The sequence below is a fragment of the Frankia sp. EI5c genome (genome assembly GCF_001636565.1).
Lineage (GTDB): Bacteria > Actinomycetota > Actinomycetes > Frankiales > Frankiaceae > Parafrankia.
This window is the reverse complement of record NZ_LRTK01000035.1, coordinates 1-57671: the sequence shown is the minus strand read 5'-3', so window position 1 is coordinate 57671 and position 57671 is coordinate 1. Positions and strand designations below refer to the sequence as shown.

42 protein-coding genes, 1 tRNA gene, 1 other RNA gene and 17 pseudogenes (1 of these 61 running past the window's edge) are annotated in these 57671 nt (G+C 71.4%); 36 read left to right on the top strand and 25 right to left on the bottom strand.

The window, feature by feature from the left end; translation table 11 throughout:
* From UG55_RS17445 to UG55_RS17435, 5 genes and pseudogenes are all read left to right on the top strand, one after another.
* A protein-coding gene (locus UG55_RS17445; protein WP_066070227.1) for a CYTH and CHAD domain-containing protein crosses the window boundary here: on the top strand, positions 1-1247 show its 3' portion. The gene continues 286 nt to the left of window position 1, outside the view; 1247 of the gene's 1533 nt are visible here — the last part of the coding sequence; its start codon lies beyond the left edge, outside the window; the stop codon is at positions 1245-1247.
* Positions 1248-1483: 236 nt separating this feature from the next.
* Positions 1484-2276, top strand: a pseudogene (locus UG55_RS17440) (aldo/keto reductase); the annotation flags it as partial.
* Position 2277: 1 nt separating this feature from the next.
* A pseudogene (locus UG55_RS38340) lies at positions 2278-2409 on the top strand (aldo/keto reductase); the annotation flags it as partial.
* Position 2410: 1 nt separating this feature from the next.
* Positions 2411-2533: pseudogene (locus UG55_RS38335) on the top strand (aldo/keto reductase); the annotation flags it as partial.
* A gap of 336 nt (positions 2534-2869) precedes the next feature.
* Positions 2870-3073 carry a cold-shock protein gene (locus UG55_RS17435; RefSeq protein WP_006540798.1) on the top strand — a complete coding sequence of 68 codons (204 nt, stop codon included), beginning with the start codon at positions 2870-2872 and terminating at the stop codon, positions 3071-3073.
* A gap of 596 nt (positions 3074-3669) precedes the next feature.
* On the opposite strand, the pseudogene UG55_RS38330 reads toward UG55_RS17435, so the two are convergent.
* The 3 genes and pseudogenes from UG55_RS38330 to UG55_RS17425 form a co-directional block, all read right to left on the bottom strand.
* A pseudogene (locus UG55_RS38330) lies at positions 3670-3999 on the bottom strand (Asd/ArgC dimerization domain-containing protein); the annotation flags it as partial.
* 1 nt (position 4000) lies between these two features.
* The coding region (locus UG55_RS17430; RefSeq protein ID WP_242424669.1) for an aspartate-semialdehyde dehydrogenase at positions 4001-4731 on the bottom strand (731 nt) is incomplete at its 3' end.
* An 87-nt stretch (positions 4732-4818) separates the two neighbouring features.
* The gene (locus UG55_RS17425; protein ID WP_066070129.1) at positions 4819-6087 is read right to left on the bottom strand and encodes an aspartate kinase; all 1269 of its coding nucleotides are present in this window, start codon (positions 6085-6087) and stop codon (positions 4819-4821) included.
* Positions 6088-6370: 283 nt separating this feature from the next.
* On the opposite strand from UG55_RS17425, the pseudogene UG55_RS45480 reads away from it, so the two are divergent.
* From UG55_RS45480 to UG55_RS17410, 4 genes and pseudogenes are all read left to right on the top strand, one after another.
* Positions 6371-6421: pseudogene (locus tag UG55_RS45480) on the top strand (hypothetical protein); the annotation flags it as partial.
* Between the two features lies 1 nt (position 6422).
* A partial coding sequence (locus tag UG55_RS17420) for a TerD family protein (protein ID WP_242424668.1) occupies positions 6423-6940 on the top strand: 518 nt, incomplete at its 5' end.
* Positions 6941-7045: 105 nt separating this feature from the next.
* On the top strand, positions 7046-8077 hold the full coding sequence (locus tag UG55_RS17415) for a zinc-dependent alcohol dehydrogenase family protein (protein WP_066070122.1): 1032 nt from the start codon (positions 7046-7048) through the stop codon (positions 8075-8077).
* A 96-nt stretch (positions 8078-8173) separates the two neighbouring features.
* The gene (locus UG55_RS17410) at positions 8174-10753 is read left to right on the top strand and encodes a BTAD domain-containing putative transcriptional regulator (RefSeq protein ID WP_242424667.1); all 2580 of its coding nucleotides are present in this window, start codon (positions 8174-8176) and stop codon (positions 10751-10753) included.
* A gap of 66 nt (positions 10754-10819) precedes the next feature.
* Here the strand turns inward: UG55_RS17410 and UG55_RS17405 are convergent, their stop codons facing one another.
* Positions 10820-11272, bottom strand: a complete 453-nt coding sequence (locus tag UG55_RS17405) for a hypothetical protein (RefSeq protein ID WP_066070116.1) — start codon at positions 11270-11272, stop codon at positions 10820-10822.
* A gap of 573 nt (positions 11273-11845) precedes the next feature.
* Here UG55_RS17405 and UG55_RS17400 point away from each other — a divergent pair.
* Positions 11846-12406, top strand: coding sequence for a hypothetical protein (locus UG55_RS17400; protein WP_066070224.1), 561 nt, complete (start codon positions 11846-11848; stop codon positions 12404-12406).
* Positions 12407-12440: 34 nt separating this feature from the next.
* Here UG55_RS17400 and recR read toward each other — a convergent pair whose 3' ends face one another.
* From recR to ffs, 6 genes and pseudogenes are all read right to left on the bottom strand, one after another.
* Positions 12441-13040 (bottom strand): recombination mediator RecR, encoded by a 600-nt coding sequence (recR, locus tag UG55_RS17395; RefSeq protein WP_066070113.1) that lies wholly within the window; start codon positions 13038-13040, stop codon positions 12441-12443.
* 11 nt (positions 13041-13051) lie between these two features.
* Positions 13052-13504 (bottom strand): YbaB/EbfC family nucleoid-associated protein, encoded by a 453-nt coding sequence (locus UG55_RS17390; protein WP_066070110.1) that lies wholly within the window; start codon positions 13502-13504, stop codon positions 13052-13054.
* A 75-nt stretch (positions 13505-13579) separates the two neighbouring features.
* Positions 13580-16001, bottom strand: a pseudogene (locus UG55_RS17385) (DNA polymerase III subunit gamma and tau); the annotation flags it as partial.
* Position 16002: 1 nt separating this feature from the next.
* Positions 16003-16217: pseudogene (locus tag UG55_RS38325) on the bottom strand (AAA family ATPase); the annotation flags it as partial.
* A 1-nt stretch (position 16218) separates the two neighbouring features.
* Positions 16219-16297, bottom strand: a 79-nt coding sequence (locus UG55_RS38320) for a hypothetical protein (protein ID WP_242424683.1), incomplete at its 3' end; no start/stop codon positions are given.
* Between the two features lie 37 nt (positions 16298-16334).
* Positions 16335-16430: signal recognition particle sRNA small type (ffs, locus tag UG55_RS17380), an RNA gene on the bottom strand.
* A gap of 116 nt (positions 16431-16546) precedes the next feature.
* Between ffs and UG55_RS17375 the strand changes: the two genes are divergently transcribed.
* From UG55_RS17375 to UG55_RS47450, 3 genes and pseudogenes are all read left to right on the top strand, one after another.
* Positions 16547-16634: transfer RNA gene (locus UG55_RS17375), tRNA-Ser, on the top strand.
* Positions 16635-16753: 119 nt separating this feature from the next.
* Positions 16754-16955, top strand: a pseudogene (locus UG55_RS47455) (NAD-dependent epimerase/dehydratase family protein); the annotation flags it as partial.
* 1 nt (position 16956) lies between these two features.
* Positions 16957-17445, top strand: a pseudogene (locus UG55_RS47450) (NAD-dependent epimerase/dehydratase family protein); the annotation flags it as partial.
* Between the two features lie 571 nt (positions 17446-18016).
* On the opposite strand, the gene UG55_RS17360 reads toward UG55_RS47450, so the two are convergent.
* On the bottom strand, positions 18017-18430 hold the full coding sequence (locus UG55_RS17360; RefSeq protein WP_066070097.1) for a type II toxin-antitoxin system VapC family toxin: 414 nt from the start codon (positions 18428-18430) through the stop codon (positions 18017-18019).
* A gap of 93 nt (positions 18431-18523) precedes the next feature.
* Positions 18524-19291 carry a tyrosine-type recombinase/integrase gene (locus tag UG55_RS38315; protein ID WP_242424682.1) on the bottom strand — a complete coding sequence of 256 codons (768 nt, stop codon included), beginning with the start codon at positions 19289-19291 and terminating at the stop codon, positions 18524-18526.
* A gap of 2543 nt (positions 19292-21834) precedes the next feature.
* Between UG55_RS38315 and UG55_RS17335 the strand changes: the two genes are divergently transcribed.
* The 10 genes from UG55_RS17335 (at position 21835) to UG55_RS17270 (ending at position 28112) form a co-directional block, all read left to right on the top strand.
* Positions 21835-22095, top strand: coding sequence for a hypothetical protein (locus UG55_RS17335; RefSeq protein WP_066070087.1), 261 nt, complete (start codon positions 21835-21837; stop codon positions 22093-22095).
* 1 nt (position 22096) lies between these two features.
* Positions 22097-22876: a hypothetical protein gene (locus tag UG55_RS17330; protein WP_066070084.1), complete on the top strand. Its 780-nt coding sequence runs from the start codon at positions 22097-22099 to the stop codon at positions 22874-22876.
* Positions 22873-24183 carry a replicative DNA helicase gene (gene dnaB / locus UG55_RS17325; RefSeq protein ID WP_242424666.1) on the top strand — a complete coding sequence of 437 codons (1311 nt, stop codon included), beginning with the start codon at positions 22873-22875 and terminating at the stop codon, positions 24181-24183. Before UG55_RS17330 ends, dnaB begins: the two co-directional genes overlap by 4 nt.
* A gap of 348 nt (positions 24184-24531) precedes the next feature.
* Positions 24532-24798, top strand: a complete 267-nt coding sequence (locus UG55_RS17315) for a hypothetical protein (RefSeq protein ID WP_066070075.1) — start codon at positions 24532-24534, stop codon at positions 24796-24798.
* On the top strand, positions 24795-25217 hold the full coding sequence (locus UG55_RS17310; protein WP_066070071.1) for a hypothetical protein: 423 nt from the start codon (positions 24795-24797) through the stop codon (positions 25215-25217). Before UG55_RS17315 ends, UG55_RS17310 begins: the two co-directional genes overlap by 4 nt.
* Positions 25218-25824: 607 nt before the next feature.
* Complete coding sequence (locus tag UG55_RS17300; RefSeq protein WP_066070065.1) at positions 25825-26202, top strand: hypothetical protein; 378 nt, start codon at positions 25825-25827, stop codon at positions 26200-26202.
* Entirely contained in the window at positions 26199-26477 is a 279-nt protein-coding gene (locus UG55_RS17295) for a hypothetical protein (protein WP_066070062.1), read from the top strand. Before UG55_RS17300 ends, UG55_RS17295 begins: the two co-directional genes overlap by 4 nt.
* A complete protein-coding gene (locus UG55_RS17290) occupies positions 26474-26761 on the top strand; it encodes a hypothetical protein (protein WP_066070059.1) in 288 nt (95 codons plus the stop codon). Before UG55_RS17295 ends, UG55_RS17290 begins: the two co-directional genes overlap by 4 nt.
* A 5-nt stretch (positions 26762-26766) precedes the next feature.
* Positions 26767-27180 carry a hypothetical protein gene (locus tag UG55_RS17285; protein WP_128423042.1) on the top strand — a complete coding sequence of 138 codons (414 nt, stop codon included), beginning with the start codon at positions 26767-26769 and terminating at the stop codon, positions 27178-27180.
* Between the two features lie 701 nt (positions 27181-27881).
* On the top strand, positions 27882-28112 hold the full coding sequence (locus tag UG55_RS17270) for a hypothetical protein (RefSeq protein WP_128423040.1): 231 nt from the start codon (positions 27882-27884) through the stop codon (positions 28110-28112).
* 512 nt (positions 28113-28624) lie between these two features.
* Here the strand turns inward: UG55_RS17270 and UG55_RS17265 are convergent.
* The 4 genes from UG55_RS17265 to UG55_RS17250 are packed head-to-tail and all read right to left on the bottom strand — an operon-like array spanning position 28625 to position 29956.
* Positions 28625-28891 (bottom strand): HNH endonuclease, encoded by a 267-nt coding sequence (locus UG55_RS17265; protein WP_066070047.1) that lies wholly within the window; start codon positions 28889-28891, stop codon positions 28625-28627.
* Positions 28888-29241, bottom strand: a complete 354-nt coding sequence (locus UG55_RS17260) for a hypothetical protein (protein WP_066070045.1) — start codon at positions 29239-29241, stop codon at positions 28888-28890. Before UG55_RS17260 ends, UG55_RS17265 begins: the two co-directional genes overlap by 4 nt.
* Positions 29238-29690, bottom strand: coding sequence for a hypothetical protein (locus UG55_RS17255; RefSeq protein WP_066070043.1), 453 nt, complete (start codon positions 29688-29690; stop codon positions 29238-29240). Before UG55_RS17255 ends, UG55_RS17260 begins: the two co-directional genes overlap by 4 nt.
* Entirely contained in the window at positions 29687-29956 is a 270-nt protein-coding gene (locus UG55_RS17250) for a hypothetical protein (protein ID WP_066070040.1), read from the bottom strand. Before UG55_RS17250 ends, UG55_RS17255 begins: the two co-directional genes overlap by 4 nt.
* A 542-nt stretch (positions 29957-30498) precedes the next feature.
* Here UG55_RS17250 and UG55_RS17240 point away from each other — a divergent pair.
* Positions 30499-30693 (top strand): AlpA family transcriptional regulator, encoded by a 195-nt coding sequence (locus UG55_RS17240; protein ID WP_066070035.1) that lies wholly within the window; start codon positions 30499-30501, stop codon positions 30691-30693.
* A gap of 779 nt (positions 30694-31472) precedes the next feature.
* Here the strand turns inward: UG55_RS17240 and UG55_RS27485 are convergent.
* Positions 31473-32693: Fic family protein (locus UG55_RS27485; protein ID WP_206779384.1), on the bottom strand; the 1221-nt coding region annotated here is incomplete at its 3' end.
* 739 nt (positions 32694-33432) lie between these two features.
* Here UG55_RS27485 and UG55_RS17230 point away from each other — a divergent pair.
* Positions 33433-33858 (top strand): type II toxin-antitoxin system VapC family toxin, encoded by a 426-nt coding sequence (locus UG55_RS17230; RefSeq protein WP_066070029.1) that lies wholly within the window; start codon positions 33433-33435, stop codon positions 33856-33858.
* A gap of 125 nt (positions 33859-33983) precedes the next feature.
* On the opposite strand, the gene UG55_RS17225 is transcribed toward UG55_RS17230, so the two are convergent.
* Both UG55_RS17225 and UG55_RS17220 read right to left on the bottom strand, forming a co-directional pair.
* A complete protein-coding gene (locus UG55_RS17225; protein WP_066070027.1) occupies positions 33984-34643 on the bottom strand; it encodes a hypothetical protein in 660 nt (219 codons plus the stop codon).
* A gap of 166 nt (positions 34644-34809) precedes the next feature.
* Positions 34810-36252, bottom strand: a complete 1443-nt coding sequence (locus tag UG55_RS17220; RefSeq protein WP_066070024.1) for a Fis family transcriptional regulator — start codon at positions 36250-36252, stop codon at positions 34810-34812.
* A gap of 217 nt (positions 36253-36469) precedes the next feature.
* Between UG55_RS17220 and UG55_RS17215 the strand changes: the two genes are divergently transcribed.
* From UG55_RS17215 to UG55_RS38290, 10 genes and pseudogenes are all read left to right on the top strand, one after another.
* The gene (locus tag UG55_RS17215; protein WP_083986918.1) at positions 36470-38683 is read left to right on the top strand and encodes a hypothetical protein; all 2214 of its coding nucleotides are present in this window, start codon (positions 36470-36472) and stop codon (positions 38681-38683) included.
* A gap of 117 nt (positions 38684-38800) precedes the next feature.
* Positions 38801-38945, top strand: a pseudogene (locus UG55_RS45475) (type I restriction-modification system subunit M N-terminal domain-containing protein); the annotation flags it as partial.
* A 1-nt stretch (position 38946) separates the two neighbouring features.
* A partial coding sequence (locus tag UG55_RS17210) for an N-6 DNA methylase (RefSeq protein WP_242424665.1) occupies positions 38947-40495 on the top strand: 1549 nt, incomplete at its 5' end.
* Positions 40488-41238, top strand: a pseudogene (locus tag UG55_RS47445) (restriction endonuclease subunit S); the annotation flags it as partial. The gene UG55_RS17210 and the pseudogene UG55_RS47445, both read left to right, overlap by 8 nt.
* A gap of 1 nt (position 41239) precedes the next feature.
* Positions 41240-41290 (top strand): annotated as a pseudogene (locus UG55_RS47440) (hypothetical protein); the annotation flags it as partial.
* Positions 41291-41315: 25 nt separating this feature from the next.
* Positions 41316-41705 carry a hypothetical protein gene (locus tag UG55_RS47435; protein WP_396230939.1) on the top strand — a complete coding sequence of 130 codons (390 nt, stop codon included), beginning with the start codon at positions 41316-41318 and terminating at the stop codon, positions 41703-41705.
* Between the two features lie 17 nt (positions 41706-41722).
* Positions 41723-42049: pseudogene (locus UG55_RS38305) on the top strand (type I restriction endonuclease); the annotation flags it as partial.
* A gap of 1 nt (position 42050) precedes the next feature.
* Positions 42051-43318: pseudogene (locus tag UG55_RS38300) on the top strand (type I restriction endonuclease subunit R); the annotation flags it as partial.
* A gap of 1 nt (position 43319) precedes the next feature.
* Positions 43320-44795 (top strand): annotated as a pseudogene (locus tag UG55_RS38295) (type I restriction enzyme endonuclease domain-containing protein); the annotation flags it as partial.
* Between the two features lies 1 nt (position 44796).
* A partial coding sequence (locus tag UG55_RS38290) for a type I restriction enzyme endonuclease domain-containing protein (protein ID WP_242424681.1) occupies positions 44797-44953 on the top strand: 157 nt, incomplete at its 5' end.
* A 133-nt stretch (positions 44954-45086) separates the two neighbouring features.
* On the opposite strand, the gene UG55_RS17200 is transcribed toward UG55_RS38290, so the two are convergent.
* The 6 genes and pseudogenes from UG55_RS17200 to UG55_RS28630 all read right to left on the bottom strand — a co-directional run bounded on the left by UG55_RS17200 (position 45087) and on the right by UG55_RS28630 (position 54214).
* Positions 45087-46355, bottom strand: coding sequence for a DUF2399 domain-containing protein (locus tag UG55_RS17200; RefSeq protein ID WP_242424680.1), 1269 nt, complete (start codon positions 46353-46355; stop codon positions 45087-45089).
* A gap of 59 nt (positions 46356-46414) precedes the next feature.
* Positions 46415-47560 carry a TIGR02678 family protein gene (locus tag UG55_RS17195; RefSeq protein WP_066070010.1) on the bottom strand — a complete coding sequence of 382 codons (1146 nt, stop codon included), beginning with the start codon at positions 47558-47560 and terminating at the stop codon, positions 46415-46417.
* A complete protein-coding gene (locus UG55_RS17190) occupies positions 47557-49197 on the bottom strand; it encodes a DUF2397 domain-containing protein (protein ID WP_083986916.1) in 1641 nt (546 codons plus the stop codon). The genes UG55_RS17195 and UG55_RS17190 overlap by 4 nt, the downstream gene beginning before the upstream one ends.
* Before the next feature lie 65 nt (positions 49198-49262).
* Positions 49263-49537 (bottom strand): annotated as a pseudogene (locus tag UG55_RS47430) (hypothetical protein); the annotation flags it as partial.
* 1 nt (position 49538) lies between these two features.
* Positions 49539-53444: TIGR02680 family protein (locus tag UG55_RS17185; protein WP_242424664.1), on the bottom strand; the 3906-nt coding region annotated here is incomplete at its 3' end.
* Positions 53445-53725: 281 nt separating this feature from the next.
* A complete protein-coding gene (locus UG55_RS28630; protein ID WP_128423038.1) occupies positions 53726-54214 on the bottom strand; it encodes a hypothetical protein in 489 nt (162 codons plus the stop codon).
* A 1283-nt stretch (positions 54215-55497) separates the two neighbouring features.
* Here UG55_RS28630 and UG55_RS17180 point away from each other — a divergent pair.
* Positions 55498-56521 (top strand): annotated as a pseudogene (locus UG55_RS17180) (ImmA/IrrE family metallo-endopeptidase); the annotation flags it as partial.
* Positions 56522-57671 lie beyond the last annotated feature (1150 nt).

The window sequence follows — 57671 nt, the reverse complement described above, 5'->3', positions numbered from 1 at the left end:
AGCTCGCCGAACTCGTCACCGTCTACCTGCGCGGCGCGCAGCTGCGCCCCGTCGCCCGCCTGGTCACCCTGCGGACGGCCCGCCGCCTGCGCGACGAGGCCGGCACCGACCTGGCCGAGGTCGTCGACGACCAGGTGTCGGCCACGACGCTGGGCCCGGCCGCGACCGTCCAGAAGTGGCGGGAGATCGAGGTCGAGCTCGGCGCGGGCGATCCCGGCGTGCTCGACGAGGTCGAGCGGCTGCTGACCTCCGCGGGCGCCGACCGCTCGGCGTCGGCGTCGAAGCTGGCCCAGGTGCTCGGCCCGGCGCTGACCGAGGGCGCCGGCCCGGATGTCCCGCCCCCCGCCGCGAAGCTGCGGCGGCGCACCCCGGCCGGCACGGTCATCCGCGCGTACCTCATCGCGCAGGTCGCGACGCTGATCGCCACCGACCCGAGAGTCCGCCTGGACGCACCGGACGCGGTGCACCGGATGCGGGTCGCCTGCCGGCGGACCCGCAGCACCCTGCGCACCTTCGCCCCGTTCTTCCCCGCCGACCTCGTCGCCCATCTCGACGGCGAGCTGCGGGACCTGGCGGGGTCGCTGTCGGCCGCCCGGGACGCGGAGGTGCAGATCGCCTACTTCACCGAGCGGCTCGACGACCTGCCGGCCGAACTGGTCCGCGGGGACGCCGCGGCGGCCCTCGCGGGCCACCTCGCCGCCGACCAGAGCGCCGCGCGGGAGCAGGCCCTGGCGATGCTGCGCAGCGAGCGGTACCTCCGGCTCGTCGACGACCTGCTTGAGCTCGTGCGGGCGCCGCTGACCGGCCTGGCCCGCAAGCCGGCGGAGAAGGTGCTGCCCGGCCTGCTGCGCGAGGCCGACCGGCGGATGAACAAGAAGGTCGCCCGGGCCGCCGCGCTGCCCATCGGGTACGAGCGGGACCAGCTGCTGCACTCGGCCCGCAAGCAGGCGAAGCGGCTGCGTTACGCGGCCGAGGCGGTGGGCCCGGTCTACGGCGCGCCGGCCGCCGCGTTCGCCCGCCTGGCCGAGTCGATGCAGGAACTGCTCGGAACCCATCAGGACGCGACGATCGCCCGCGGCCTGCTGCGGGACTGGGGAGTGCGTGCCCAGGAGGCGGGCGAGGCGTCCGCGTTCACGCTCGGCGTGCTGCTCGGGCTGGAGGAGCACCGGGCGCGCACCGCGGAACGGGACTTCTTCGACCTGTGGCCGGACGCCTCCGCGCGCCGGCATCGACGCTGGTTCTTCTGAAGCGGGGCCGCCGCGGGTGCCGAGCGTGGTGCCGGCGGCGGTGCCGGAGGTGGACGGCGCCGGTCCCGCGGCGACTCTCCGGGCGTGTGTCCCGACACCTTGACGAGCGGTTGCGGCGCGGGTCGGGCAGCATCGGGCCGGTGCCCTGCGCGCCGGTGGCCCCCGCGCGACGCCGCCCGGCCTGCGGCGGGCCAGCACCGCCCGCCGGAGAACGCCCGTCCCACGAGGAGATGCCGATGACCGCCCCTGAATCGCTGGCCACCACCCGGCTCGGTACGACTGACATGTCCGTCACCCGCGTCGGGTTCGGTGCCTGGGCCATCGGCGGCGCGGACTGGGCCTACGGCTGGGGGCACCAGGACGACGCCGAGGCCGTCGAGGCGATCCGCGCCGCGGTGCGGTCCGGGGTGAACTGGATCGACACCGCCGCGGTCTACGGCCTCGGGCACTCCGAGGAACTGGTCGCCCGGGCACTGGCGGACATCCCGGCCGGCGAGCGGCCCTACGTGTTCACCAAGTGCGGCCTGGTGTGGGACGAGAACGACCCGGCCCGCCCGCCCGCCCGGGTGGGCGCGCCCGCGTCGATCCGCGCGGAGGTCGACGCCTCGCTGCGCCGGCTGCGGGTCGAGCGAATCGACCTCTACCAGCTCCACTGGCCCCCGCAGGACGGCGCGTCGATCGCGGAGGCGGTCGGGACGCTGCACGAGCTGCGGGCCGCCGGCAAGATCCACGCGGTGGGGGTGTCGAACCTCTCGGTGGCCCAGCTGGAGGAGGCGGCGACGGTGGGCGGCGTCGACGTCCTGCAGCCGCCGTTCTCGCTCGTCAACCGGCTGGCCGCGTTCGACCTGCTGCCGTACTGCGCGATGCGCGACATCGGCGTGATCGTCTACAGCCCGATGCAGTCGGGTCTGCTCACCGGCGGCTGGACGGCGCAGCGCACCCGGTCGCTGGCCCAGGACGACTGGCGGCGCACGTCCGCCGCGTTCAACCCGCCCGCGCTGGAGCGGAACCTGGCCCTGGTGGACGCCCNGCGCCCGATCGCGGACCGGCACGGGACGACCGTGGCCGCCGTCGCCGTGGCCTGGACGTTGTCCTTCGACGGGGTGACCGCGGCGATCGTCGGAGCCCGCCGGCCGGACCAGATCGATGCCTGGCTCCCGGCNGGCGGGCGGGTACGGCTCACCGACAGCGACCTGGACGAGATCGCCGCCGCGATCGAGCGTCTCGGTGCCGGTGAAGGCCCTGCCCGGCAGAGCCCGGCGTTGCCCGGCAGTGCTCTCGTGTGAGTGCGCGGGACGCGTTACATGGGCGGCTCCGAAGTGGCGTTCATGCCACTGGCGGGCTTCCCCCTCGTGGACTGTGACACACCGCGCCGGCGAACGGACCGGGGAACGGACGGGGAAGTGGATGTTCGTAAAGCCGAGCCGTGAAGTGGACTTCTTCTGCCGGAGGACTCCCGCGCGGGGCTGCGTGCGTGTAGCGTCAGGCGTGGCCGGAGTTCGTCAGTTCGTGTCTCAACCGAGACACAGCGGAACAACGCGGCGGCGAATCGTATCGCCGCGGCGTTCGGCCCGGGGCCCGCGCGGTGCGGGTCCTGACTGCACCAGCAGGGAGAACGGCACGTGGCTCAGGGCACGGTGAAATGGTTCAACTCGGAGAAGGGCTTCGGCTTCATCTCCGTGGACGGTGGCGGGTCTGACGTCTTCGTCCACTACAGCGCAATCGTGATGGACGGCTACAAGGCACTCGAGGAGGGCCAGCGGGTCGAGTTCCAGGTGACCCAGGGCCAGAAGGGCCCGCAGGCCGACGCCGTCCGCGTCGTCTGAGCCACGAGTAGCAGTAGAACCAAGGTTGGTCAGCCCGTTCGTCGGATCACTCCGGTGGGCGGGCTGACCGCTTTTAGGCGGGAGTGCGGCTCCCGCGAGTGAGCTCCGGTCTGTCCGGTGCCGTCCCATCCGAGCCATCCCTCGGGGGCTNGGTCGGTTGTTCGCGCCCAAGGCCGCCTGCTCACGGTCCGCGCTGCCCATTCAGGTGTCGGATCTGAGCTGATCCCGTCATGGGATTCGGTATGTGACCGCGCGCCGAGCGAATAGCGGATGCGGCCTGTTCCCATCAGGTGGATGGTTTTACCGAGCGTCTCCGGGTAAGTATCTGGTTGATTGCTCGGAACCGAAAAAGCTGATGCCTGGAATGCTGCGTGGCGCAAATATCGCGTTCCCGGCGCGGCCCCGCGATGTTCCGTGCCGCGCCCGGGTCACGTTCCGCGACAGCGGCCCGGGTCACGGTCCGCGACATTGGGGCGCGGTATCCGTGCCGCGATGTCCGCGTGGGGTGACCGAGCGGCAGCCGAGGCAATCGGACCGGGCGGGCCGGCCCGTGGGGCCGGCCCGGCGCGCGTCACCGGGCGGCGAGAAGCCGCGCGTCACCGGGCGGCGAGAAGCTCCGCGATCTGCAGGGTGTTGAGCGCGGCTCCCTTACGGAGGTTGTCCCCGCAGACGAACAGCGCGACCTCCTGCGGATCATCAGGCGACTGACGGATCCGGCCGACCCAGGTCGGGTCCGTACCCACCACATCCGCCGGGGTCGGGAACTGGCCCGCGGCCGGATCGTCCAGAACCGCGACGCCCGGCGCCGCCGCCAGGATTTCCCGGGCCCGCGTCGCGGTGACCGGCTGGGTGAAACGAGCGTGCACCGCCACGGCGTGTGTGGTTATCACCGGAACCCGCACACAGGTCGCCGAGACCCGCAGCTGNGGTAGGTCGAGGATCTTCCTCGACTCGTTGCGGATCTTCAGCTCCTCGGAGGACCAGCCGCCGTCCTTGAGTGAGCCGGCCCAGGGCACCACGTTCATCGCGAGCGGGGCCGGGAACGGGCCGAGGCCCTCCTCGCCGACGGCCTTGCGCACGTCGCCGGCGGCCTGCCCCAGCTCCCGGGTACCGCCGACGAGCTCAAGCTGGGTGTAGAGGGTGTCGATGCCGGCCTGCCCCGCCCCGCTCGCGGCCTGGTAGGACGTGGCGACGATCGACTCCAGGCCGAAGGCCCGGTGCAGCGCGCCGACAGCGACGATCATCGACAGCGTGGTGCAGTTCGGGTTCGCGATGATGCCGCGCGGCCGGTCCGCCACCGCGGCGGCGTTGACCTCCGGCACGACCAGGGGGACGTCCGGATCCATCCGGAAGGCACCCGAGTTGTCCACGGCGACGGCGCCCCGCGCGGCGGCGACCGGAGCCCACTGGGCGGACACCTCGTCGGGTACGTCGAACACGGCGATGTCGACACCGTCGAACACTTCGGGGGCCAGCGCGAGGATCGGCACGTCCTCGCCGCGCACCCGCAGCGTGCGCCCGGCCGAGCGGGCCGAGGCCACCAGCCGGATCTCACCCCAGATGTCCGGGCGTTCGTCGAGCAGCGAGAGCATCACGGTGCCCACCGCCCCGGTCGCACCCACCACGGCCAGCGTAGGGCGCTGGGGGATGTCACTCATGTCCTGCCTCCGCCTGCTCGTCCACCGCTGGTCGTGTGCCACCTATCGCCTGCCGGGCCGCCGCCCGCCGGGATGCGCGGGCGGCGCTCACCGGCCCGTTCCCGCGTACACGACCGCGGCCTGGTCCGGGTCGCCCAGTTCGAAGGCGGTGTGCACGGCCCGGACGGCCACCGGCAGGTCCGTGTCCCGCACGACCACCGAGATCCTGATCTCGGACGTCGAGATGATCTCCACGTTGACGCCCGCGTCGGCGAGGGCGCCGAAGAACCGCGCGGACACCCCCGGATGCGACTTCATCCCGGCGCCGATCAGGGACACCTTGCCGATGTGGTCGTCGTAGAGGGTGCGATCGAAGCCGATCTTGTCGTGGACCTTCTCCAGGGCGGCGAGCGCGGTCTTCCCGTCCGATTTCGGCAGGGTGAAGGAGATGTCCGTCCGGCCGGAGCCGGCGACCGAGCCCACCTGGACGATCATGTCGAGGTTGACGTCCGCGTCGGCGACGGCCCGGAAGACCGCGGCGGCCACCCCCGGCTTGTCCGGGCAGCCCACGACGGTCACCTTCGCCTCGCTCAGGTCGTGCGCGACGCCGCGGATGATGGCCTGTTCCACGAGCTGTGCCTCCGGAATCTCGATCACCCATGTGCCCGGCTTCGACGAGAACGAGGAGCGGACGTGCACGGGCACGGTGTATCGGCGGGCGTACTCGACGCACCGCAACATGAGCACCTTCGCCCCGCACGCGGCCATCTCCATCATCTCCTCGTAGGAGATGCGGTCGATGCGGCGGGCGTCGGGGACGATGCGCGGATCGGCGGTGAACACACCGTCAACATCGGTGTAGATCTCGCACGCGTCGGCGTGCAGCGCGGCGGCCAGCGCCACGGCGGTCGTGTCCGAGCCGCCCCGGCCCAGCGTGGTGATGTCCTTGGTGTCCTGGCTGACACCCTGGAAGCCGGCGACGATCGCGATGGCGCCCTCGTCCAGCGCGGTGCGGATGCGCCCGGGAGTCACGTCGATGATACGGGCCTTGCCGTGCACCGAGTCGGTGATCACGCCTGCCTGGGAGCCGGTGAAGGAACGCGCCTCCGCGCCCAGCTGAGCGATGGCCATCGCGAGCAGCGCCATCGAGATCCGCTCACCGGCGGTGAGCAGCATGTCCAGCTCGCGGGCCGGGGGAATCGGGCTCACCTGCTCGGCGAGGTCGAGCAGATCATCGGTGGTGTCACCCATCGCGCTCACCACGACGACCACGTCGTTGCCGGCCCGCCGGGTCTCCACGATCCGCTCGGCCACCCGCTTGATGCGATCCGCGTCCGCGACCGAGGATCCGCCGAACTTCGCGACCAGGAGCGCCATGGGTGCCAGATTACCGAGGTCGGTGGCACTTCTGCCCGGTCGCGCTCAGCGCCGGCCGGTGGCCGGCTGCCTCTCGGCTGCCCGCCCGGTCGCCGGCCGGGTGCCCGCGGGCCGTCCCCGGTGGCACGAGTGTCATCCGACCGACGGCCTGCCCGATGAGTTCGCCTTCGTGTGCAAGGGTGGCTGCGGAAGCGACCATGTTGTTCCGATGCTCCTCGGTGTGGAGGGTCGTCGGCGTTAGAAGGCTCCTTCAGGAAGGACATTCGTCATGGCGATCAGCCTNGCCAAGGGCGGCAACGTCAGCCTCACGAAGCAGGCCGCCGAGGCGGGAACCNGGGCGCTGACCGCGCTCACCGTCGGGCTCGGGTGGGACGCCCGGACGACGACCGGCACCGACTTCGACCTCGACGCCTCGGCCATCGGGGTCCGGAGCGACGGCAAGGCGCTGTCCGACGGCCACTTCGTCTTCTTCAACAACATGAAGAGCCCGGAGGGCGCCATCTCCCTCTCCGGTGACAACCTCACCGGTGCCGGCGAGGGCGACGACGAATCCATCAACATCAACCTCGGCCTCGTTCCGGCCGAGATCGACAAGATCGTGGTCCCGGTGTCGATCTACGACGCGGTGAACCGCGCGCAGAACTTCGGCCAGGTGCGCAACGCCTACATCCGCGTGGTGGACCAGACGGGCACCGAGCTCGTCCGCTACGACCTCTCCGAGGACTACTCCACCGAGACGGTCGTCATCTTCGGTGAGGTGTACCGCAACGGGGCGGACTGGAAGTTCCGCGCGGTCGGCCAGGGGCACAACGACCTCAGCGGTCTCGCCCGCGACCACGGCGTGAACGTCTGACCGGACCGACCCGACGACACGCCCTCCCGCCCGCTCCCGGACGCACGCCTTCCGTCCGCCCGGTCGGCGGGCCGGCGGGCGGGGCTGCCGGTGGAGGTGATGAGGGTGCTGGCCTGGCAGGTGACCAGCCCTGGGCCGATCTCCGCGGGCCCGCTGCGGGCGGTGGAGGCGCCGGTACCCGAACCCGGCCCCGGCCAGGTCCGGCTGCGGGTAGCCGCCTGCGGCGTCTGCCGGACGGATCTCCACCTCGCCGAGGGTGACCTCACGCCGCGCCGGCGGCGCGCGGTGCCGGGCCACGAGGTCGTCGGCTATGTCGACGCCCTCGGGCCCGGGCTCACGGCCGCGGCCGGGGCGCCCCCGATCCGGTTGGGCGACCGGCTGGGCATCGCCTGGCTCGGCGGCACCGACCAGACCTGCGCCTACTGCCGGCGCGGTGCCGAGAACCTCTGCCCAGCCTCGGTCTACACCGGCTGGGACGTCGACGGCGGGTATGCGCAGTACGCGGTCGTGGCCGCTGACTACGCCTACCGGCTGCCCGCCGGCTACAGCGACGGCGAGCTGGCGCCGCTGCTGTGCGCGGGCATCGTGGGCTATCGGGCGCTGCTGCGCGCGGAGCTGCCCGCCGGGGGCCGGCTCGGCATCTACGGGTTCGGCGCCTCCGCCCATCTCGCCGCCCAGGTGGCGATCGCGCAGGGCGCGACCGTGCACGTCCTGACCAGGTCCGAGCGGGCCCGTCAGCTCGCCGTCGAACTCGGCGCCGCCTCGGTCGCCGGCGCCTACGACAGCCCGCCCGAGCCGTTGGACGCGGCGGTCCTGTTCGCGCCGGTCGGCGATCTCGTCCCGGTGGCCCTGGCCGCGCTGGACCGCGGTGGAACCCTGTCGATCGCCGGGATCCACCTGACCGACATCCCACCGCTGAACTATCAACGGCACCTGTTCCAGGAACGGTCCGTCCGCAGCACGACGGCGAACACCCGTGCCGACGGGGCGGAGTTCCTGGCGGTCGCCGCCCGCCACCGCCTGGCGGTGACCGTCACTCCCTACCCGCTGACCTCGGCTGACCGGGCGCTGGCGGACCTGGCACACGACCGGGTCCACGGCGCGGCCGTGCTCTTCCCGGACACGGACAGCGGCTGAGCGGTTCGCCTGGGCCGCCCGTGGCCCGGTAGCGCCAGGGTGGCGTGTCCGGCGAGTGACGAGTTGTGGCCGGGTGTGTCTCCTATGATCGGTTGCGTGCGCGTTCGCCTGCTGGGCCCGGTGGACGTCGTGGACGCGGCCGGGAGGACCGTCGCGATCGGCAGCCCGACGCAGCGGCTGCTGCTCGCGGTGCTGGGTTCCCGGGCGGGGGACGTGGTGCCCGTGGGCCGCCTGGCCGAGGCGGTGTGGGGTGACCTCCCGCCACCTTCCGCGGAGGCGACGCTGCGCTCGTACATCTCGCGGCTGCGGCGCGTTCTCGGTGACGCCCTGCCGACCCGTCCCGGCGGCTGGTCGCTGTGTCTTGCTCCGGAGCAGGTGGACATCACCGTCTTCGAGAGCCTGCTGGAACTCTCCCGCCGGGTGCCGGACGCCGCCGAACGGCTCGCGCTGCTGGACGACGCGCTCGCGCTGTGGCGCGGTCCCCCCTTCGGTGACCTGGCCGAGCACCCGGCGCTGCGACCCGTCGCGACGCGTCTCGCGCAGGCGCGGGGCACGGCGCGGGAGTCGCGGGCCGTGCTGGGGCGGGCCGGGCGGCCGCGCACCGGCCCGAGCGCCGACGCCGACCCTGCCGGGAGACCGGTTCGCGCCGCGCTTCAGCCCCGCGCCGAGACGCCGCCGGGCACGGGACGGCAGCCCCGGCGTCCACGCCGGCCCGGCACCGCACCGCTGGGACGGGCGGCCGACCTCGCCGCCGTGGAGGACCTGATCGGCGCGGCCCGCCTGGTGACGCTGTTCGGACCAGAAGGGGTCGGCAGGACGAGGCTCGCCCTGCGGCTGGCCGACCGTCTCGCGGAGCGCTTCGCCGCCGGCGTACGGCTGATCGAGCTGGCGGCGGTCAGCGATCCGGCCGACGTCGCGGCCCGCACCGCCGACGGGTGCGGGGCCGGCGGCACGGACGGGGACCTCACCGCCGCCCTGGCGGCCGCGGCGGAGCTGGACGCGCTGGTGATCCTCGACGGCTGCGACCAGGTCGCCGCCGGGGCCGCCGCCGTCGCGGCCGCCCTGGTCGGCGGCGGCCGCGGGGCACGCGTGCTCGTGACGGGCCGCGAGCCGCTCGGTGTGGCGGGTGAGCGCTGCTGGCCGGTGCGGCCACTACGGGTGGACGGCCCGGACGCGCCCGCCCTCGCACTGTTCTGGGACCGGGTGCGGGCCGCCCGGCCTGACCGCGGGTCGGACGGCGAGTCGGACGGGGGGCTCGGCGGGGGGTTCGGCGGGGGGTTCGTCCGTGGGCCTGGCGGCGGGCTGAGGGCTGTGGACGGGACCGTGGACCGGGCCGCGGACTGGGCGGCGGCCGAGCGGATCGTCCGCCGGCTCGACGGCCTGCCGCTCGGCATCGAGATCGCGGCGGCGCGGAGTGACGCGATTCCGCTCGCCGAACTCGCCGACCGGCTCGACGAGCTCCTCAGCCCGCACCGGGCCGGCCGACGCCGAGGCCCGGCCCCCCGCGCCCTCGAGGGGGTGGTCGGCTGGTCGGTCTCGATGCTGGACCCTCCGCACCGCGCGATGCTGCGGACCCTGGGCGTCTTCGCCGGGCCGGCCGCCGCCGCCGACGTCGCCGCGCTGGCGGAGACCACCGAGGCGAAGGCCCGGGACATCCTCGACGCCCTGGCGGCGCGGGCGTTGGCGGCACGGGCGTTGGTGGCGGTGGCGGCGGATCCCGCCCAGGCCCCGGTCCGGTACGCCCTGCCGTGGACCGCCCGGGACTATGCGAGGCGGCGCCTCGGGGCGTCCGAGCCGGGGCTGGCCCGGGCCCACGCCCGGCACGTCCTGGCCGAGCTGCGGGCCGCTGACGCGCTCCTGCGCACCCCCCGGGAGGCGGAGGGCCACCGCCGCCTGGAAGACCTGCTCGCGGAGGCGCTGGCGGCCCAGCGCTGGACACTGCTGAACGACCCGCCGCGGGCGGTCGAGATCACCGCCGCCCTGTACGTGTACGCGCGGTCGCGCCGGCAGATCGAACCGCTGTGCGCGGGGGTCGGTCTCGTCCGTGCCTTCGGGCTGCACCCGCCGGCCGGGACGGAGCCCCACCGGTTGGCGGACCTGGTGTCAGATCTGTCCGTGGAACCACCGCCGGGGGTCTCGGCGGGCGCGCTGGCGACCGCGTTGGCCACGGCCGCGGCCTGGTATGTCGGCAGGGGAGACCTGGAGATGGCCGGTGCGTGCGCCCAGCGCGGCCGGCTGGTCGCCGGGGACGCCCCCGAGCGCGGGTTCGTTCTCGAACTGCTCAGCGACATCGCGTCCCGCCGGGGCCGGACAGGTGAGGCGGTCGACCACGGCTGGGAGCTGGTCGCCGCCGCCCGGGCCTGCGGAGACCGGCACGCCGAGGTCGCCGGCATCGTCAGCATCGTGACGGCGCATGCCCACGCGGGGGACGCCGAGGCCGGCCGGGTCGCTCTCACCCAGGTTCCGGACGCTGCGCTGGCGCCGTCGGATCTCGGCTGGCTGGCCTACGGTGAGGCCGAGCTGGTCCTCGACCGCGACCCGGAGCGCGGCCTGCGCCTGCTGGAGCGCGCCGCGGCCCTGGCCGACTCCGTCGGCAACTCCCGGCTCGGCGCGGCCGCCCGAGCCGCGGAGGCGTCCGCACGGGCCCGCGGCGGGGAGGCGGCCCGACCAGCCTGACCGGTGCTGCCGGTGCTGCCGGTGCTGCCGGTGGGGCTGGTAGGGCTGGTGAGGGCTGAGGCCCGGTCAGTGCCGGCGGGCCGCCAGTCGCCGCAGCGTGAGGGTTCCCGCGGCGGTGAGGACCGCGGCGGTGGCGACCTCACGCGGCAACCGGTGCCGCGCCTCGTTCTGGATGGCCTCGTGGAACCGGTCGAACCGGGCCGGCCAGGGGCTGGAGCCGACGAAGTAGCGACCGACCTTGTCCGTGTCGGGCAGGCAGGCGCCTATCATCCCGGCGAGCACGCCGACACGCCGGTCGGCCGGTGCCGCCGCGGTGAGCAGCGCCATCGCGGCGAGGCCCGCGACACCGTCCTTGCGGGCGATGGGCAGCCATTCCGGTTCGGTGTTCGGCCCGGTGCCCCAGTGCGGCATCGCGTCCATCACCAGGTGGGAGAGAAAGCCCAGCGCCAGCGCCGGTACCGGTCTCGGCGCGGCCATCCCGACGAAGGCCCCGGCACCGACATGGGAACTGATGATCATTTGGGGCAGCTCCTGCTCAGATGATCGAGGCGGGCACCGGCCTGGATTCCAGGCATGGTTCCACCTTCGCCCCCGCCCCGGAGGTATGCCGCACCGGGTGGCACCGGCTCCCGGGACAGGAGCGCGCGGCGGGCCGCCGGCCTGCTCCGTTCGCGGTCGGGTGGGTGTGCGTTGAGCGGCACACGGAAGGCTTCCGGGGAAGCTGTACCGACAGGACTCCGGACAGTCCCCGCGACCCGTAGCATCTGCATGCATAGCGCAGTGGTTTGATGGCAGAGGTCGGAGATCCGGTCGATAGCGGGCCGGTACTGTCCACGGGGTGTGACACATCGGCCTGGGTGGGATGACCATCCGGGCCGAAGGTAGGCCGGGGGTTGAAAGGTGAAGAGTGGGCCGTCCGCAGCGGACGCGGGTTCACTGGCACCGGCACGTGCAGCGGCAGGCGTGCGTGCACTTGCTTCTGCGCCACATCCTACGGCCGGGCCACCTGGGCGCTGCGCGGCCGTCCGGCTACGTGCCGTCGGGGTGCCCAGGCAGAGATCACACCTGCGGGTGGGCCCCGCCGCCGCCACCATGACGGACCACGCGGACCCGCCGGCCGGCACGATCGTCTCCGTGGCCTGGTACCTGGAAGGCGCCGGCCGGGTCATCGGCGGGCTGCTGCCGCGTGGGCATCCCGAAGGCGGGGCGCTCGGCAAGCGGATCCTGTGTGGGGAAAGCGTGTGGGCTGCCGAGATGCACCCGTGGGAGCAGGAGATCTCCGCGGAGGCGGATCTCGTCGAACCCGGCCCACCCGGCCGCCCCGCGCGGATCGTCGTGCGCTGCCCGGACGGGGCCGTCACCGGTTTCGTCGACCAGCCCGGGCTGCCGGCCGGGCGCCTGGCGCGGTTGACCACCGGGCTCCGGCGTGACGCGCGGCAGGTGCGGGTGCGTGCCGGGGGTCGGGTTTGGTGGGTGCGGGCAAGCCACATGTTCGGTGTGCGGGTGACGCGGGACCCCGGCATCCTGGTCTATTCCACCCGTGGACTGCATGCCGAGTTCGGCTCGGCGGCGGACCCGCTGGATGTCAGCGTCGTCCTGCTCACACTCGCCTCCATCCCCAGCTCGGCCTACGCGCCGATCCTGGGGTTCTGACCCCCGCCCACACCGCGGGGGCGGAGGCCCGTGCTCAGGCGCTGACGATCCGCCGGCCCTCGAACGCGCGGCCGAGGGTTACCTCGTCAGCCCATTCGAGATCGCCGCCCATCGGCAGCCCACTCGCCAGCCGGGTGACGGTGAGACCCATCGGGGCGATCTGGCGGGCCAGGTAGGACGCCGTCACCTCGCCCTCGGTGTTCGGATCCGTGGCCAGGATGATCTCGGTGACCACCCCGTCCGCGAGCCGGGCGATCAGCTCGCGGATGTGGAGGTCATCCGGCCCCACCCCGCCGATCGGGTTGATCGCCCCGCCCAGCACGTGGTACCGGCCGCGGAACTCCCGGGTCCGCTCGATCGCGACGACGTCCTTCGACTCCTCGACGACACAGATGGACGACTGGTCCCGGCGCGGATCCGTACAGATCCGGCACAGCTCCGACTGGGCCACGTTGAAGCACGTCCGGCAGAACTGGACCTTCTCCTTGAGCTCCGTCAGCGCGTGCACGAGCCGACGGACGTCCGCCGGGTCGGCGGCAAGCAGATGGAACGCGATGCGCTGCGCGCTCTTCGGCCCGATGCCGGGCAGCTGACCCAGCTCGTCGATCACATCCTGGACGACGCCCTCGTACACGGCGGTGCGACTCAGCCGAGCCCGGGAATGCCCAGACCGCCCAGCGCGCCCCCGCCTGGCAGCGCACCGGGAGCCGGGGCCCCGCCGAGACCGGCGCCGCCACCGAGACCACCCAGCCCGCCGAGCCCACCGAGCGCGCCGCCGAGACCACCAGTGGCCTCGCTCATCTTCTCGGCGGCAAGCCGGTGCGCGTTGGTGGTGGCATCCCGCACCGCCGCGAGCACCAGATCGGCGAGGGTCTCCGGGTCGTCCGGGTCCATCGCCGCCGGCTTGATCACGAGGTCGACCAGCTCGCCGCCACCGTTCACGGTCGCGATGACGAGCTCGCCGCCGGCCGAGCCCTCGACGCGGGTCTCGGCCAGCTCCTGCTGGGCAGCGAACAGAGCGGCCTGCATGCGCTGGGCCTGCTCGAGGATCTGCCCCAGATTGGCGCCACCGCCGGCGGGGATCTGTGGGTTCGACATGACGGTGAGCCTACGTGCCACCGGAGGCCGATCCGACGCCAGCCGCCGCCCCGAGCCGCAGGGTTACCCGGACTGTTACCCGGACTGTTCGATCACCGTCGCGCCGAGGCTTGTGCGCAGCAGGGCGACGGCCGCTTCCTCGCTGCTGCGGGCACCGCCCAGCTGGTTGGGCGCGTCCTCGTCGTCGAGGGAGACCTCATCCACGGACGGGGGGGCACCGCCGATCGTGGCGGCCGCGACCGCCGCCCCCGAGCCGGGCGTACGACCGCCCGGGCCGTGCCCGGCACGGGCGGTCATCACCGCCGCCCGCGCCGCGGCGGCACCACTGCTCTCCCTCCGCGGACCGGTACCCGGCCCGCTGCCCGGCTGCGGGACCGACCGCGCCTGCGCCCCGGAACCTGGGGAGGCCGCGCCCTGCGCAGTCATCCCCTGCGCAGTCATCCCCTGTGAAGCCACACCCTGTGCAGCCGCGCCCTGCTGGGGGACCGCGGCGGCCGGGGCCGTGGCCGGGGCAGTCGCGAGGTCAGGCCGGGGCCGGCCGGGCGTGCCGCCGTAGGGCGCCGTCGCCGTGACACCGGCCGGCGCCATCGAGCTGGCCTGGGGTCCGGCACCCTGCTCGGGAGCAGGCCCGGGATGCGCCCCCGTGCCGCGAGGCCCGCCGTTCGTCGCGACGTGCAGCCCGTGCCCGGTTGTTGTCTGCGGGGTGCCGTAGCCGGCCCCGCCCTGCGGGAGCCCACCGCCCTGCGGAAGACCCGCGTTGGCGGCCCAGCCGCCGGTGCCATCGGGGCCGGTGGGCGCGCCCGGCCCCGGGGGCCCGCTGGGGCTCCCGTACCCACTCGGCCCGCCGTGGCCGGTCGGACCACCGGAGCTGATCGGCCCGCCGCTGTAAGCGCCTGGCCCGCCGTTGTAAGCGCTTGGCCCGCCGGCAATGCCCGGCCCGGCCGGGCCGATCGGCCCGGCCGCGGGACCGTTGTGGGAACCCGGTCCGCCGGGGCCGGGGCCTTGACCCGGCCGCCCGGGGCCGCCCGCGCCGCCGGGGGGTGACTGGGGACGCCCACCCGACGGGCCGGGACCACCACCGATGGTGATCCGCCACGTTCCGCCGAACCGGTCGGCGATCGCGGCGGCCAGAATCTCGATGTTGTTGCCCTGGCCGAACATCTTCGCCATCGCGGGCGCGGAGAAGGCGAGCACGACCTCGTCCCCGCGCACATCGGTGACTGAGGCGTAGTCCTTCAGGATCGCGTGGGTGCGCCGACTGCGCCGGCCGGCGAACGCGAGCACCTCGTCCCAGACGGCGGTGAGCACGGTGGCGTCGAGACCACCTCCGGGGGCGGCCGCGGATGCCGCACCCCGCGCCGGTGGCTGCGGGGCCGGGCGGACCGGCGCGGCGGGAAATGCCTGGGGGTGGGCCGGCGGTGGCGGGGGATAGGCCGCTGACGGCGCGGGCGCGGGCGGGGGCGGCGGCGGGTTGGACGGGCGGGCCGGCCCCGATGCCACGGGTACCTGGGTGCTGCCGGCTCCGTAACCAGCGGCAGCCCCCTGGCCCGCCGCGGTGACCGGCGCCGCGGGGCCGGGCCGGGTACCGGGCCCGGTTTCCACCACCTCGGGCCCGGGGTGCGCCGCGCCGAGGGGTGCCGCGGGCCGGCGTTCCAGGCGTTCGAGCCGGACGGCGAGCGCCGCCGGGTCCGCGGAGGCGCCCGGCAGCAGCGCCCGGGCGAGGATCAGCTCCAGCAGCAGCCGCGGGCTTGCCGTTCCCCGCATCTCGACCAGGCCGGCGTGCAGGACGTCCGCCGTGCGGGAGAGCTCCACCGGCCCGATGTTCTTGGCCTGGGCCCGCATCCGGTCGACCTGGTCGCTGGAGAACGCCTCCAGCAGGCCGCGCTCCACCGCGTCGGGCACGGCGGCGACCACGATGAGGTCACGGAGCCGATCGAGCAGGTCGGTCGCGAACCGGCGCGGATCGTGGCCCGAGGAGACCACGCGGTCGACCACGGTGAACAGCGCGGCACCATCGCGCTCGGCGAGGGCGTCCACGGTCTCGTCGAGCAGGACGCCGTCCGTCATGCCCAGCAGCGCCACCGCGCGCTCGTGGTCGAGCCCGCCCTCCCCGGCACCGGCGAGAAGCTGGTCCAGGACGGAGAGCGAGTCCCGGACGGAGCCCGCCCCGGCACGGACCACGAGCGGGAACACCGACGGCTCGACCGCCACGCCCTCCTGCTCGCAGATCGACTCCAGGTGACTGCGAAGGACACCGGGAGGAACCAGCCGGAAGGCGTAGTGGTGCGTCCGGGACCGGATGGTGGCGATCACCTTGTCCGGCTCGGTGGTGGCGAAGACGAACTTCAGGTACGGCGGCGGCTCCTCGACCACCTTCAGCAGCGCGTTGAACGCCGCCGCCGTGACCATGTGCGCCTCGTCGACGACGAAAACCTTGAAACGGGCCGAAGCGGGCGCGAAGAAGGCGCGTTCCCGCAGGTCACGGGCGTCATCGACGNGGCCGTGCGAGGCGGCGTCGATCTCGGTGACGTCCATGGACGAGCCGGTGCGGATGGAGACGCACTGGTCGCAGACCCCGCAGGGTTCCGGAGTCGGGCCCTTCTCGCAGTTCAGCGAGGCGGCCAGGATCCGGGCGGACGAGGTCTTCCCGCAGCCGCGGGGGCCGCTGAACAGGTACGCGTGGTGCAGGCGCCCGCTCCGCAGCGCGTGGGCCNGCGCGTCGGTGACGTGCTCCTGGCCGACCACCTGGGTGAAGGTCGCGGGGCGGTACCTGTTGTACAGCGCAGTGCTCACTCGTGTGCTCCGGATGCTCGCGNTGGCTCGCCCGAACGAGGAGGACCCCCCGCACACCCGCCAGAGCCCGCTTACCCTTGCTGCCTTCCGGCCCTGGGGGGGTTCACGAGGTAACGCCGCACGAGGGGTCTGCTGGGCAGTCTAGCGGTCCGCCGGCGATCATGGGGGCGCGGGTCCCGTGGCCACCTGTGACCCCGTTCGCGCCCCCCGTCACCCCACTCCGCCGCGTCGTCAGATAGGCTCCCCCACGGAGGATTCGCCTAGTGGCCTAGGGCGCACGCTTGGAAAGCGTGTTGGGGGCAACCCCTCGCGAGTTCGAATCTCGCATCCTCCGCCAGCCTGTCTGCCAGGCGTAACGTTGGCCCGGACCCGCGATGGGTGCCAGGTCTCCGTCGTCTCCACCGGGTCCGTGGTCTCATGCGTGGCTATGGGCCTGAGCGACTTTAGAGTCGATTCGTGTCGGAGAGCGATGAAGTGGTCTGGGTCAGCGGCTCTGTGGGCAAACTCGGACGGGAGGTCTGCCGTCAGCTCCGGCGAGCCGGGCGCCAGGTCATCGAGGCGGACCGCCGAGGGCCATCGCCTGTCGATCTGACTGACGCTGGTGCAGTGGCGCAGTCGATGGCCGGTGCGGACGCGATCGTGCACTGCGCGGCGATCCNAAGCCCCGAGGACGTCGAACCCGCAGAACTGGTCCGGAACAACACGATGGCCTGCTTCAACGCCCTTGAGCAGGCATGGTCGGCTGGAGTCAGGACGGCAGTGCTCGCGTCGAGCGGATCGATCTACGGCACGGCCTGGTCGCCCGAACCACGGTCGTTCGCCGAAGTGCCCGTTACCGAGGAAACGTCGCTCTCCTACGTAGATCCCTACGCACTGATCAAAGATCACACCGAACGCATGGGACAGATGTACGCACGCCGCGGAATGGTCGTGACCGCGCTCCGGCTGCACTGGATCCTCACCACGGAGGAAGCCAGGAATGTCGCTCGTAGCAGCGACGCAGCCGCCGGTGTCGCGAACCTCTGGGGGTACGTCGATGTGGAGGACGCAGCGAGGGCCTGCGTCCTCGCTTTGCAGCCCCGGACAGAGCATCGTGGCTATGAAGCGCTGGTGATTGCCAGCGACGAGACGTTGTCGGACGTTCCGACNGAGGACCTGCTTACTCGACACCTTCCTCCGGAGACCCGCCGGAGACGCCGTTTCAATGGACACGAGGGCGCTTTCGATGTCTCCCGTGCCGCGGCTGTTCTCGGCTGGTCACCAACGCGCAGCTGGCGGTGACGATCTCTCCTAAAGGGCTTTGTTGATAATCCCAGGGATTTATCGTGAGAGCCCCGTTCCGGGCGAGGTGCTTGATGTTGCGAGTCACCAGCGTCGCTCGCCGAACTCCAGGCCCNTGCACCCGGATCTCCCTGATCGCTTCTCAACGGGTGCGCGGGCTCGGCCCGTTCCGAAGGCAGCGGCCGGCCGGGTGCTGCGCTCACGGTCTCCCTCACCAGCCGCGTGACGGGCATCTGTCGGTGTTCGGAATCAGTGCCTGGCCGGTCTCACCCGCGAAGACCCACTCCTCGTCCTGCCAAAGCAAACCGACCACCTCGCGTTCCTCCTGCTTCTCCCGGTGACGGTGGAGGATTTCGACGAGCTCGCTCGGAAAATGTGAACCTTCCCCAGCGGAGACGGTCGTCCCGTGGATCGGTACCGTCGTCACGCTGAGCAGAATTATCCTGGTAGCAGGATGAAGCCGTCGACGTGCCTGGGCCGTACTACATGGAAATGGCGACGATCGAGCGTCGCGACAACCGTGCATTGGACGCGTTCGGCGACCGCCACGACCGACGCATCGACCGCGCCCAACGGAAGATCGGTGTAGCGACGGACTAGATCTGCCATCCGCTGGAAGTCCGGCGGCTCAAGGTCGACGACCGTCAGATCGTCCTCCACGAGCGACGCAAGGAAAGTCGCCTCTGCCGCCGAGCCCGCGCGTGACTCAAGCAGCCAACACACCTCAGTGATCACCGGCGCAGGTACAAGGAGAGGCCCGGGGTGACTTTCAAGAAGTTGGAGGCAACGATGATGATCGGCGTCCTTCGCGTTCAACGCAGCGACCAGCGGGCCGGTGTCGCAGATGATCACGATGGGCTGCGGCCTAGTTCATCTCGGAGAATTTCCTCGCTCCGGGCAGCTAGATCCGGCTCGGCCTCGATCAGACCCGCGAACGAGAGCCGCCTACGCCGGGGGGGCTCTGCGCCCTTGCCTGCCATGGTTGCTCGGACGAGCGCCAGCAGCGGCGCCACGTCTTCGTCGGGAAGCTCGTCGACGAGGTGGTGGAACTCGTCTCGTGCCGGCTGCGCCATGGCCTGATCTTACGGCTGATCGGGGGCCGCGGCCGTCCGCCGAACGCTCCCCTGGAGCCGCAGCCGACGGCGGGCCCCTGCCTGGTCTCGGTCGTGGTCTCATTCGCCTGCGTTCGGGGCCCGTTCGCCAGCGTCCGGCGAGGCGCCGCGTAGCCGGTGGCGGACGGTGGTGACTCTGGATGGACGGTGGGGCGCAGACTTGGAAAGCGTGTTGGGGGCAACCCCTCGAGAGTTCGAATCTCTCATCCTCCGCAACGATCACGTGGGGCTCTATGGGCCCCTGACCAGGCGCGACACTGCCAGGTCCGATCTCTCCCGAAGCCTCTACCGGCCCGGTGCCCACAGGGTGCCCACGCCGTGTCGAGCGAGGCACGGCCGCCGCGACCGTCTCAGCTGCCTTCTGGCCCGACGAGCGCAGCAGGTGGACGTACAGGCTTCCCGTGATCGACGGCGAAGAGTGACCGAGCCGCTTGGACACGAGCGCCAGGTCGACGCCCTCGGCAAGCTGGATCGACGCCGACGAGTGGCGCAAGTCGTGCAGCCGCCGGCGTGACAGCAGGCCCCCGCCGAGCTCGGCCCCGACCTCGACGTCGACCGGCAGGGGTGCGGCAAGGGTGAGCCGTGCGCGGGTGCCGCTCATCCGGACCGCGGACACCACGGTCACCTCCCCGACCGGCTCACGGTCGGCGTACAGGGTCCATCGGCCGACCGGCTCCCGGTAGCGCACCCCGACGACGAGCTCGGTCACGCCGGCCGCGGCCGCCGTCCGCACCGTCGTACACAGCCCGGTCCGCCGGCCGATCTGCCACATGCGGCGGGTCACCCACTGTGGATCCAGGTAGCGCCCGTCCGGTCGGGTGAACATCAGCTCCGACAGTTCGACCGGCTCCCCGTGCTCGTTGGGCAGGGTGCCGTTCGACCAGGCGGGCCCGGCCTGCTCCCGCTCGTCGTCCTGGACGATCCGGTGGGCCAGCAGCGCACCGAGTGTGGTGGCGTCGAGGTCGACCTTCCGCTTCCCCGACCGCGTCTTGGGCGCCCACACCCCGGGGTCGCCCCCCGGGTCGGTGATCTGCTGGGAGATCGTCAGCACCGCCCGGGTGTCGTCCAGCCCCGTCCAGGTCGCCCCGCAGGCCTCGCCGCGGCGTACGCCGTGAAGGCCGATCAGCTCCCACATCGCCGAGAGCCGGTCCGTGGACGCCTCGTCGAGGAACGCCCCGACCTCCTCGGCGCCCCACGGGTCGACCTCCGGCTGGGAGTACTCCGGCAGCTCGACCGCGTCCGCCGCGTTGAACGGCACCATCCGCTGGCGGACCGCGTCGCCGAGCGCCGTCTTCAGCATGGCGTGCACGAGCTTGATCGTCGCCGGGNCGACCGCGCGACGGCGGGTCGGATTGTCCGCGGCGATCCGCTGGTACGCCTGGTCGATGTGATGGGCCCGCAGTCCGGTGAGCGGGATGTCGCCGATGTAGGCGACGAGCAGGCGGACGTACTGCTCGTACCGGCGCCGCGACGAGGGACGCAGGCTGCGCTTCCTCGGTAGCCAGTCGTCCTGGAGGTAGGCGCGGACGTCGAGGTTGCCGATGTGCTGCTGCCCGGCGCGAACCTTGCCGATCGCCTCGTCGGCGGCATCTTCGGCCTTCTTCTTCGTGGTGAACCCGCTGTCGCTGATCTCCGTCTTCCCGACGAGGGGAACCAGCTCCTTCGGGACCCGGAACCGGTAGGCCCATGCGCCGTGGGCGCGCTGCTCGAGCTGCGGGCACTTCCCGCGTGGGTAGGTCCGCCCGGTCTGCGGGTCCCGGCAGCCGCACCGGCGCTCAGTCTTGACCTTCACCCCGTCGCCCCCCGTCGGCCCGACGCGAGCAGGCCGCGCCGCCGCGCCTCCCTGATCCACCGATGAACCGTCGTGATCGGCACATCCGCTTCCTCTGCGATCACTGGTGCCGGTCGCTGCCCCGCCTTTGCCAGCTCGACGTAGGCGTGTGCCACGTCGAGCAGGAACTCATCGGGTAGGGCCCGCCCTTCTGGCCGCTGGATCGGCGGTCGCGGACCTTCGTCGTCGAACTCCGGAGGTGCCGGAGCCCCCCGCCGTCGAGGCTTGCGCGGCCGCGGCATGCGCTCACCCTCGTCGACAAGCTGACGCTGTCTCAGGAACTCGTCCGGGAACTGCGAGAGCAGGGCGAGCGATACCCAGTCGGTTCGTCCGCGGACCTCTGCCGCTGTCCCTGTGGCCGACCGTCCGCGATGGGTCGACACCGTCCGGGAGAACGCATCTGCGAGCGACCGGAGATCCGGGCCGGGCAGCTTCAACCGGTCCCGGACGTCACCTGCCTGTTCCNGGCCATTGGCGGACGCCTCGATATCGCCCAGTGGTATCTGCCGCAGATGCCGGGCACNGATCGGCGCGTCGGTTCCNTCCAGGAACAGATCTCGCGGCCGGAGCCGCCCGCGCTCGTCTGGTTCGAACCGCACATACAGGTGTCCCGGGAGGTCGGCGATGTTGATCTGCATCCATCCGCCGTTGCCGTGTCTCTCCTCGCGTAGCGCCACACCGTGCATGGTGGCACATCTCGTGGTCGATAGGAGACCCACCTAGACCCTTGCGTGCCCATGTAGACAGAGCGGGACTCCTGCGTGTAAGACTGATCGCGTGCACCTTCAGACCATCGGTGCACATACAGATCAGGCCCCGGAGGTCTCGCATGGCCATACCGCGACTCGCGGATGCCGGTCCGCCGCCCGTCCTACACAGTCCCGAGGGTGGCGCCCGACAGCTCGGCATCTCCCGTGCGCAGATGTTCAAGCTCCTTGCGACCGGTGAGGTTGCGAGCGTCAAGATCGGTCGGCTTCGGCGCATCCCGCACGGCTCCCTGGTCGCTTACGTCGAGCGACTCCAGACCGAACAGGGGGCGGCGTGAGCNGCGCTGCCGAACTGCGGGTCCGACGCGCGATCGAGCTTCCGCCGGAGCGCGGTCGCTGGACGGCTGCGCAGCTGCGCGCGCTGCCCGTCACAACCGACCTAGGCACGGCTGGATCGGTGCTCGACATGGGTCTGACTAAGGCCCGCGAGCTTGCCCGTGCTGGCCAGTTCCCAGTGCCGGTGATCCGCCACGGCGAGCGGTACGTGGTGCCCACGCGGCCACTGCTCGCCCTGCTGGGTGTCGAGCCGGGGGAGGAGTCCGCCGCATGACCTCCGGAAACGGAGCGCGCCGCCCGGGGATGGACCCCCGGAACGGCGCCGAAGTCTCCGCCACCACCAGCATCGACCAAGACCACGGTAACCCGCTCTCGCCCCGCGCGGACGTCGAGGTCGCGCGGCTGCGTGTCCGTCTCCGCCGCATGGCCGCCGCCGCCGGCCGGCCCGTGCGGACGGCCGCCGACGAGCGGGCGCACGCCGACCGGCGGCGGTCCGGCGAGCTCGCCCGGATGGGGCGGGTCGGTGCCTGACGTGGGCTACGAGCTATACCGCGAGGTCAAGGACCATGCTCCCGCCGACCTCCACCCGACCGAACTCCTGCTGCTGCTGATCGTCGCGGACGACGCGAACGACCAGACCCGTCTCTCCTTCGCCGCACGCGAGCAGCTCGTGAGGTGGATGCGGATGACGACGTGGGACAGCGTCCAGAAGGTTCTGAACCGGCTCGCGAAGCGTGAGCTGGAGATCCGCGTGCCGATCGGCAAGGACCGGTCTGGCCGGGCCGTCTTTGCTCGGGTCGGGCAGAAGACCACCTACCGCGTGCCGGAGTTCCTATCGAGGGCGGACAACCATCCGCCCTCCGAGGGCGGACAACCATCCGCCCTCGACGCAGGGAGGGCGGATGACCATCCGCAGGAGGGCGGATATCCATCCGCGCGGCGCGGACAACCATCCGCCCCATCTCCTCATCCCTCAGGGTCCCCTCATCTCTCTCTCGTCGGAACGGCCGAACACGCCATCCGCGGAGCAGGCCTCGACGACGAGAGAGAGATCAACGACTGCATCGAGTGGATCACCGAGACCCACCGCCCGCGCGGCCCCGGCTGGTGGCGCGCCGTCACGGAGAACGGCGACCTGCCAGCCCTCGTCGCGGCGTGGCGCGCCCAGCGCGCACCCGGCGCACCATCGCTGCCGGACTGGTGCGGCCAGTGCGCCGACGGCAACCCGGCGGCCCGCTCCAACCCGCGCTGGCGGGTTCTCGACGGGCAGCCATGCCCCGCCTGCCACCCCGCCGCCCGGGAGACCGCATGACCGTCGACACCGCCCCGCCGCACGACCTGCAGGCCGAGTCCGCCGCCCTCGGCGCGACCCTGCTCAGCACCGACGCCACCAGCAATGTGGTGGAGATCCTGCGGCCGGCGGACTTCTACCGCCCTGCCCACGGGCTGATCTTCGAAGTGGTCCGGGACCTCTACAGCGGGGGGGAGCCCTGCGACACGATCACGGTTGCCGCCGAACTCGGCCGCCGCGGCCTGGTCGACAAGGTAGGCGGGCCCGCCTACCTCCACACCCTCGTCGCCGCGGTCCCCACCACGGCCAGCGCCGGCTACTACGCCCGCATCGTCGCCGGCCTGGCCGTACGCCGCCGGGTCGCCGAGGCCGGTGTCCGCATCACCCAAATCGGCTTCAAGGCCACCGGCGACGATCCCGCCGGCCAGGCTGAGGCCGCCCTCGCCCAGGCCCTCGACGCCGACGACACCGGAGACGGGCCCACCCCGATCGGCGACACCCTGACCGACACCCTCGACCGGTTGGAGGCCCGCGAGACCGGCCAGGGTCTCACTGGCGTACCCACCGGCTTCTCCGACCTCGACAAGCTCACCAGCGGACTCCAGCCCGGACAGCTGGTCGTCATCGCCGCCCGGCCCGCCGTCGGGAAGTCCACGCTCGCCCTCGACATGGCCCGCGCCGCGGCGATCCGACACAGCCTGCCGGTCCTGTTCGCCTCACTGGAGATGAGCCGGCCCGAGCTCGACGACCGGCTGATCTCTGCTGAGGCCCGGGTCCCGCTCCAGAACATCCGCACCGGCCAGATCGGCGACGACTGGCCGCGGATCAGCCGCCGTCTCGGCGAGATCGCCAACGCCCCGCTGCACATCGACGCCAGCCCCGACCTGTCGGTCGCCACGATCCGCACCAGGGCCCGACGGATGCAGCGCCGCGGCGGCCTGTCCTTGCTGGTCGTGGACTACCTCCAGCTGCTCGTGACGGCCGGCAAGAGCGAGAACCGGCAGCAGGAGGTCTCCGCCATCTCCCGGTCGCTGAAGTTGCTCGCCGGTGAGCTCGGCATCCCGGTCATCGCGCTGTCCCAGCTCAACCGCGGTGCCGAGTACACCAAGGAGCACAAGCCCCAGCTGTCCCAGCTACGCGACAGCGGCGCGATCGAACAGGACGCCGACATGGTGATCCTGATCTGGCGGCCGGACGCCGTCGAGGCTGAGTCCGCGCGTGCCGGTGAGGCGGATCTGATCGTCGCGAAGAACCGCAACGGCCCGATGGGCACGGTCACCGTGGCGTTCCAGGGCCACTTCTCCCGCTTCGTGGACATGGCCAGCTGATGGACGCCACCGCCCTCCGTGCCGAGACCGCAGCCCGCGTGTCTGCACAGATCGCCACCGCACGCCGTCGCCACGCCGCCCAGCGCGCCACGTACGCCACGAAGCGCCGCCGCCGGGATGCCGGGCTGGCCGCGCGCCACAGCCGCAAGCTCGCCCGTCTGGAGNCCTCATGATCGCTACCGCCACTTCCCTCCCTACCGCCCGCAGCCTGATCGACAGCGGCCAGTGCTCGCAGCTCTGCCTGCTCGCCGTGGGTCCGCCCCGGGGCTGTACGTGCCGCTGCGCCGGTGCGCACCACGGCGCGCTGCTGGACGCCGCCGTGAGCGTCGAGGCCTCGAGGGAGGCGGCGTGATCGACCAGCTCGCCACACCGACGGACCCGATCCACCCGGTCGCGGCCCGCACCGCCGAGCGCGCGGCGGCCACGGTCGGGCGGTACGCGCTCGACGAGACCGACCGCGACGAGCTGTTGGCGATGCTCGGCCTGCCGCTGACCAGCATCTATGAGGGCCAGGCCCACGCCGTCGAGCCGGGTGTCGAGCCGGGTGTGGGCACCGGGTACCTGGCGCTGGCGGCCGCGGTGCTGGCGCCGGGCGACGAGGAGGTACGGCCATGACGACCGACGTCCGCACCGTCGGCGCGGTGCCGGCCATCAACCCGCCGCGGTGGTACCGGGCACTGACCAACGATGCGCTGTCCCGGTACCGGAGCGGGACCGCATGGACCTGCGACCACGCGCCGAGCTACGGCCTCGGCCTGCCCGTGGCCGCGGCGAGCTGGGAACCCGGACTCGTCGTCTGCGCCACCTGCCTGCCCGCGCTCGACATCGGGGACCAGGCCGCCATCGTGCGCTGCTGCGACGGGTGCGGCAAGCCACGGGCCACGCCGTTCGGTGTGCGGGACGGCCGGCTGCTGATGTTCGTGCTCGTCTGCCCGCGCTGCCGCGGGTGGCTGCGGGTCGCCAAGATCGCACCGCCGCGCCACGTGCGCGGGTCGGGCCGCCGCAGGGTGCGACACGGGAGGAGGAGCCGGTGAGCGGCAAGGGCAAGGGTGCACGCAAGGGCAAGCAGGACAAGCTCACGCCCGAGCTGCGGCATCTGCGCCAGNCCATGCGCAAGGCGGACTACCGGCTCGGCCTGACGGACGCGGTCAACGTGCTGATCGATGATCTTCCGTCTGTCGAGTACGACGATCAGGGCGGGTCGACGGAGTGCTGTGGGTGCATCTTGCAGCGGCACGGGTTCAGCCTGCTCGCCGAGCTCTGGGAGACCACGGTGGGGTCCGCGCCGCATGGCGAGCCGGGAGCGACGACGTGAGCCGGCCGGGCGGTCGCTACCCACGGTCAGCATGGGTGTCACGGGGCGCGGTGGGTCGGTCACATGATCTCGAACGCCCATATAGGTCCCAACATCAACACCGCAAGATCCACAGGGCTCAGGCGGGCGCTACCGCCGACACCACCCCGACACCCGCGCCACGCGCCGATCGGTCGCGAGCGTCGAGCTCGGCGACGCCGCCGGGCGATCCGCGATCGCGGATCAGGCAGGCCTCGGCTGACCCGCCATCTGCCTGTCTCCCCCCGTGCAGCCGAAACGCCTGACCCCCCCTGCCCACCGAGAGTGACGATCAAGGAGGTGTTGCCGTGGCCATACCTGCGGCTCCGAAGGGTGCTGGGCCCGCCGGCCGGCGGCTGTGGCGGTCGGTGCTGGACGAGTACGACCTGGCCGAGCATGAGCTCTCGCTGTTGCGCCGCGCGGTGCACGTCGCGGACGTCTGCGCCGACCTGGAGCGGATCGTGGCCGACGAGGGGCTGATCATCCGGGCGCAGTCGGGCGACCTGCGGACCCATCCGGCCGCCGTCGAGCTGCGGCAGCAGACCACGCTGCTGGCCCGGTTGATCGTGGCGTTGCGGGTGCCGCTCGGGGACGCCGACGAGGCTGGAGCGGGTGGCGACCGGCCGCCGGTCCGGGCTGTGCGCGGGGTGTACCAGCCGCGGGTCATCGCTGGCGGTTCGGCGTGAGGCGCCGTGTCGCCGCGACCCCGCCGATCCCGGAGCGGCTGGTGCGGTTCGCCGCGTCGGAGTGGCCGGGCGACCTGGCCGAGGCGTTCGACGCGTGGAAGGCCGCCCGCCGCGACTTCACCGCCCGCGTCCCGCCAGGCGCGTACAACCCGCTGGGCTCCGCGCTGGACCGCATCCGGACCGAACGCCAGACCCGCCGTCACTGGCGGGTGTCGGCACCAACGACGAGGACCCCCCAATGCTCCGACTCCGACGAAGGAGACCTTCCACGATGACCACGACCACCTCGGCCCGCCGGATCCCACCCGGCACCTACAGGTCCGTGTGCGGCATCGAGCTGCACATCACCCGCGCCGACATGGAGCAGGTCGACTGCACCTGTGGCCGGTCCTACACCCACGCCACGCTCGGCGATCCCGCCCGTGGCGAGCTGACGTGTGCGTCCTGCGGGGCGACCTCGACGGCGACGGGGCCGGCGCCGTGCCCGGTGTGCGGTACCGCCCGCCGCCGGGCGACCGACCCGATGCCCACCATCGAACACCCGATCGAAGGAGAATGATCGCCATGATCGATCACGAGTACGACAACGAGCGCGTCCGGCCCACCTGCGGTCTGGCCGGGTGTGAGGCGTCGGTGGGCTGGCCGATCGCCGGTGACACCCCGCCGATGCGGTACTGCTCGGATCAGCACTTCGTGCGCGGCATCCAGCAGCGGCACCAGGCCGCCCGCACCTCGGCCCGCATGGTCGCCCACGGCATCGACCCCACGGACGTGTGGCGGGACGAACAGCGCACAGCGATCGTGCGGGAGGCCGCCGCCGCGGCGAGCCGCGTCATCGCGAACGCGCGGCCGCCGTTCGATGGCGATGCCTACATCGCCAGCCTGCGGGCCCGCACCGCGGCCCGGACCCGGCCGGCACGGCGCACGACCACCATCCGTCGCGTCGAGGGTGGTGGGGTCGTCTACCGCGCAGCGTGATGCCGCTCAGATCCACGGAGAGCCACGAACGGCCCGCCCCCGGTGTGATGGGGACGGGCCGTTCTGCGTGTCCGGCTACCAGCTCGGTTCGGCGAGCTCGGCCGGGACGATCCGGTAGGCGCCCACCTGGTGAGCCTCGGCCCACGACCGGGCCGCCGCCTCGTCGGCGAACGCCACGACCACCCGCTCGGGAGCGCCCTGGGCGTCGAGGATGAGCACGCCGCGTAGCTCGGCTCTCCAGGTGCTGGCCGCCGCCGTGCGCATCCGCGCCGCGGCCACCTGCCGGACGGGGCCGGTCACNGCGGTAGCGGGTTGGCGGGCAGGAAGTGCAGCACGAGCTCCCGGTCCAGCCGCGCCCCGGATGCCACCAACAACGCCAGGCTCAACCCGAACTCGCCGGCGGTGATGTGCTGGTCGACCTGCACGCGGGTGCCGTCCGGGCCAGCGTGGACGCTGACGCCAGGCTGCCGCTCCGGCGAGACGGGCACGTTCGGGGCGGGGCGCAGCGGGTCTGTCTCCGGGCAAGATGAACTCATCGGCCGGGTCCTCTCCGGTCGGGCCCCGGCGGTGTCACGACCGACCGGGGCATTCCTATGCGCGCACCTGGTACGGCGCGCGATCGCCTGGGCAACGTAGCGCGTCGGCATCGATGCCGGAAGTGCGCACAGAGCATCGATGTCGATGCAGCCAGCGTGCACCCTGTGGAGGGCACCGACGGACCACGGCCGGCAACGCCAGACGAGCTGGTCGGCATCGCAGACATCCGCGCATGGCTCGGCGTGGCGACCGCCCGCGCCTACGTGGTCTCTCGGTTCCGCGACTTCCCTGCACCCTGGTATGCCAGCGAGGACGGCCGGGTCCGGCTGTGGCGCCGCACCGACGTCGAAGCCTGGCTCGACGCGAACCGCCCCGGGTGGCGCGACGAGGCTTGACCTCCGCCCGCGCGTGGGCCGGACACTTCCCGACCCGCTACCCCGGACCCGCTGCACCTGCTACAGGCCAGGCCAGAGCCGCTGTACGGGCCGCTGGCGCGCGAACACGCCTGCTACCCCGTAGCGGCTCTCCAGCGGCCCTGTAGCGCATCCCCAGATGCCTCCCCCGCCGGCCGCGAGGCCGCGAGAGTCCATGCCGCACAGGGTGTGGATCTCTCGCGGGGGGGCGCGAGGCCAGACCCGGCCGCGAGGAAGGGCGCGAGGGTCGGGTCAGCAGCTCGATATCAACCAGCTGGTGACCGCCGCCGGCCGGAGTCGCGCCCACTGTCGTCTGTCGTGTCGCCTGTCGCGTCCTGTCCTCCGGGCTGTCGCCTGACCCCCTGAGCAGGCCTTACGGGGGCGACACGACAGGACACGACAGGACAGAGGACAGCTCGGAGGACAGGCCAGAGGACAGGCAGGACAGCAGAAGACCCGCCCGGCTGGTGTGCCGGGCGGGTCCTGGTCGACGGTCAGGCCGCGGTCTGAGGTGCCCCGGGCCGTGCCGTCCTGCTGCCCGTCGTCGCGATGTCGGCGAGCCACTGCGCCAGCGTCCGCGCGCCCTTCGCCTGCCCGCACATCTGGCAGGCCGGGAGCCGGTTGTCCTCCCTGTGCGCGCCGCCGTGCGACCGCGGGATCACGTGGTCCAGGTGGTCAGCGCGGCCGCCGCAGTACGCGCACTGGTGGTTCCAGGTCTGGAGCAGCCGCTCCCGGGTGGCGCGGCCCGGAGTGGTGCTCACGCCACGGCCCGCGGCTTGTGCGCTGCCTCGAACGCCGCCGACTTCCGGTCACCCGCGTGGTCGAACATCTGATCGATCACCGCGACGAGGTGCTCGGCGTCCTCCGGGCTGATCTCCATGTACACCCGCCGCGGCCTGGCCCTCCCGTCCGCGGCGTGCGCGGCGGCATCGTCCCGGTCGGCCAGCGTCTCCACGATCCCGTACGCCACCCGGCCGAACCGGTCGAGCAGCGCCACCGTCTCGTCGGACAGCCCGCCGAAGTCGTCCGGGTCGTTCAGCAGCTGCCGCGCGACGTCGGTAAAGATCCACGCCGCGTTGCGCCGGATGTCAGCCGGAGTGATCTCGGTCATCGGTTTCCCTCCATGCGGATCTGCCGGCCGGTGAGTACGTAGGTGGTGCGTGCGATGGCGTGAGCGGTGGCGTCGGCGCGGGCCCGGTCCAGCGGGTCTCGGTCGGTGTCGGCCGCCGTCGCCTGGGCGCGCATGACAACCTCGTCGAGGCCACCGAGCGCGGGGTCGGAGTCCTCCGCCGGGCCCTGCTCGACGAGGCGGTCACGGAGTTCGCAGGCCGCCAGGTCCGCCGCCGCCAGCTGGCGCAGGATCCGCCCGGCCGCCTCGACGTCACCGGACCGCAGGGCCCGGATCGCCTCACCGGCCATGCCGGACGCCACCGCGCCCAACGCCCCGTAGGTCGCGGCGTACCCGCCGCCGGCGAGCTCGCCGATCAGGTCGCGCGCCTGCTCCAGCTCGGGGCCCGTCGGGGTGAGCAGGGCTGCCGGCAGGCCGGCCTGCCCGATCACAGGGCACCGCCCGCGTAGCCCGCCGCCAGCTCTGCCCGGCGCTCCTCGTGCGCCTGGCGAATGGCGAGCATGGTGCGGACCCGCGCCGCTACGGCACCGGTCCAGCCGGACACCAGCGCCTCGGCCAGGCCCTCAATGTGCGCGGTGGCCACGGACAGCTCACCGCGCGCCGCGGCGTAGGTGTCGCACGCGGCGAACCGCGCCCGCGCCTCGGCCATCTGCTCGTCGGTCGGCACCAGATCGGCCGCGGGGACGATCGGGTTCATCGGGTCGCCGCGCAGGCCTCGAGAGACGCCAGCGTGACGCCGTCACCCAGCCTGATCAGCCTGCCGCTGGACGGTGCGGCGTACCTGCGGGCAGTGGCAGGGCTGATGCCGAGCCTGGCGGCCGCCTCGGTGAAGGACACGACCTCATCAGCCTGACCTGCGATGGCAGGGGTGATCGGGGGGTGATCCGAGAGTGGCGGTTCCGGATCCGGGGCGGACCCGACGGGCGTGATCGGGTCACGGTCCAGGGNGGCTGCCACCGCGTCCGCCCGGGTGACGGGCCGGTCGGTGCGGGCAGCGGCCCACGCCTGCCACTGGACGGCACGGGCCCGCTGGAGCGGGGACAGCCGCGGGGGGCTGAAGGTGAGCATCGCGGCGATGAAGGCCGCGACGAGAGATGAGATCGTGGACAGCACGGTTCGACTCCTGTGTGATCAGGATCGGATCGGGTCCTGGCTGGGGGGTAGGAGCCCCGGCCGGGACCACTTGGGCAGTGCCCAAACTACGCGCCCCTTGGGGACTGCGCAAGTACCATTTCGCCCATGGGGATTCCGAAGCTCTGGACGTCCAAGGACGTTGCCGGCCGACTCAAGGTCAGCTCTGAGCGCGTGCGCCAGCTCTCCCACCGCGACGACTTCCCCGAGCCGGTGGGGGAGGTGGGTCACATCCGGGTGTGGGCCGAGAACGACGTCGAGGAGTGGATCGCGAAGAACCGCCCCGACAAGGCGGACGGGTAACGCTCCGCAACGGCGAACGGCCACCCCGTCGAGGGTGGCCGTGTCTGCGCTGATGCCCACGCGGTGCCCACGCTGGTTCCGGCTTTTGGCCCTTCCGGCCGGTCGTCAGCCCCCGTCCGCGAGCCGGGACCCGTTGCGGCACAGGGGATTCCGGCTAGCCCCGATCGTGGCCGTCTGGGTCGTGGCGGAGTTCGAATCTCTCATCCTCCGCTGGCAGTCCTGGTCGCCTACCAGGGCCTTTGCTGCTGCCCGGGTGGACGGTCCGCCCGCTCTTGCGATCTTCTGGTCTCAGTCGCCGTCTTCGGGCGGCTTCGCGCCCTCGTCGGGCGTCTCCCAGAACGGCAGGCCGAGTCGTATGGTCACGTCTGTGAGGACCGGCTCCACCAAGTGTCGATACCGGTGCCGCTGGTCGGACGACCATCCATCGCGACGCTCGATCGTCGCCACTTCCATGTAGTACGACCCAGACACGTCGACGGCCACCGAGTGTCGGTCGCAGCGGACGGCAGCCAGANGGGCAGCCAAGCCCACGAACAGCGGCGGACGTCCACGGGCGCCAGCGGAGGAATCGCTGATGATCTCTTGATCTCCCGGCCGCTGCTCTCGCACCTATGGTGCAGCCAGGCTTTGTTCCGCTATCCGTCGATGTATCTGCTCAAGGTCNACATGTCCCGTAGGCGGTCGACAATACCGTCGACAGGAAAATATATGTACGCTTTCCCTTGTTTCTCTCGCCGCAGAAGGCCGCGCTCCTCAAGCTCATGGAGATCTTTGCGTGNAGTTTCCATTGAAACTCGATGACTTCTTGCGTGGGACGCAATACTAAAAAAACCGGCATCACCCTGGGTTGCTTGGGTCAGCAGAGCAAGCTGTCGCGGATTGAAATCAGCGACAGACCGACTAAGTAGCACCTTTACGTCGCGAATTTCAACCATTTTCGCGCGCAGATAGTCATGCAAGTCACGAATCGATCTACTGATGACGTTCAACTGATATAGCAAGAAATATGTTAGATCATTATCATCGGTTTCTGTCAGCAAAAAAGAGCGTGCATATTGAGACGGCGCATTCTTCAGGATTCGGGAAATGCTGAGAAACTCGGTGAGCCAGTAATCTTGCGACAGCATGGACCAGTAGAAGATTGCGCGCGCAGTCCGACCATTCCCGTCTTCGAAAGGATGGTCGTAGCCCAACCAGAAATGCAGAATGATCGCCCTGGTCACTGGATGTATATAGACTTCGTTGCCAATTTCTCCGTTGGCGAATGCGCACATCTGAGCCAGCCGGTTCTCAAGCTCTGAGGCGGGTGGCGGGGCGTGGAGAAGGTTGTCTTGAGAATCGAAGACACCGACGCGGTCATCGTCGCTGCGTTGCAGCCGTCCGGCCGAGTCCGGATCTTCCAGAGTACCATCCGTGGCAGTCCTGTGTAGCTCAAGCACTAGCTCTGGATTCAGCTTTTGGTCCCGCCACGATCTCGCCAATAGCATCGCTTCATAGTTATTCGCAATCATCTTTTCGCTCTTATCTCGCGGCGCGCGACCGGAGCGAATCATTTCCTTGGCGACTTGGCGAGTGGTCGAGGCTCCCTCAAGCTGGCTTGAGGTTATAGCTTCCTCCATCAGAGAATTGACAATGTAGCGGTCTCGTGTGGCAGGATTCGTGACAGCCTCGCTCATTTGGATCTGACCACTCGCGTAACGGTCGATCTCGTGTAGAAGTTTTAGTGCCTCGTCCGGCAATGCATATGTGAATGGCGCCCCCTTTTTGTCGCGCAATGGAACTTCTCGCCGCATGCCGGTTCTGGCAATTTTTAGGGCGAGCCACCATTCTTCATGAGTTAGGCCATCTGGGGGTTTGGAATACCGCACTTTGTCCCAATGGAGGTATTCCTTCGTTCCAATGGACTGTGCAGCTTCATGGCCGAGAACCGCGACAATTCGTGACTTGGGTAGTTTCCCGAGCAATTCGTGCACCGGTGTGGGGGGCATCGGAGCTTTCACTCCGCCATTCTACGCCAACTCCCATGATCACTAGAAGTTGGCGCAACCTGGCCACGGTCTGCGGACGGCCAGGTCAGCAGTCAGCTCGCGGCCACATGACCGCACCGAGGTTGGGGTTGCCAGCTAGTCGAGCAGTCGCAGCAACTCCCAGCTTGCGCCAACTTCCGCCAACCCTGGGAGTTGGCCGGGGGGTTGGACGCTGCCGAGGTTGGGGCTGCCAGCTAGTCGAGCAGTCGCAGCAACTCCCAGCTTGCGCCAACTTCCGCCAACCCTGGGAGTTGGCCAACGAGGCACCGCCGTGCCTGTCAGGGCGCCGCATCCGGTCTTGCGGTCTCAGTTCTGGTCCGCCCCCGGCGGGGCGCCGGGCTCGGGATCGGCATGGACGACGACACGGCGGGGCCGCACGCTGTCGCGCTCCTGCCGCCCCGGCGCCCTGGCCCGCTCACAGTCAGATGGGGGCTGAACCGCTCGGACCAGCGCCTCGGTCGGTGGCGGCCGCGGCATTGGCGGGGGCGAACGCGGGCTGTCACCGCTGTCGGTCATCGAGCCCGCCAGGGCAGTCTGATCGCCGAATCGTCGATCCCGCGCTCCGCCGGTAGGGAGCGGGCACCAAGAGCATGGTCATTTGTATGGCGACTAAGAAGATCACGGCGACGACCGCGCTCGACGACCTGGCGGAACTCGACGCCGAACACGAGAGGCGCCGTACAGCCGGGCAGCGCGACGCCGGAGAGGTGACGTGAAGAAGCGGACCGGCGATTACGGGCAACGGCCGTTCCGGGTCTTCGTACTGGACTGTGAAGCACTGTCCCCCGCGGCCCGCGGCAATCGGAAGATGATCGCCTTGCTCGACGTCGCGGCGCGTGGGGAGGCCGAGGTGGTGACCTCTCCCGTGACGCTGGCCGAGGCGCACGACGGCAGAACGACCGAACAACGCTGGGACTGGGTGCTCTCCCGGCTCCAGATCGTCGACATCGGGAAAGACGAGGCCCGCCAGGCGCGCCGGCTCCTGGCCGACGCCAGGTTGCACGGCCACAAGCACGCGATCGATGCCGTACTCGCAGCCATCGCGCGCCAGTGGAAGGGGCGGGTCACCGTCTTCACGTCGGACGTCGACGACCTGGAGAAGCTGGTCCCGGGCACGGTCGTCGTCAAGAAGGTGTGATCGGCCCGCGGCGGTCCCGGTTCCGGTCTCGTCCACCCNGCCCGGTGGCCTCGGGGAGGACCAGGCGGTCCGCGGGATCAGCCGGCGCGTCGCGGTGGTGGCGCGGGGGTTCGGCGCCGGCAGGGCTACGAGAGCGCGAAGAACACCCGACCACCGTCCAGGGACAGGCTTTCCTCGACGATCCAGCTACCGCCCGCGGCCTGGTCACCGGGGACGGAGACGCAGGCGTTTCCCGCCGCGCTGGCTTCGGGGAACATCTCGCTCACGTTGTTGAAGCTGTTCGGGACGACGCCACAGTAGTCGTCGGTGCCGCCGGCACCGAAGGTGTTCCCGCCCGAGCCGTAGAAACGGATCGACAGGTCCACCCACGGTGTACCCGACCCGGTTCCGGCGTAGGTCACGTTGACCGGCACCAGCACGAACTGCCGACCGGCCGCAGGAGGGTCGTTGAACTGGTTCTCGGCGGTGATCTGGGCGGTCGCGTCGAGGACTGTCGGACCCAGTGTCACCTGCCAGTCCCCGACCTTGACGGTGGTGCCGGCGGGCAGGGGCCGCTGGCGGGTGCCGGGGGCGGTGTCGTCGCCGCCGGCGCTGGGCGCTGTACCGTTGGCAGCCGGGTCGCTCCGCTGGCTGACGATGTCGGCCCCCGTCCCGTCCGGGTCGGGGACGGAACACCCGGCTGTCGCCGCCAGCCCGGAGAGGAAGAGCGCCGCGAGCGCGCAGTGCACGGTTCGCGTGGCGGACTTGCCCGCAGTGGAGTTTCCGGACGGCCTGATCAGTTTCATTCTGAATCCTTCTCTGTGTGGGTTCCGATGCCAAGAGGCGGCGGCGCCAGCACGTTCCGCCAGGCCTGGCACCGCGATTCCGGGCGTCGTCGAAGAGGTCCGGGCTACCCCGAGCAGCCCGGACGGAGATCACTGCCTGGCTCGATGACTGATGCGGTGCCCGCCGTCACGCGGCGCCGTGGGCGTCCGCCACTCCGACGAGTTCCGGGCCGGTTCCCTCGACGCCGGCCAGTGCGACGAGCGCCTCGTCGAGCAGGCGCCGGACGGCCGAGTTCAGCGCGGTGCACTCGCTTTCGATCTTCACCGCGGACTTCTGGATCGTGGCCGACAGCTTCTTGACCGAGTCGATCGTCACCAGGTGGTCGCGTGCTTCGGCGATCTTCTCCTCGGCCGTGGCGACCTGGTGGACGCCCTTGCGGCTCGCTGTCGCGATGGCGGTCGTGCGCAGCAGCATGACCACGGTGCGCAGGAGGTCGGGTGCATCGTGGTCGGGATCGAAGGCCAGGACGAGACGCTGGGCGCCGATGACCCGGAGGGTCTGGCCGCCGTTCTGGTCGATGGTGCGGACGAGCCCGAGCGAGGCGGCGGCGTCCCGGTTGCGCTCGGCCTCAGCGAGGTAGTCGGTCCAGCCGGCGCGGGCCGAGTCGGTCATCTCGATGACGATCCGAACGGCGCCATCGCGCAGGCTCAGCACACCGTCACCCTTCTTGCAGCGAGGCAGGTGACCCGGGGTCGTGCTGGTGTCGGTGTAGTCGTCGCCGAGACCCGCGGCGATGCCGACGAGCACGGTGTGCACCGAGCTGGCGTAGGACGTGCCCTTGATCGGCGTCACCCTGGCCAGAGCGGTGGTGGCCTCCTGGACGCGCAGCGCCGTCGACACCTCCTCGATCTTGCTGGTCAGCTCCGTGTGCTGCTTGGTCAACTGCTGCGTGAGCTGTTCCTGGCGTGCCGCGAGCTCCGCGGCGTGCCTGGCCATCGGCGAGGTCGGGTCGGACGGGTCGAACTGCCTGGCAGCCTTCGTCAGCAGTTCGGCGGTTCCAGAGCTCACCTTCGCGTCGAGCTCGGCGCCGAACCTGTCGAGCACTGGCTGGAGGCGCGCGACCAGCTCGGGGCTCTCCCCAGCGAAGATCCGCCGCAGCTCGGTGTTCAGGTCCTGTTTCGCTGCCGTCACCGCCGTGGTGAGCTCCTGGCGACTCCGGGCATCCGCCTCCGTGATGGCTGTCTTGGCGTCACGGGCCGCCGCCATAACGGCTTCGGATGCTTCCCGAACCGCTCGCGCGGTGCGCTCGGCCGCCTGTGCGGTGGAATCGGCGGTCCTGTCACCGACGTCCTTCAGCATCCGCTCGAGTGCCTGGGCCTCCTGAGCCCGGCCGGTCACGCTGAGCGCGTGAGCACCGATGCGCACGGCCTCGGTGACGTAGTTCGTAAGGTCGGCGCCGGCGAGCGCCACGGCGTTCTCTTCGAGTGGGCCGCGCTCGCCGGAGACCCAGCGCTGGGCCTCTCGCGTGACCTCGCGGTCGCGGAGGACCAGCCGCTCGATGACGACAGCCGAGGCGTCGTCGTCGAAGTGAGCTGGATGCCTGGTGTGCTCGACTACTTCCTCCGGCATTTTCTGTCTCCCCCGTTGTAGATGAGCCGTCCGGGCTGCCCCCCGACAGCCCGGACGGAGATCACTCTGGCTTCGAGTGGCCATGAACTCAAAATCGCTCATTGATAACTGGGGTTATCAATGTTGCGATGAGTCGAATCGGATGGCCATCGCTATGCTCAGTCCGCGTACTCATGAACAGAGGCGTGCAGAGCAGGCGGGAACGGGAGGTGGGCGCATGGCGGCCGTGACCGATGTGGGCACGCTGCTCATCTCGATGCCGGAGATAGCCGACCTCGCCGACGTGCAACGCGCGGTGGTGACGACCTGGCGGCGGCGGCACCCGGACTTCCCCGCGCCCGTCACCGGCCCCGGGCTCGACGCGAGCATCCCGATGTTCCACGCGCCGGACGTCCTGCGCTGGCTCGCCGCGAACCCGCGCCGCGGCAACCGCCAGGTTGAGACCGCCGACCTGCGTCTGTACCTGCTGCGCTGCCTTGGGCAGCGGCTGGGTGCCCGGCCCTTGCTCGCCGCCGCCAGCGCGCTGCTCTGCCTGCGCCATCTCGACGACGAACCCCTCGCGCCGGCGGTGGCGCCCGGCGGGGTGGCGGGTGACGGCCTGATCGCCGCACTGCGGGCGCGGGCTGAACAGGCCGATCCGCGGGACGAGCTGCTGTTGTCGGAGGTGCGGGCACTCGGTGCCGAGGCGGACTGGCTGGCGCCCGCCGTCGATGAGCTGGTCGAGGCCGCCTACAACACCCGCGACGCCTTCGGGCGCCTGCTTGCCGCCCGCCACCGCCTCGGCGTCCCCGAGCTCTGCGCCGACGCGGTCGTGCCGCGCCTGGCCGCTCTTATGGCGCAGCTTTCCGGTGCCCCGGAACGCGCCCGGGAGACCGGCTCCGTCGAGGTGGCCGACCCGGCGGCGGGCGCCGGTGACCTGCTGGCCGCCGTCCACGCGGCGGTCGGCGAGGACTACGAGGTGCGGCTGCGCGGCATCGTGCCGGACCGTTTCCTCGCCCGGCTGGCACGGCGCCGCTTCACCGTCGCCGGCCTCGCCCGCCGCGACGTCGACATCCGCGCCACGGCCGCCACGCGCCGTGCCGCCACACGCGGCGCCGGCCCCGACGCCGTCGTCAGCTGCCTTCCGTTCCAGCCCGCCGAGGAACGTGACGCCGTCGCGGTGCTCGCGGCGGTGCGCGGCCTCGCCGACACGTTGCGGCCGGGGCAGACAGCCGTCCTGCTCGGTCCGGCCGAGGCGCTCGTGGACCCGCTGCCGGTGCACCGCCCGGCGGTCCGCCGCCGCGACGAGCTGCTCACGACCGGCCTGGTCGAGGCGGTGATCAGCCTGCCCGGCGGCATGGTCCCGTTCCGTCCCGGCTACCGCACGGCGCTGTGGGTGCTGCGCCACGAGCGGGACACCCCGGCCCGGGGCCGCGTCCTGCTGGCGGACCTCTCCGACCGCGAGCTCACGGACGACCTGGTCGACACCCTCGTGCTGGACGTCGTGACCTGGCGTCGCGACGGCTTCGCCCCGGACCAGCGGTCGCGTGCGCTCACCTCCCAGGCCAGCATCCAGGACCTGAAGGCCCGCCCGGGAGCAGCCCCGATGGCCCTCACCGCACCGCGGCCCGCCGGCGAACCGACCCGCCGGGCTGCCCGGGCGGTCGTGCGCCTCCGCGAGATCGAGGACGAGGTCACCGCCCTCGCCGGTGCCGGTCTCGCTGGTGCTGGTGCTGGTGCTGGTGCCCGCCCGGCCGCCGGTGCGCTGGTGGCGATGCGCGACGACCCGCGGGCCCTGCCCACCGCCGCGATCGGCCGGCTGGCCAGCACCACCGCCACCGGGGGCGGGCTGCTGCGGCTGCTGCCGGGCACCCGGATCGCACCCGGCGACGTCCGCCCGGCCTCGGCCGGGCATCATCCTCTCGTCGGTGCCCAGGAACTCAGCGGCGCGAGCCGGTTCGACAGCCGGAAGGTCGACCGGGTGGTACTCGCCGACGCCTACCCGCGGGCCAGGCTCACCGAGCCCGGCGACATCGTCGTCACGACCAGCCCCCGCTTCGGCGTGCACCTCGACGAGCCCGGTTCCTCGATCATCGAGTTTCCAGCCCGAGGCCTGCGCCTGACCGACGCGGGGCGGGCGGTGCTCACGCCGCGGGTGCTCGCCGCGCTACTCGTCGCCGCCGCACCCACCGGCCGCACTCCTGGCGCCGTCCGCGCTCCCCGCCGCCTGGAGGACCTGTACATCGCCGCGCTCCCCGAGCCGGTGGTGCGCGACCTCGACACCCTGCTCGCCGCCACCGACGCCCGCCGGGGCCGCCTGCGACGCGAGCTCGACCTGCTGGACGAACTACGCCGCACGACCGTCAACGGCCTCGCCGACGGCACCCTCACCCTGATCGCCGCCCCGGCGGAACAGAACCGCGGCGCGCCCGCCGAGCCAGCTGGCCACTGAACCCCCGCCACTGAACGGTCGAACAGGCCGTATCAGCATGTGCACAGTGACCATTCAGCGTGGTCACGGTGACCAATCAGCATCCGCACCGCGCCCGATCACCACCCGAGGAGACAGATGCCCCCGCGGAAGAAGGCCACCCAGGCCGGCCCGCCGACCATGGCCCAGCTGCGCGAGACGCTGTGGAAGGCAGCCGACAAGCTGCGCGGCTCCATGGACGCCGCCCAGTACAAGGACTTCGTCCTGGGGTTGGTCTTCCTCANGTACGTGTCGGACGCCTTCGTCGAACGGCGTGAGCAGATCCGCCAGGACGTCCTCGCCGACGGGGTGCCCGAGGGCCGGGTCGAGGAGTTCCTGGACGACCCCGACGAGTACTCCGGGCACGGTGTGTTCTGGGTGCCGGAGCAGGCCCGCTGGGAGTTCATCGCCCAGAACGCCAAGAGCGCCGGCATCGGCCAGCTGCTGAACGCCGCGATGGACGCGGTGATGAAGAAGAACCCGCCGCTCACCGGGGTCCTGCCGAAGATCTTCAACAGCGAGAGCGTCGACCAGCGCCGCCTCGGCGAGCTCGTCGACCTCCTCGGCGACGCCCGCTTCACCGGCCACCGCGCCACCCCGCAGCCGGCACCCGCCGCGGCGGGGGAGGACGGCGCGCTGTTCGCCGAGCCCGCCGCCGCTCCGCCGGCCGAGACGGCGACGCGGTCGGCCCGCGACGTGCTGGGCGAGGTGTACGAGTACTTCCTGGAGAAGTTCGCCCGCGCCGAGGGCAAGCGCGGCGGCGAGTTCTACACCCCGGCGAGTGTGGTGCGCCTGCTCGTCGAGGTACTGGAGCCGTACGAGGGCCGGGTGTACGACCCGTGCTGCGGTTCGGGCGGCATGTTCGTGCAGGCGGAGAAGTTCATCGCCGAACACCGGGGGCTCACCCACAAGGACGACATCGCCATCTACGGCCAGGAGTCGAACGAGCGGACGTGGAAGCTGGCGAAGATGAACCTCGCCATCCACGGCATCACCGGCGACCTGAGCGCCCGTTGGGACGACACCTTCCACAACGACCGCCACCCGGACCTGCGCGCCGACTACATCCTGGCGAACCCGCCGTTCAACATGTCCGACTGGGCGCGCGTCGTGGACGACCAGCGCTGGCGTTACGGGACCCCGCCGGCCGGCAACGCCAACTTCGCCTGGATGCAGCACATCATCGCCAAGCTGAGTTCCCGGGGGAGCGCCGGTGTGGTGATGGCGAACGGCTCGATGTCGTCCAAGCAGTCCGGTGAGGGCGAGATCCGTGCCGCGCTCGTCGAGGCCGACCTGGTCGCCTGCATGATCGCGCTGCCGCCACAACTGTTCCGCACCACCCAGATCCCCGCCTGCCTGTGGTTCTTCGCGACGAACAAGGGCCCGATGGGGGCCCGTCGCCTCGCGGAGCGCCGCAACGAGACGCTATTCATCGACGCCCGAAGCATGGGCACGATGGTCGACCGCACCGAGCGCGTTCTCACCGACGACGACCTCGCGAAGATTTCCGGCACCTACCACGCCTGGCGCGGCACCGCCTCGGCCCGCGAGCAGAAGCTGACCTACCAGAACATCCCCGGCTTCTGCTACTCGGCCACCACCGAGGAGATCCGCACCCACGACCACGTCCTCACCCCCGGCCGCTACGTCGGCGCCGCCGAGGTCGACACCTCCGACGACGAGCCGATAGCCGAGAAGATCGAACGCCTCACCAAGGAACTCTTCGCCCACTTCGAGGAATCCGCCCGCCTGGAGAAGGAAGTTCGCACGCAACTGGAGCGCCTCGATGTCTAATGCAAGGGTGACTCTCGGCGACCTGGTGCAGTCGGGTGCGCTTCGACTTGGTGATGGCTATCGAACTAGACAGCCGGAGCACGGATATCCTGGTTTCCCTATTTTGCGGGTTGCCGAGGTCTTGGATGGTCGAGTAATTCCTAAAAACGAGGATCACGTGCGTGCCGAGTTTCGGTCTTCCATTGGACCGAAGCTCGCCCAGCCGGGCGATGTGATACTGACCACCAAAGGTACCGTTGGTCGCGTCGCAATCATGCCAGATTCTTCTGAGCAATTCGTTTACAGTCCGCAGCTTTGCTATTTTCGCGCCACCGTAGATGGGCCTCTCTCTTCGCGATACCTATACTACTGGTTTCAAGGGAAGGAGTTTAAAGATCAGGCGTCTACCCGCAAGGGGCAGACCGACATGGCGGATTATCTGAACCTGGCAGATATACGGTCTCTCGTCATTACCCTGCCACCGCTGAAGCTGCAGCAAGAACTGGTCGGTGTTCTCGGCGCACTGGACGACAAGATTGCCGCAGATGAAGCAGTGTCGAGCTCGTGTCTTAATCTTTCTGCCGCACGCTATATGCATGCATCCCAGGTTGCATTGTGGGAGGATCGACCACTTAAAGAAGTGGGGACATGGCACTCGGGTGGCACCCCATCGACGAATAATTCGGAATACTGGGGAGGTGATATTCCGTGGATCTCTGCACTAAGCCTTAGGTCGCCTTGGATACGAAAGTCTGATCGCCGCCNTACTCGCCTTGGGGCACGTAATGGTACTCGGCTGGTCCCGCGCGGTGCGATNCTTTTTGTCGTTCGCGGCAGCNGTCTGAAGTCTGAATTTCGGCTGGGAGTCACGCAGCGAGAGGTTGCTTTTGGGCAGGACTGTAAGGCGATAATTCCCGCAGATGACGTTGACTCCGACCTGCTCTTCCATGCAATCAATGCAAGGCGTGTCGATATTCTAGACATGGTCGACGAGACAAGTATCGGGGCTGGGAGGCTAGCCACCGAACTTATTGAAAATCTTTCCGTCCGCCTGCCGACCGAACCCAATAATCGGGTGGCTGAAGAGATTCGCAATTTGAATTCAGTAGCGGCACTGAAAGTGCTAGAGTCCGAGACTCTTTCGAAATTGAAGGACGCATTGTTGCCGAAGTTGATGTCGGGGGAGATTCGGGTGCGGGATGCGGAGAAGATTGTGGAGGATGTGACGTGAGTTCGGGTCGGGNGGCCATGACGGAGGATGACTGGGAGCAGGCGGCCATGGAGACGCTCGGCGATCTCGGATGGCAGCCGATGGCGGGGGCCCGGCTCGCGCCGCGCAAGAACGGCGAAGGGGAGCGGAGGGACTGGGCCGAGCCCATCCTGGTCGGGCGGCTGCGGGATGCGATCGGGCAGCTCAACCCGGATCTGCCGGCCGGCGCCATCGACGAGGCCGTCGCGGTGGTGCTCGCCTCCGAGTCGCGGGACGCGATCGCGGAGAACCGGCGGCTGCACGAGTTCATGGCGCGCGGGATGCGTTCCGTCACTGTCGTCGACGAGTACGGCGCCGAGCACACCNCGACGATCTGGCTGGTCGACTTCCGCGAACCGGAGCTGAACGACTATGTCGTCGCCAGCCAGGTGCGGATCGACGACGCCCACCACAAGGGCATCCGCTGCGATCTCGTCCTCTACCTGAACGGCCTGCCGGTCGCCGTCGTCGAGCTGAAGAACGCCGGGGCCGAGGGCGCCGACATCCGGGTCGCGCACCAGAAGCTGATGAACTACGTGGCCGAATGGCCGCTGGCGTTCCGGGCCACCGTGCTGTTCGCCGTCTCCGACGGGGTCACCGCCCGGTACGGCACCCCGTTCACCCCGTTCAACCACTTCGCGCCGTGGAACGTCGACGAGAACGGTGCCCCGGTGCGCCCCGAGTCGAGCCCCGGGGTGAGCGGGCAGCCGGAACTGCCGCGGGACGTCGACGACGTCCACTATGAAGACGCGCAGACGGTTTTACTGCACGGGTTGTTCGAGCAGCGGCGGTTCCTGGAGCTGCTGCGCGGCTACGTCACGTTCGCCAGTGTGGGCGGTAAGGGGCTGCAGAAGCGGATCGCGAAGGCGCACCAGTACTTCGCGGTCAGCCGGGCGGTGGAGAAGACCGTCGAGGCGATCCGCAGCGACGGGAAGGCCGGGGTCGTCTGGCACACCCAGGGTTCCGGCAAGTCGATGGAGATGGAGCTCTACGCCTACCAGGCGAGTGTCGACCCGCGGCTGGCGAACCCGACGATCCTCATGCTGACCGACCGGATCGACCTCGACGACCAGCTGTTCGGGGTGTTCAGCTCCAGCCTGCTGCTGCCCACCACACCGGTGCAGATCAACAGCCGGGACCAGCTGCGGGCGGAGCTGTCGAGCCGCGCGACCGGTGGCATCCTGTTCACCACCCTGCAGAAATTCGCCCTGACGAAGGAGGAGCGAGAGGGGAAGCCCAAGCATCCGCTGCTCTCCGAGCGGCTGAACATCATCGTGGTGGTGGACGAGGCGCACCGCAGCCACTACGACGACATCGACGGTCTCGCGCTGCGGCTGCGCGAGGCGCTGCCGAAAGCGACGTTCCTCGCCTTCACCGGCACGCCGCTGTCGGAGGCGGAGCGCAACACCCGCAACGTGTTCGGCGACTACATCGACGTCTACGACCTCACCCGCGCCGTCGAGGACGGGGCGACCGTCCGGGTGTTCCACGAAAGCCGGCTCATCCCGCTGGAGCTGCCGCCGGGGGTCGACCCGGAGACGATCGACGGCCAGGCCGACGAGATCACCTCCGGGCTGGACGATGCGGAGCGGGAGNGGCTGCGGCGCACCGTCGCCGTGATGAACGCGCTCTACGGCGCCCCGGCCCGGGTGAAGACACTGGCGGAAGACCTGGTCACGCATTGGGAGGCCCGCTCGGCGCAGATGCGCTCCTACATCGACGGCCCCGGCAAGGGCATCGTGGTGTGCGCGACCCGGAAGATCTGCGCCGACCTGTACCGCGAGATCGTCGCGCTGCGCCCCGACTGGCACGACGACGCCGTCGACCGCGGGAAGATCAAGGTCGTCTTCACCGGTAACAGCGATGACAAGGGCGAGATCTTCAAGCACGTCCGGCGGCCGTCGCAGAACAAGACGATCCAGAACCGGGTGCGCGACGCCGCCGACCCGCTCGAACTGATCATCGTGCAGTCGATGCTGCTCACCGGGTTCGACGCTCCGGCGCTGCACACGATGTACCTGGACAAGCCGATGCGTGGCGCGGCGCTCATGCAGGCCATCGCCCGGGTCAACCGCACCCACCGCAACAAGCAGGACGGCCTGCTCGTCGCCTACGCCCCGGTCGCCGAAAAGCTGCACGAGGCGCTCGCCGAGTACACCTCCCACGACCAGCTGGCACAGCCTCTCGGCCGCGACCTCGACGAGATGATCGGCAAGGTCCGCGACCTGCACGACGTGATCGTGAAGATGCTCGCCGACCACGACTGGCGCGCGGCGCTGGCCGGCGGGGCGAAGACGGCCTATAGGGACGCCCTGCTCGGAACCGTCGAGTACCTGCGGGACCCGACTCGGCCGGGGAACACCGCGCAGGACGACCAGCCCGCCCGCCGCGACCGGTTCCGCGACGCCGCGGCGCGTCTCGAACGCGCATTCGCGCTCTGCGCCGTTCGCGACGAACTCGACGACCTACGGGCCGACATCGCCTTCTTCCACGCGGTGCGGGTGTCGATGGCGAAGCTGGACGCCGAGGAGCGGCGCGCCGCCGGTCTGCCCGTGCCCGACGAGGTCGAGATCCTGCTGCGGCAGCTCACCGCGGCGACGATCGAGGCCGGTGGGGTCACCGACCTGTACGAGGCGGCCGGGATCGAGCGGCCCGACCTCACCCACCTGGACGAGGCGTACCTGGAGCGGCTGCGGGCGTCCAAGACCCCGAACCTGGCGATCGAGGCGCTGCGGCGGACCGTCGACCAGGCGATGCGCCGGATTACGAAGCACAACCTCGTCCGCCAGCGCAGCTTCACCGAGCGGCTCGTCGAGCTGATGAACAGCTACCGCAACCAGCATCTGACGTCCGCCGAGGTGCTGGCCGCGCTGGTCGACATGGCCCACGAGCTGACCGCCGAGAGTGACCGGGGCAGGCGGTTTGACCCGCCGCTGAGCGCGGACGAGCTGGCGTTCTACGACGCCGTCACGCAGAACGACTCCGCGGTCAGCGAGCTCGGCGACGAGAAGCTCGCCGCGATCGCGCGAGATCTCGTCGTTCAGGTCCGCGGGTCCGTCACCATCGACTGGANGATCCGCGAGGATGTCCAGGCTCGGCTGCGCACCATCATCAAGCGTCTGCTGGCCCGGCACGGCTACCCGCCGGACGCGGCGAAGAACGCGATCGACCTCGTCATCGCCCAGACCGAGACGTTCGCCGAGGACTGGGCATCAGACACCGACTCCTGACCGGGCGCTCGTCAAGATCATTGATGTCTGATCGCCGCCCAGCAACGGTGGGCGATGACTGGCGTGGCCTGCGCGACAGCATCATCAGCCGGAACGGTGCGGTGGCGTCAGCGGTGTGGCGGCGTCAGCGGCGTCAGCGGTGTGGCGGTGTGGCGATGCCGTGGGCGGTGAGGAGAGCGTCCATGACCCGTTCCTCGTGCACGATCGCCCGGTGGTTGTCGAACTCCACCGCCAGGTCCGGATCCCACGGAGTGGCGGGGGCCGGTGCCGGGTCGCGGGGGAGGTCGACGCCTTCCGCCTGTGCCGCCGCGAGCGCCTCCCGGTAGGCGGCGGCCGACATGTGGAACGGGGTACAGCCGGCAAGCCGGGCCCGGCTCGTCATCGCCAGGCCGGCGGCGTCGAAGTCGCCGTGGTAGCGGAGCACGGCACCGCCGGCGCCCAGCTGTGCGATCGCCTCCAGTGGGGCGGTCGCCGGGTTTCCGTTGGTGCACAGCACCGCGGCCGGCAGCCGGCGGCGCGCCGCGGCCTCGACGACCCGGGGGTTCTCCACGACGAGCACAGGCGTTCCGGCGGGGACGGTCAGCGGTGCGCGGCGCAGCGCCAGCACGGTCAGGTGCAGGGGCAGGCCGGCGGCGGTCATCGCCCGGGCGGCCGACGCGACGGGGGTGTCGCCGAGCAGTGGCAGTGCCCAGGTGAGGACGGGTGCGGAGACGAGGTCGAGGGGGATGCCCGCGCGCTCCCAGGCGATCCGCTCGGTGTCGGCGGGGCCGTCGCGGGCCACCAGCGCACGGGTGACCAGGGCGGCGAGCCGGGTGGAGGAGTCCAGGGCGTGGGCGTCCCCGCACTCCCGGGCGGCGACCTCACCGCGGCTCAGTCCCGAGGTGCCCCGCGCGAGCACCGCCGCGACGCTCCGGACCATCGCGGTCACCTCCGCCGGCGCGTGCCCGGCGAACAGCCCGTCGGACCAGGCGGCGTCCCGCCAGTTGGCCACCCACGCTGCAACAGCGGAGATATCACCGCCGCCGCCGCCGCCGCCGCCATCGCCATCGTCATCGCCACCGCCGCCGTCCGCGTCGGCGGTGCCGGCGGTGCCGAGGTAGGCCGTGACGGCCGCGGCAAGGGCCGCGCGGCGCTCGTTGGACTCCGAGCGGCGTGCCTGCGCGGCCTCACGGCGGCCTCGGGGCGCGCAGTCGAGGGCAGCGAGGGCGTCGAGGAGCCCGGCATCGGTCAGCCGTTCCACGGCGGCAGCCACTTCCTCCAGCGGCAGGGCGCGGCGGTCGGCGGGCACGGGACGTCCGACCAGAACCCCCAGGCGCCGTCGGCCCTCCGGCTCGAGCGTGGGAAGGGCCAGCCGGCCACGCCAGTCCAGGCCGTTGCGGTCCAGGGCGGCTGAGACCGCCAACCACAGGGGACGCAGCGACGGATCGGCCAGGAAAGGGTGGCGCGGGGCATCGTCACCNGTCACAGGAGGGTTCCCTGTGTGGGCTCATCCGACGCGGGTTCGCGGACGGTGATGGTGACCTTCGGGGCGAAACGGGCGGCGGCGGGGCGCGGGTGCAGCCGACCGTCGGCCTCCCAGCGGACCAGGCTCATGGATGTCAGCAGTGCCACGGCGTCGTCACGCAACCGGGCCGGGTCGGTGCTGGCGTCCCGGCGCCAGTACCTGCCGTAGCGGATGAGCAGCGCGGCCAGCTCGTCGTCGAGCTCGGTCACGGTGACGCCGCCGCGGCCGTGGTCGGCCAGTGCCTCGAGGAGCAGCAGCGCCGCGTGCGCGGTCGTCCCGCCGGCGGGGAAGGAGACGTCGGTGCACCCGCCGTCGACGTCGATGGCGGCCACCCCCTCGGCGCGGGCCTCGACGAGCAGGTCGAACATCTCCTCGCAGAAGCGGGCCTCCTCGCCGAACCGGCGGCGCAGCTCCGCCCAGTCCTCCGGAGCCACGTCGTCGGCGTAGACCACCGGATTCTCCACCAGCCGGCGGCGTACCGCGGCCCGCCCGCGTCCGTCCCCGGCCGCGCGTTCGAGTAGATCGGCGGCGGAGCGCGCGCCGACCAGCGCCGGCGCGGGCAGCATCGCCAGGCGGTCGTTGCGGATCTCCAGCAGCGCGTCCGCCGCCCCGTCGGTCTCGTATCCGCTGACCGACTGGTCGAGTTCGCGCACCACACCGTGTTCGATGAGAAAGCGCAGCGCGGTGACGAGGGCGCGCCGCTCCGCCGCCGCGCCGTCCAGGGCAATCTCGGCGTCGGCCGCCGCCGAGCGGACCCGCAGGACCAGGTCGCGCAGGCTGATCCGGTCAGGGCCGGCGGCGGTCGCCGCGAGGACCAGCGCCAGCGTGACGTACTGGCGAGTGGTGAACGGGTGACCGGTGTGGGTGCGCAGCGGCCGGTCGGCCGGGACATATCCGGACTTCACCAGCCGGGCCGTGTCGGCGCCGACCACGAGGCGGTAGCCGAGTCGCTGGGTGAACCAGCGGTCGAGCACCTCGGCGTGCCGCCGGATCAGGGTGAACAGCGACCGGTCTGCTTCGGCGGTGCGCCACGGCCGGGCGAGCAGCGCCCGACCGGCGGCCGTGAGCTCGGCGGGCCGCTGGGGGTCGCCGTCGGAGGTCAAGCCCGACCTCCGGAGGGATCGGTGGCGGCGGGGGTGCCGCTGGGCGCGGGCCCGGTGGAACCGACTGACCCGGCTGACCCGGCGGGCAGGATGGTGAGGGCCAGGTCGTGGATGGTGAGGGTGCCCACGGGCGTGTGGAGCCTGGTCGGTTGGCCGGGCCGGCGTTCGACGACGCAGCGCAGCCCGTCGGACTCCGCCTCACCTTTGGGGTGCCTGGGGCCCATCGCCGCCACGGCGGGGCCGAGGAGCCGCTGGAGCCGGGCGAGTGCGCGCTCGGAAAGCTCGGTCCCGTCGTGCAACGCGCCGTCTTGGCCGTCGGTCGCGGAGAGCAGCTCGGTCCGGGCCGCGGCGGCGGCCTCTTCGGTGGTCCGGCGGCGGGCGAGCAGGTGCTCGCGTTCCTTCGAACGGTCGAGGATCTGCCCGGAGCGGCCGCGGTTGGTGGTGTCCCCGCGCTGGCGCAGGCTGACCGGGACGAGCGCTGCCGGGGCGTCCCACCAGGAGGTGGCTGACGGGACCGGGTCGGTCTCGTCGCCGGCCCCCGCCCCCAGATGCCGGCAGCCGAACAGCCCGAACGCGGCAGCGGCCAGGCGGTGGCACTGGTCGAGCCCGTCGTGCCCGCCCGGCCCGCCCTGTCCGTCGTGCCCGTCCTGCCCGTCCGGCCCGTCGTGCCCGTCGTGTCCGTCGCGCCCGGCTCCGCCGGCTTCGGCGAACCAACCTGCCAGCCGTAGGTAGTCGGCGCGGCGCGAGGTGCTGCCGACGCCGGACCGGGACAGCCGGGTGAGGTTCTGGGTGAGGGTACGCACGGCGTTCACCGCGTCGCGGCCGAGTGCCGCGACCCGGCTCGGGGATCCCGGCCGGTCGAGGAACCAGGCGATGAGGTTGGCCCAGTCCCGCTCGCTGCTGCCGTGCTCGGCCCGGACCCGGACGCCGGTCAGCCCGGCCTCGGCGACCCGCGCGGCGAGGCCGTCGTGAGCGCGGGCCACCAGCACCGGGATCCGGGGTTCGAGCGCGGTGAGCAGGGCCGCGATCGGCCGGGCGCGGCGCTCGAGCGCATCCAGGCGCTCGCCGACGTAACCGACCAGCACCTCGGAGAAGAACGCGAACTCGGTCTCGTCGAGGTCGAAGCGCGACTGCCACTGGTTGATCGCGGCGAAGAACTGGGTGATCTCGGCGGAGAAGGCGCGGTGCGGGTCGAAGACGGCGCGGACGTGGTCGGCGAGCACCGTCGGCTCCGCCCGCGCGGCATCCAGGCGCAGCAGTGCCTCCAGCGCGGTGGCGAGCGCGTCGAGCCGGCCCAGCGAAACGTCGCGGACCTCGTCGACCTGGGCGAGTACCCCCTCGACGAGTTCGTGGACCTCCTGCCCGACCCGGGTGATCAGGTACCGGTTGCGGCGGCGGTAGTAGTCGGCGACGGTGCTGACCGTGCCGACGGACGCCGAGACGTCGAGGTTGCCCCAGCCGCGCAGGGCCTCCAGCCGGCTGGCGACCGTCTCGACCGGCAGGGCGATCCCGGCGTCGGCGAGTCGGGCGGCGACGTCGTCCGGAGTGAGCTCGGCGAAGAAGGTGCCCGCGAAGACGCCGAGGATGATCCGGTACTCGGGGCTCTCGGTGACGTAGGCGAACACGGAGGTGCCCACCTCGGTCGCCGTGGCTGGCCCGGTTCCTGTGGCTGGCCGGGTTCCTGTGGCTGGCCCGGTTCCCGTCACCGGATGGCACCCGTGAGCTCGGTGCGGCGGTGGCCGTCCCAGTGGTAGTGGACGAGCGCGATCGTGCGCAGGTCCGGGTCCCGCAGCACCTCGACGATCGACAGTTCGGGCACGTCGGCGTGGGTGCCGAACAGCCGCTCGCTGGTGACCACGAAGTCGAGGTCCAGCTTCACCAGCAGTCCGAACAGCCGGCCGTGGTTGTCCTCGGAGACCTTCGCGAAGGCGTCGTCGAGCAGGATCAGCCGGGGGGCGCCGACCCCGTGCGGGTCATNGGCGGCGGCCGAGGCGGAGGCCGCCGCGGCCATCGGGAGATAGGTGACGAGCTTTTTCTCCCCCTCGGAGAGGCGGGTGCGCCGGGTGAGCAGCTCGTCGGGCCGCTCCGGCCTGCACAGGTAGATCCGCAGCTCGTGCCAGCGGCGGTAGTCCAGGACGTCCTTGATGACGTCGCGGTAGGACGAGTCGGGGCGCTTCTGGCGCTCCTCGTTCACCAGCCCGGCCACCGCGGCGCGCACGGTGGCGTCCTCCTCGGCGGTGCGGGCGTCCGGGTCCTTGGCCAGCAGCGCCAGCGCGGTCGCGACGGCCGGTTCCAGATCGCCGCGGTTCCGCCAGTTCAGCCGAACCCCGATGCCCTGGGTGGTGGTGACCTCGCCGAGGACCGCGTTCATCCGCTCGATGAGCTCGCGCGCGTCGAACAGGGCGCGGGCGACCTCCCGGGCGACCCGGCCGTGCAGGAGGTTGCGCAGCGCCTGGTCCTGCTGGGCGGTCAGCAGGTGACGGGCACGCCGCAGGTCGGCCGCCACCTGGACGGTGGCCTCGGAGAGCACCCGGCGGCCGTAGGGGCCGGACACCTCCACGGCCAGCGGCAGTCTGTCCGCGCCGCGGCGGGACTCCGCGTCCCACCCGGCGCCCAGGCTGTCGCGGACGGTGCGCAACGACCGGTTCAGCGCGTCCTCGCCGACGTCCCGCTCCGGTTCCGGCACGGCTGTGCGCAGCGCCGCGACGAGGCGGGACGTCCCCTCCACCGTGTCCGGCTCGGTAGGAGACAACGGGTCGGCCGGCGCGTCGTCCCGCATCACATCCGCCGCCGCCCTGGCCGCGGCGAGCAGGCCGTCGACGGCGGTGACGGCGAGCAGCGCCTGCCACTGGCCGCGGCACGCCCGCTCGGCCAGCTCCGCGGCATCGGCCGCACCATCGGCCTCCGCCTGCGCGGTGGCGGCCGTCTTCACCGCGTCGGTGTGGCCGCGGCGGGCGCCGGTCAGCTGGGTCTCGATGTCGCTGTGCCGGGCGTCCAGCTCGGTGATCTGCGCGACGACGCGGCGGGGCTCGTCGCCGAGCGCCGCCCGGACGGCCGCCAGCTCCGTCTCCGCCGACTCCGCCCGCAGGGATGCCTCCGCGGCGGCCTCGGCGGCCGTCTCGAAGGCCGCGGACTCCGCCGACCAGGTCGCCACCGCCGCCGCCCAGTCCTCCAGCGAGCGGCGGGCTGCCTCGACCCGGCCCGGCAACAGGCCCAACGCGGCCTGGGCGTCCGCCACGGCGGCGGCGACGGAGACCAGCGCCGCGTCGTCGAGGGTCAGCCGGGCGGTCGCGGCACCCGTCTGCGCCCGAGCCCAGACCTGCTCGGCCGCCCGCTCGGCCTGTACCGCGGCCCCGCGGGTTTCCTCGGCCCGATCCGCCGCCCGCCGGGCCGCCTCCGTCATCGCCGCGGCGGTCGCGGCGGTGTCGTCGACCTCGGCGGTGGAGGGAACCGCCCGGGTGAGAACCCGCAGCGCGTCGGCGTGGCGGCCGAGCTCCCGGTGCGTCGCCTGATGGGCGTCCCGCAGCCGTTCCGCGTCGTCCAGCGCCGCGGTCAGTTCCGCGATGCGGCGTTCCCGCCTGGCCGCCCGAGCCCCGGCCCCGATGTGCTCCGCGCCGTCCTTGCAGTGCCGGCCACGCAGCGGCCCGGCACCGAACGCCCCGTGGACGTCGAGCCACAGCGCGGCGCCGGACGCGGCGCCCAGCCCGATCCGCTCCAGGACACCGCGGATCGTGCGTTCAGTGACCGCCGTGTTGTCCGGGAGTGCCGGCACGAGCACCGCGGCGAGGTTCGGTGCGACTGCCGGCCCCGGGCCGACGAGCAGCTCACCGGTGGCGGCTACCGCGGTTCCCCCGTCCAGCACCTGCGCGGTCAGCAGCCCGACCGCCTCACACGCCGCCTCCAGGCCGGCGCACGCCCCCGCGTCCAGACCCGGCGCGAAGTCGACGAGGGCCGCGAACAGCGCGGCGTCCGGCGGTTCGCCCGCCCGCCAGCCGCCGCGGGGCAGCGGCAGCTCGCCGGACGCGCGCACCTCGGCCAGGGCACCGGCCAGCCGCCGCACCTCCCGCACCGCGGCGTCGGCCGGGACGCGTGCGGCGGCCACCGCCGTGGCGAGCACGTCGGCCGCTTCGGTCGCCGCGGCTGTGACGGCGGTGACGCGGGCGCGGGCCGCCTCGCGCGGGCCGCCCTCTTCCTGGCCCGCGACGACTGGTACAGCCAGCCAGCCACCCGGCCCACCGGGTTCGGCCGGCGGTACCGCGCGGAGCAGGCCGGTGAACTCCCGTGCCCAGTCCGCGACCGCGACCCGGTGGCGTTCCCCGGCCGCCGTGGCGTCTGCCCGGGCGACCACAGCGCGTTCCCGTTCCTGGCTGGCCTCGGTCTGCGCCGCCTCGGCGCGGCTGTTCGCGGTGGCGGCCGTGCTGTCGGCCCGCTCCGCCCCGCGGAGCAGCTCGGTCACCCGCCGGACGTCATCCCGGCGCCGCCGCAGCGTGTCGCCCGCGGCATCGAGGCTGAACGCGGCCAGCGGGTCGCTGCCCGCGGCCGGCCCCTCCACGCCACGGCCCTGCCCGCTACCGCCCTGCCCGCTACCGCCAAGCCCGCCACCGCCAAGCCCGCCACCGCCCTGCCCGGCACCGGCGAGGGCCTGGACCCGGAGCACCGGCGGGTCCGGCAGGCCGAGCTGGACCGCCGCGGGCAGGGCGAGCCGCGCCACCTCGGACAACCCGTCGCGGATCTGGCTCAGATCGCCGTCGACCCGGCGCCGCCGTGACGCGGCTGTCTCCGTGGCCACCTCGACCCGGCGGTGCGCGTCGCGCTGGTGCGCCTGCTGCCGGACGGCCTGCCCGCGCAGGTTCGTGACGTGCTCCTGCCGGGCCAGCAGCGCCTGGTGGTCGCGGTAGGCGTCGGAGCTGCGCAGCCCGGCCAGACGAGCCTGCACCCCGGCCTTCTCTCGCTCCAGGTCGGTGATCTCCGCGGCGAGGCGCCGCTCGGCGGTGGCCGTCTCATGGGCGAGCCCGCGCAGCCGACCGCGCCGCTGGGCCGCCGAGCGGGCGGCGCCGACTGCCGCCGCTGTGTCCGCCGCGGCGGCGAGCAGCACGCGGCGGGCATAGTTCCGGTAGGTGTCGAACAGGCTGCCCAACGCCCGGTCCGTCTGTTCCAGTGCGGCGACGTTGCGCCGGTGGTCCTCCAGGTCCTCCAGCGGTTGCGCGGCGTCGGCGACCGCGTCCTCGGGTACCGGGGGCAGTGCCTCCTGCAGTCGCTGCGGCAGGTCGGCGTCGATGCGGTCACCCACCCGCGGATTGCGGACCTGGTGGAGCAGGGCCAGATACCCGGCGGGATCCGCGCCGCCGAACAGCCGGCGGGACACCTCGGCCTGGTATTCGGCCGTTCGCGTGAACACCGCGTCGGCGCCCAGCTCCGCGCGCAGCGCCTCGGAGCTCAGGGGGATACGGTTCGTCGTCAGCGAGAAGTCGACCCGCACGCGCCGGGGAGTGGAGAACCACCAGGAGGTCACCCGGTCGGTGCTTCGGTTGGCCCGGATTCCGCAACCGAGGCTGTGATGGCGAACCCCGCCCGGCATCGTGTCGTCCGGCCGGCTGAACTCGATCCACAGATAGCCGGTGCGCTGGGTCTCGTCGTTGTCCGACAGCATCCACGACCGTAGGATTCCGGTCTGCTCGCCCGCCGCGTCGATCCGCCGGGTGTCCGCCTCCAGCAGGAACGGCAGCAGCATGTTCATGGCCGTGGACTTGCCGGAACCGTTGACCCCGCGCAGCAGCAGGCGCCCGCCGGCGAAGTGCAGCGTCTCGTCACCGTACTGGTAGACGTTCAGGATGCCCGCGCGCGACGGCCGCCAGCGCGGTGATTCCGGCGACGTCAGAGCCACAGACATCCTTTCCCCACAGCCAGTTCCGCCACGAGCAGTCTTCCATGCCGCCGCCGGTTGCGGATGGCCGCGCAACGGGGAACACAAGAGGACCATCCCTGTCCACGGTCGGTGGCTTCCCCAACGCGGCGGAACTCAAGGAGACGAGGCGTCTTCGCGCCGAACTCGGCAGCCGGCACCGGCCCGGCCGGGGCCGGGCCGGTGCGGCGCTCGCAACTCGGCGTGCTCGCTTGTCGATGCCTACGGAAATCTCGAGGCCGGGAAACTGATGGGCGTGTTCCTCAGCAATGCACTCCAGTGACCCCGTTCCCGCCAACGTACCAACGCACCGCGTCGACGGTGTCCTTGAATCCGGTCGCATTGGCCTGGCCGGTACCACAAATGACAGGCCTTGGTGTGGTGGTACAGGATGTGCCACCTACCGCGACATTACATGCGGAGATACTCCCGTGATTGTACTGTGCCCGGGCGCTGGTGCCGGACGGGAGCGCGGCGTTCAGCTCGAGCTGGGCCCATTCTGTGTTGCAACTCGGACTGTACTTGACCCTCAACGTGCCGAGATTGCCCTCCTGATAGGGGTAGTTTCGATACCAGTACGACGATGCTCCGATGACGATCGCGTCGCTCTGATCACACGCCACCGCGGCCACCGCGGCCGGGGCCGCGGTGGCCGTTGGAGCCGGGGCCGCCGCCTGCGCGGGCCCGGCCGCGCCCAAGGTCCCCATGCCGACCGCCGTCGCGGCGGCCGCTCCTACATTGAAAAAGCTCACCCGCACTTCTTCGATCCATCCCTTCGTTTCGCGCAGGCCGGCCCGTCGCGAGGAAAGGTACCCACGAGGACCCGGCCGCCAGCGGACTCACGGCGCACCGTTTCGCGCACCACCGGTACGCATACATCTGTCGAATCCACCGGGCGGCCGCCGGCGGGCCGAACCCTTCCTGGAAAGAACACTGCGAACTTTAGCGTCCCATCAAGATCGAGGTGAACGAATCGGCGAGAACCGTAACTCGACGCGTTCCGGGCCCGGATGGTTAGCCGGTCACATTCTGTGCTTTCCGAATGGAGGCGGTCCGCGGCGGCGGTCGGTGGCGGTGGCTTCGCGTTTTCCTGGGCGGGCACCTGTGTGAACTGCGGATTCGTAGCCGTGGCGCGCCGTCCGGGTGGCGTTGTCGCCCAGTGCTCGATGAACCTCGGTTTGCCGTTACCCCCGTCACCATCTGCGATCGCTGGTGGTCCCTCTGTCGCAAGGACTCGCCNTCGCGGACTCGGATAGGTGATTGAGGTCACAGTTTTGCGCGCCGAGGTCAGTAGGACAGGGCTGGGTCGACACCGATACGCCGTGGCGGTATGTGGCGACGCCGTCGGTGTCCGGCTGCCCGCTGCCCGCTGCCCGCTGGCCGCCGGTCAGGGTGACAGCGGTGTCTGATATTGGGATCGTGGGTCGCGATATCCGGATCGTGGCGATCCGTGGGGGAGATGGTTGCCCACCGGGAGACCCGCGAACGGGGACCTTGCCCCGCCGTGGACGCAGCCACCCGTCCGACTCGCCGGGCCCGGTCGGGGCAAGGTGCACGGCCGGGTCCAGACCAGCTGCTGTGACCAGCGCCTTCAGGGCCGCCAGGGCGCCTGCCGGAGGCTGGCGGGGCGGATTCCCGCGGTCGCTCGTGGCTGGCGGACAGCTCGGTGGCGGTAACTAAAGAGCTTTCGGTGTCCTTTTGCGGAAACCAGCTTCGAGGGCTTGCAAAAACCGATCCGCCGTCGGTGTCAAGACCCCAGGCAAGGTGGAAACAAGGAGCTCTTTAGNCGCATGAAGGGGACATCCGCGCCCGCGCCGAAAGATGGCCAGCGCTGTCAGAGCGCGGGTGATGACGATTGAGCGGGTGCCGCTTCAATCCCGCGGGGCGTCGACGACCGAGGACGACCGGGGTCGACGGCACGGACCGGCGCCGGCAGCCCGGTGCCACCTGACGGCCAGAGCTCAGGCTCTCGCGTCCGGGACCGGGCCNGGGTTGTGCCGTTGGGAAAATCCCAACGGGGTGGTAGCGTGTGGCTATGCACGGCATCGGTGATCGCGTGCTGGCGCACATTCGGCAGACGCAGGTTCAACAGGCTCACGTTCAACAGGCTCACGTTCAACAGGCTCAGCCGGCAACCTCACATCGCGCCATCGCGGCTCAGATCGGGATGACGCCCGATGCGTTCTCGCGTGCGCTCAACGGCAAGCGTGCCTTCTCCTCGATCGAGCTGGCCCGCCTCGCCGACCATCTGAACGCGGACATTCACTGGCTGATCACCGGGGAGCCCGATCCCTGCAGGCTCGTCGTCGCCGCGCGGCACGACTTCGACCATGAGACGGGCGGCCGGGAGGTACCCGGGCGAGACGGTGACGAGCAGGTGCTGCGCGACATCGCGCTCGCGTACCAGCAGGCCTACCCCGAGTCGCAGCATCAACCGGATCTTCCGGATGGTCACGCGAAGATCAGGGCGGCGCTGGGGGAGAACTTCGTACGTCCCTTCGCGGATCGAGTGGAAGATCATCTGGGTATTGACGTCGTCCGGGTCACCGGGTTGTCCACGGCCTACTCGTTCGCGGTGGGCGGCCGGCGGGTGATCGCGCTGCCGATCACCGGAAACTGGTTCCGCGACAACTGGTCCCTGGCGCACGAGCTCGGCCACCATGTTCGCGGACACCACGACCACGGGCTCTCCCCCGCCGAGCGGGAGCGGCACGAGGCCGCGGCCAACGCGTTCGCCGCGGATCTCCTCCTACCGCGCGAGCTGGTCACCGCGATCGGCTGGGAGCGGCTGGACGCCGCGGGGCTCGCCGATCTCGTGTGGCGTTGGGGAGTATCCACCGACGCTCTCGCCCGTCGCCTGAAGGCCGTGAACAGTTACGTGCCCGACCTGGTGCGGGAGTGGGCCCGATATCCGACCCAGCGTCTGCTGCGGCATCACTGGAAGTCCGACCCGGGCACCGACGAGATCACGCTGCGGATGGACGCGGCCACCCGGCGGCGGATTCCACTCACCCTTCAGACGGCACACATCGAAGGCATCGCGTCCGGCCGTCTGGGAANAGGGACACTCGCGTGGCTGCTCGATGTCGACCCGGACGCACTGGAAGTCGACACACCGGCGATTCCCGACCTGGACATCGACGGTTTCGCAGAGGCGCTGGGCCTCTGAACCCGTGACATCGCTTCTTTTCCNGGACAACACCGTCCTGATCAATTTTGCGATCATCGATCGTATGGACCTGCTGGAACAACTGGCGAACGGGAACGGCCGCTGGTGCGCGACCGTGGCGTCCGAATGCGACCAGTCGGCGCGGAGGCCGGGTCTCGGCACGCTTGCCCAGGCGCGCACCATCTTCGGATCCCCGCTGTTCCCCAACGCGGCGGAACTCCAGGAGACGAGGCGTCTTCGCGCTGGACTCGCCGGCCCGGGCGACCATCCGCACCGGCATCTCGGTGAAGCAGAGACGATCGCAATCATGATCCGCCGCAATCTTAAGGCGTTCTTCGTCACCGACGACGTAAGCGCCGCCCGGCTTGCCGCGCGGGAGGGTTTCCTCGTGGTCACCACCTGGGACCTGCTGAAGGTCGCGGCCCGGAGGAAGGGCTGGGTCGACGCCGACACGCTGTGGCGGTATGTGGCGACTCTCCAGGCCAACCGGCGCGGCGGTCTCGCCCGGGTCAGGGACCGGCCCTCCTTCGACAAATGGCTGGCGTCCTGACCGTCACGTGGTGCGTGGCGTGGCATCGCCGCCAAGGTGATCGTCAAGGCCGGGAACGCTCGTCGGTATCCGGCTGCCCGCCAGCCGCCGGTCAGGCTGACATCGGTGTCTGATATCGGGATCGTGGGTCGCTGATACCCGGATCGTGCCGATCCGTCGGAGGAAATGGTTGCCCACCGTCGGCCTCGAACGGGGACAACGCCCCGCCGCGGACGTAGCTGCCCGTCCGACTCACTGGGCGGGGGCAGGGCAAGGCGAACGCCCAGGCCTGCGCCGCTGCTGTGACCAGCGCCTTCAGGGCCGCCAGGGGCGCCTGCCGGAGGCTGGCGGGGCGGATTCCCGCGGTCGCTCGTGGCTGGCGGACAGCTCGGTGGCGGTAACTGAAGAGCTTTCGGTGTCCTTTCGCGGGAACCAGCTTCGAGGGCTTGCAAAAACCGATCCGCCGTCGGTGTCAAGACCCCAGGCAAGGTGGAAACAAGGAGCTCTTTAG

Coding starts and splice junctions, on each gene's coding strand:
- UG55_RS17225 (WP_066070027.1), bottom strand. CDS start 34,643: ATGAAACTGATCAGGCCGTCCGGAAACTCCACTGCGGGCAAGTCCGCC.
- UG55_RS17400 (WP_066070224.1), top strand. CDS start 11,846: ATGACGGACCACGCGGACCCGCCGGCCGGCACGATCGTCTCCGTGGCC.
- UG55_RS17215 (WP_083986918.1), top strand. CDS start 36,470: ATGGCGGCCGTGACCGATGTGGGCACGCTGCTCATCTCGATGCCGGAG.
- UG55_RS17260 (WP_066070045.1), bottom strand. CDS start 29,241: ATGACCGAGATCACTCCGGCTGACATCCGGCGCAACGCGGCGTGGATC.
- UG55_RS17425 (WP_066070129.1), bottom strand. CDS start 6,087: ATGGCGCTCCTGGTCGCGAAGTTCGGCGGATCCTCGGTCGCGGACGCG.
- UG55_RS17240 (WP_066070035.1), top strand. CDS start 30,499: ATGGGGATTCCGAAGCTCTGGACGTCCAAGGACGTTGCCGGCCGACTC.
- UG55_RS38315 (WP_242424682.1), bottom strand. CDS start 19,291: ATGAGCGGCACCCGCGCACGGCTCACCCTTGCCGCACCCCTGCCGGTC.
- UG55_RS17250 (WP_066070040.1), bottom strand. CDS start 29,956: ATGAACCCGATCGTCCCCGCGGCCGATCTGGTGCCGACCGACGAGCAG.
- UG55_RS17220 (WP_066070024.1), bottom strand. CDS start 36,252: ATGCCGGAGGAAGTAGTCGAGCACACCAGGCATCCAGCTCACTTCGAC.
- UG55_RS17335 (WP_066070087.1), top strand. CDS start 21,835: ATGACCTCCGGAAACGGAGCGCGCCGCCCGGGGATGGACCCCCGGAAC.
- UG55_RS17290 (WP_066070059.1), top strand. CDS start 26,474: ATGACCACGACCACCTCGGCCCGCCGGATCCCACCCGGCACCTACAGG.
- dnaB (WP_242424666.1), top strand. CDS start 22,873: ATGACCGTCGACACCGCCCCGCCGCACGACCTGCAGGCCGAGTCCGCC.
- UG55_RS17285 (WP_128423042.1), top strand. CDS start 26,767: ATGATCGATCACGAGTACGACAACGAGCGCGTCCGGCCCACCTGCGGT.
- UG55_RS17405 (WP_066070116.1), bottom strand. CDS start 11,272: ATGATCATCAGTTCCCATGTCGGTGCCGGGGCCTTCGTCGGGATGGCC.
- UG55_RS17390 (WP_066070110.1), bottom strand. CDS start 13,504: ATGTCGAACCCACAGATCCCCGCCGGCGGTGGCGCCAATCTGGGGCAG.
- UG55_RS17310 (WP_066070071.1), top strand. CDS start 24,795: ATGACGACCGACGTCCGCACCGTCGGCGCGGTGCCGGCCATCAACCCG.